The following is a 57,671-nucleotide window of genomic DNA, read 5'->3' on the forward strand; positions in this document are numbered from 1 at the left end:
TCGGGGTCGGCAAGCAGGCCAATCGGCCCGGCGGCATCCTCTACACCGGCGCGTCGGGCATCTGGCAGTCCGTGTGGCTGGAGCCGGTGCCCGCGACCCATGTCGCCGCGCTCGACATCGGCTGCGACGAGGGGGGCCTCGACGTGGCCGCCACGGTCGCGGGCGACGGCGCGCGGGAGTTGGAGGTCATGGTCAGCGAGCCGGACGGCGGTGAGGTCGCCCGCGGCAGCGGTCCCTCGACCGAGCCGGTGCGCGTCGAGGTGCCGCGACCTCGGCTGTGGAGCCCCGACGACCCGTACCTGTACGACGTCACCGTGCTGCTGCGCGGGGAGCACGGCGAGCCGATCGACCAGGTGGAAAGCTACGCGGGGCTGCGCACGATCGGGCTGGTCGACGACGGGCAGGGCCGCTGCCGGATCGCGCTCAACGGCCGGATCACGTTCCTGCACGCGCTGCTGGACCAGGGCTACTGGCCGGACGGGATCTACACCGCCCCCACCGACGAAGCGCTGCGCAGCGACCTGGAGCGAACCAGGGAGCTGGGCTTCAACAGTGTTCGCAAGCACGTCAAGGTGGAGCCGCAGCGCTGGTACTACTGGGCCGACCGGCTTGGGCTGCTGGTCTGGCAGGACATCCCTTCGCTGCCGGTGGTGCTGGAAAACCCGCCCGGTCCGCAGCCCGCGCCGGTGACGAAGGCTCGCGAGCGGTTTGAGGCGGAGCTGTCCGCGATCGTCACGCAACTGCGCGGGGCAACCGCCGTCGTGGCCTGGGTGCCGTTCAACGAGGGGTGGGGCGAGTACGACACCGCGCGCATCGCGCAGCTGGTGAAGGCGGCCGACCCCACTCGGCTTGTGGTGGCCGACAGCGGGGTGAACTGCTGCCACTCCCACCCCGACTCCGGCGCGGGTGACGTCTACGACGACCACACCTATGTCGGGCCAGGCAGCCCGCGCGTCGACGGCGGCAGGGCCACCGTCGACGGCGAGTACGGCGGCGTCGGGCTGCTTCTGGAAGGGCACGTGTGGCCGGGTGAGCCGCTGGCCTACGAGATGGTGGAATCCAGGCAGGAGCTGACGCGGCGCTACGCGGAGGTGAGTCTCGATCTGGAGCGGGTGGTGCGGGAGGAGGGGCTCTCCGGCGCCGTCTACACCCAGACCACCGATGTGGAGAACGAGGTCAACGGCCTGCTCAGCTACGACCGCAGAGTGCTCAAAGTGGACCTCGCGGTGGTCGCGGAGCGCAACCGAGCGGTGATAGCGGCGGGCTCGTGGCCGCCGGGTTTCGCTGCCACCGAAGCCCGGCTGCTGAGCGTGCCCACCGAGGACACCGAGGACACCGAGCCGGACCAGGAAGCGCCCACCGGCGAGGCCGCTGGCTGAGCGGTGTCCACACCGGACTGTCCAGGTGCGGCCGCACGGCGACTCGATAAGGTCACCGGTCGCCGGAAAGCAGGTCCCTGGCGTCGAGTTGGCCGAAGGGGTTGTCCTGTGCGCGGAGCGTGGCCGCGCGCGCCGCGGCGTCGGGCGCGGCCGAGTTCAGCAGCCGGGCCAGTTCGTCGAACCGCTCGGTGTGCGCCCGCGCGCGGCCGCGCGCGTAGTCGGCCGCGGAATCCTTGGTGACCATGAACGCCCAGTCGCTCGAAAGCGCGAGCAACGCCTCGGTGACGGCCTGGTCGGCAGCCGGGTCGCGCACCGTTCCCCTCGGCCGCAGCGTGAGCAGCCGCTGCTGCAGTGCCGTGTTTGCGGCCACCATGTCGGAAACCTGCTCGCCGTCCCACACCCGCCAGTCCTTGCCCGAGCCCCACGACGAGGCGGGCAGTTCCACCGGGCCACCGAGATGCCCGGCTTCCAGCGCTCCCGCAAGCGTGGTGACCCGCACCCCCGCCTCGGGCAGCGCGCGCAGCACGCCTTCCAGCCAGGCTGGGCCCTCGTGCCACCAGTGACCGAACAGTTCGGTGTCGTAGGCCGCCACCACCAGCGACGGCCTGCCGTGCCGCTGCCGCAGCTCGCGCAGCCTGGACAGCACGGTGTCGACGAAATCCTTGACGTGCAGCCGCAGCGTGTCGGCGGCGAGTGCGGGATCGTAGGGTGCCTTGTCGGCGGGCGCCACGTGCTTGCCGGTGACCCGGGAGGGTTTGAGCCCCACCTCGTGAGCCCAGGTGTGGAAGTCGCGGTAGCTGCTGTGTCCCGGATAGCCCGACTTCGGCGACCACACCCGATAGGTCACCTCCAGGTCGCGACCGAAACAAACCACGTCCGAGGAGCCGACCGTGCGCGCCGCCGAGGTGTCCCCGCGCAGCGAAGGGCCGTCCACAAGGAAACGCTCGACACCGTCGGCGGCGTACCCGTCCTCCATGCCAGGTGCGTAGCCGCACTCCGGCGCCCAGATCCCGGCCGGGCGCGTGCCGATCCGGAGCGCGGTGTCCGCCAGCCCCCCGCGCAGCGCGAAGGAGCGGACCCGCTCGTCGAGCAGTGGCTGGAACGGGTGGGTGAGCGGTCCGCCGAGCAGCTCGACGACTTTAGAGTCCACAAGGGAGCGAAGTAGCGGTGAGAACCCGTGCGACCAAAGGGTTTCGAACTCCTCCGTGGCGGCACAAGCGGTGCGGTACTGCTCGGCGGCCAGTTCGGACAGCAACGCGTCACCGCGCCACAGCGAGGCGGCGTGCTGGGCCCGCAGTTGCCAGTGGCCCAGCCACTCGTGGAAGGTGCGCAGTGAGTAGGGGTCGTCCAGTTGTGCTGCCAGCACCGGGGTCACGCCCAGGGTCAGCACGTCGCGCTTGCCCTCGGCGGCGAACCGCCGCAGCAGGTCCACCACGGGAAGGTAGGAGTGCGCCCAAGCCTGGTAGAGCCATTCCTCGCCGACCGGCCAGCTGCCCTGGTGCGCCAGCCAGGGCAGGTGGCTGTGCAGGACGAGGCAGAAGGTGCCCTCGTACTCTGTCGTGGCCGTCACGGCCGCACCGCCACCGCGATCAGATCGAGGCTGGAGTCGAGGTCGTCACCGTCGATGGCGAAATCAGCCGCCCTGACCGAGGCCACGTCCGCGAGCAGTTCCCCGGGCCAGCTCGCCTGGCCCGGCATCGACCCCAGCACGACGTCGAGCTGGGCTTCGATGATCGACCCGCCGTGCCGGGCGTCCAGCTCGCGAAGGCGATCGCCGTGGCGAAGGCCGTGCAGCGATTCCACGGCGAACCCGGCGTCGGTGAGCAGCTCGGCCAGCTCGGCCGGGGACAGCTCCCTGGTGTGGTAGGGGTTCAGCGGGGTGGGCGAGTCCGGTGTGAAGGTGAGCCGGTTGGGGGTGGTCACCAGCAGCTTCCCGCCGGGCCGCAGCACCCGGTGGCACTCGGCGAGAAAGCCCTGCTGGTCCCACAGGTGCTCGATCACCTGCAGGTTGGCCACGACGCCGACGGCGGCGGTGCCGACGGGCAGGAACGCGAGGTTGCTCCGCACGGCGCCAAGCCGCGGGTAGTTGCGCGCCACATGGGTCATGGTGGGTTGGTCGTAGTCCAGCGCGACCACCCGCGACCCGGTGTCCGCTATCAGCGCCGCGCCGTAGCCCTCACCACAGCCTGCTTCCAGCACGGTCTCGCCCGCGCAATGGGGCAGCAGCGCCAGGTACGCGGCCTCGTGCCTGGCGAACCAGTAGTTCTCCTCCACGACCCCAGGCACCGTGCGCTCGCCCGTCAGGTGCAGGGTCTGCGCCCGGTTCGCGGCAGCAGTCGACACTCGCGCTCTCCCTCGTCGGTGGTCACGGATGCCAGGCAGCCGTGACCCGATTGGCGCTTACAGTGTGGGCGCTACGGTGATCCCCAGTGCACCGGGGCCGACGTGGGCGGCTATCACGGTGCTCGCCCGCACCACGACGATGTCGTTGAGGTTGGGGATGCGCTGGCGTAGCTGACCGACCACACTCAACTCGCGGTCGGTGGGCGCGGCGCACGCCACGGCGATGTCGACACCGGCGTTTCCCGCCCGGCGTACGGCGAGGTCGGTCAGCTTGGCCAGGGCGCGCTTGCCACCCGGAACCCGTGCCAGTGGTGCCACCTCGCCCTCCCGCACGGTCAGCAACGGTTTGATCGACAGCGCCGTGCCCAGCATGGCGGAGGCGGCCCCGATGCGGCCGCCCCTGCGCAGGTACTCGAGGGTGTCGACGTAGAGCAGTTCGCTGGCGCCGCGGTAGCGGCGGTCGGCCGCCTCGATGACGCGCTGTGGCGCCCCGCCCGCCGCGGCGGCCCGCGCGGCGGACAGCGCGGAGAAGCCCAGACTCATGCTGGTGGTTCCGCTGTCGATCACGTAGACGGGCACGCGTACCTGCTGGGCCGCCTCTCTGGCGGCCGCCACGGTCTGCGACATGCGGCTGGAGATGTGCAGGCTGACGATCGCGTCGGCGCCCGCGCTGACCGCGTCCTGATAGGTCCAGAAGAACGCGCCGGGGTCCGGGGGTCTGGTACTGACGGAGTGGCCCGCGCGCAGCATCTCGATCAGGTCCTCCCGGTTGAACCGGTTCTCGTCGTCGACGCGGCCGTCGGCGACGATCTGGACCTGCACTACCGAGATGCCCCACTGTGCCGCCAGTTGCTCGGGGATACAGGCGGTCGAATCGGTGATCACTGCTACCGGCACGTCCGGCAGGTTATCCCCTGTAACCACCCGTTTGAAGCAGTGTGTTGCAACTTTCGGACGCAACGGATCAACCGCACGTAGTTCCCGGTGCTCAGATCAGTTACCGGGACGATCGTCCCGGTAAAATGGCATTCCAGGTGAATGCCGTCACCTCGCGGAGCGGGCCCGGCCGAGGAGGCCCTAATCTACCGAGCAGTAACGCCTCGCGTGTGCGCCGAAGGAGATCCATGACCAACATCGTTGTCCTGGTCAAGCAGGTGCCTGACACCTACTCGGAGCGAAAGCTCGCCGAGACCGACCACACCCTTGACCGCGAGTCCGCCGACGCGGTGATCGACGAGATCAACGAGCGCGCCGTCGAGGAGGCGCTCAAGATCAAGGAAGCGGGCGAGGGCGAGGTGACCGTGCTGTGCGTCGGTCCCGAGCGCGCCACCGACGCGATCCGCAAGGCACTGTCGATGGGAGCCGACAAGGCCGTCCACGTCTGCGACGAGGCACTGCACGGCTCCGACATGCTGGCCACGGCCAAGGTGATCGCCGCGGCCGTCCGCAGGATCGAAGGCGTGGACCTGGTGATCGCGGGCAACGAGGCGTCCGACGGTCGCGGTGGCGCCGTGCCAGCGGTGCTCGCCGAGCTGCTCGGCCTGCCGCAGCTCACCCACGCCCGCCAGCTCACCGTCGACGGCGGCTCGGTGAAGGTCGACCGGGAGACCGAGGACGGCATCACGCACCTCGAGGCCAGCCTGCCCGCCGTGGTCAGCGTTACCGAGAAGATCAACGAGCCGAGGTATCCCTCCTTCAAGGGCATCATGGCCGCGAAGAAGAAGCCGGTGGAGACCCTGACCGTGGCCGACCTCGGTGTCGACGCGGGCGAGGTCGGCCTGGCCAACGCGTGGTCCACCGTCCTGGAGGCCTCGCCGAAGCCGCCGCGCACCGCGGGCCAGCGGGTGGAGGACGAGGGCGACGGCGGCGCCAAGGTCGCCGAGTACCTGGTCGGCCAGAAGATCATCTGACAGCACCGACAGACATCGACAGACAAGGAAACCAACTCATGGCCGAAGTTCTCGTCCTCGTCGATCACGTCGACGGTGAGGTCAAGAAGGTCACCTACGAGCTGCTGACGGCGGCGCGGGCGCTCGGTGAGCCCTCCGCGGTCGTGGTCGGCGCTCCCGGCACCGCGGGCAAGGCGAGGGAGTCGCTTGCGTCCTACGGCGCGGCGAAGGTCTACGCCGCTGAGTCCGAGGACGCCACCGGCTACCTGGTGACGCCGAAGGTCGACGCGCTGGCGGCGGTGGCAGAGCAGGCCTCGCCCGCGGCGGTGCTGGTACCCGCCACCTCCGAGGGCAAGGAGGTCTCAGGAAGGCTCGCCGCCCGCATGGGCTCCGGCTGGCTGGTCGACGCCGTCGGCGTCGGCGCCGACGGCACCGTGGAGCAGTCGGTCTTCGGTGGCGCGTTCTCGGTGAAGGCCAAGGCCGCCAAGGGTGTTCCGGTGATTTCGGTGCGTCCCGGTGCGGTGGAGGCCGAGCAGGCCGAGGGGGCGGGCGCCGAGGAGTCGGTGTCGCTGCCAGCCGTGGACCCGGCCAAGTCGGCCCGGATCACCGGTGTGGAGCCGGTGGTCGGTGGCGACCGGCCCGAGCTCACCGAGGCGTCGATCGTGGTCTCCGGTGGCCGAGGTGTCGGCTCGGCGGAGAAGTTCGAGGTCGTGGAGAAGCTGGCGGACGCGCTCGGCGCCGCGGTGGGCGCCTCACGGGCCGCCGTCGACTCCGGGTACTACCCCGCGCAGTTCCAGGTGGGCCAGACCGGTAAGACCGTCTCGCCGCAGCTGTACGTGGCGCTCGGCATCTCCGGTGCCATCCAGCACCGGGCGGGCATGCAGACGTCGAAGACGATCGTCGCGGTGAACAAGGACCCCGAGGCGCCGATCTTCGAGATCGCCGACTTCGGCGTGGTGGGCGACCTGTTCAACGTCGCCCCGCAGCTTACAGAAGAGGTCGCCAAGCGCAAGGGCTGACCGCTGTCGAGAACGGCCACCGGGACCTCGCGGCCCGGTGGCCGTTCTCGTGTCGGCGAACGCGGTTTTAACGCGTTGTGCAGCCGCAGGACACGATCGGCACTCCGCGGCTTCGCAATCCGGCGCGAGGATCGGCGCATGACACGGTCACAGCTACTCGCCAGCACTGACCGGACGGGCGCGGGTAACGCGCGGTACTCGCTGCTCGTCGCCCACGACAACGACGACGTGCTGGCCGCGCAGCGGCTGCGCCACCAGGTCTTCGCGGGGGAACTGGGTGCGCGGCTGCACACCACGCGGCAAGGCGTCGACGCCGACTACTTCGACGACTTCTGCGACCACCTGGTGGTTCGCGACGACAACACCGGTGAGATCGTCGGCACCTACCGGATGCTGCCGCCGCGGCGGGCAGCCGAGGCGGGGCAGTTGTACGCCGACCTCGAGTTCGACCTGAGCAGCATCGACCACCTGCGGCCGGGTCTTGTGGAGACCGGCCGTTCCTGCGTGCACGCCGACCACCGCAGCGGCGCCGTCGTCGGCCTGGTGTGGGCTGGTATCGCCCGGTACATGCTGCTTTCCGGACACCGCTACCTGGCCGGGTGTGCCTCGGTACCGCTCGCTGACGGCGGGATTCGCGCGGCGCAGGTGTGGGATCTGGTGTCGCACCGGCACTACGCGCCCGCCGAACATCGGGTGACACCGCTGCGACCCTGGGACACCGACACGGTCGGGCCTCGCCCTCGCGGCACCCTGCCGCCGCTGCTGCGCGGATACGTCCGGCTGGGCGCCAAGGTGTGCGGGCCGCCCGCGTACGACCGGGATTTCGATGTCGCGGACTTCTTCGTCCTGCTGGACCTGCAACAAGTGGACGAGCGGTACCTGAAGTTCTTCCTGGGAGCGCAGGTGTGAGCGGTATGGACCACCCCTGGATGCCCGTGTCGCCGTGCGGGCCGGGGTGCCTCACCCGCGAGGAGCCGGTGGTCGGCCTGCCCCGCCGCGCGGCGAGGTTCGCCCGCGCCGCCGCGGTGCTGTGCATGGCGTTGCTGCTGGCACCCTGCCTGGCTGTGCTTCCCGCCGACAGCAGGCGGCGCGCGGTGCGGCTGGTCTTCCGTGGCGTGCTCGCCGCGTTCGAGGTGCGCCTCGTCGTGCACGGCGACCTGGACTCGCAGGGACGCGGAGCGCTGGTGGTGAACAACCACATCTCCTGGCTCGACATCGTCGCCGTCAACGCGGTCCGTCCCATGCGCGCGCTCGCCAAGCGCGAGATCGCCCGCTGGCCGGTGCTCGGCTGGCTGGTCTCCCGCTCGGGAAGCATCTACCTCGATCGAGGCAGGCTTTCCACGCTGCCCGCCACGGTGGCGCGGGTCGCCACCGCGCTGCGGGAGGGCTCGCTGGTCAACGTCACGCCGGAAGGCACAACCTGGTGCGGGTCCGCGTCGGGGCGGTTCCGGCCCGCGCTGTTCCAGGCGGCCATCGACGGCGGTGTCGGCGTTCGTCCGGTGGCGCTGCGCTACCGCAGCGGTGAGGGAAGGCAGACCACCTGGCCCGCCTTCGTCGGCACCGAGTCGCTGATCGAGTCGCTGCGCAGGGTCGCGAGGTTGCGCGGGCTGGTACTGGAGTTGTTCGTGTGCCCCGAGATCGCGCCGGGCCGTGCCACCGACCGGGCGGAACTGGCGCGGCTGGCGCAGGCCGCCGTGCACGCCGCGCTTGGCACGACCGAACTGGTGCGGCCTGCTCGCGGCCGGGTGGTACGACCACTGCCCGCCGCGGTGTGATCGCCTCCACACCTCGCGTGCACGAACTGTCCGGTGCTGCCCGTATTCTGCCTACCTGAACCAGCGACCGCGTGCTGGACTGCGATGGAGGCGACGCGTGGCCATCGAGCTACTTGGGGGGCGTTACCGGATCGTCGACGTGCTCGGCCGTGGTGGCATGGGGCAGGTGTACCGCGCGCTGGACACCCGGCTCGGCCGCACCGTGGCGCTGAAACTGCTCACCGACACCGCCGACGAGCACCATGCCGACCGGTTGCGGCGCGAGGCCGAGCTGGTGTCGCGGCTGGCGGATCGGCATATCGTCGAGGTGCTCGACGCCGGCGAGGTCGACGGCAGGCTGTACGTGGCCATGCGGCTGGTGGAAGGTCCAGACCTGCGCCGCGTGCTCGGCCACGGCCCGCTGGAACCACGGCGAGCGGTGCGGATCCTTTCCCAGGTGGCCGCGGCGCTGGACTCGGCACACCAGGCCGGGATCGTGCACCGCGACGTGAAGCCGTCGAACATCCTGCTCGCCGAGCACGAGGGCGAGGAGGAAACGGGGGAGCAGGCCTTCCTCACCGACTTCGGGATCGCGGTTTCGCTCGTACCGGAGGCGACGCGGCTCACCAGGACCGGCAGCTACGTGGGCTCACTGGACTACATCGCCCCGGAACAGTTGCGCGGCCAGGACGTCACCGGCGCGGCGGACGTGTACTCGCTGGCGTGCGTGCTGTACGAGTGCCTCACCGGCAAGGTGCCCTTCCCCGCCGCCGACGCGGCCGCGAAGCTGGCCGCGCAGCTGAACGATCCACCCGCCGCGCCGTCGGTGTTCGACCCGAGAATCCCGCCCTCACTTGACCTGGTCGTGGCCACCGGTATGGACAAGGACCCCCGCCGCCGCTACGCGAGCGCGGGCGAACTGCTGGCAGCCGCCGACTCCGCGCTCGCCGACCGGGGACCTTCGGCGCCGCCTTCGGCCACCGCGCCCGGCGCGGCCGGGTCACCGGACGCTGGTGGCGACGAGGTGTTGCTGCGCGCCATCGTGTCGGCGGCACAGCGCCGACACTCGCTCCCCGCGAACGGCCGCGGCGGCGACGGCGAGCAGTGCCCCTATCCCGGCCTGCGAAGCTTCGACACGGGCGATGCCGCGTGGTTTCACGGCCGGGCCGCAGAGGTGACCGAGCTGCTGGTGCGGCTTTCCCGGCAGTTGACGGTGAAAGAACCGGTCGTCGTGCTCGGCGCCTCCGGAACGGGTAAATCCTCGCTGCTTCGCGCAGGGCTGTTCCCCGCACTCGATGCGGCAGGCTGCGACTGGCCGAGGGTGGCGCTGACCCCGGGTGACCGACCGGTGGAGACGCTCGCCACCAGGCTGGCCGCCGTGACCGGTGCGGACCCGGCCGCGCTGGCGGAGAGCATCCGGCGGCAGCCCGCCGCTTTCGGTGAGCATTGCACGCCGACTCGTGGTGAGCGGCCGCTGATCGTGGTGGACCAGTTCGAGCAGTTGTTCACCGACGGCGCGAGCGCCGCCGACCGCGCCGCGTTCTCCGAGGCGCTGGCCTGCGCCTCGCCCGCCGCCGTGATCGTCGCGGTGCGCGCCGATTACCTGCCCGACTGCATCGCGCTGGAGCGGCTGCGAGCCGGACTGGACAATCCGGTGGTGGTCGGCCCGCTCGGCCCCACCCGGCTTCGCGAGGTCATCACCGTTCCCGCCGCAGCAGCCGGACTGTCCATCGAGGACGGTCTTGTCGAACGGCTCGTCGCCGACATCGGTGCCGGAAACGGCGGCGTGGCCGAGCGGGGCGCGCTGCCAAGGCTCGCCCACGCGCTGCGTGAGACCTGGAACAACCGCGAGGGCGATACGTTGACGCTGGCGGGCTATCAGGCGACGGGCGGGGTCACCCGAGCCGTCGCGGTGAGCGCCGACCAGCTCTACCAGCGGTTGGACGCCGCGGCCGCCACCGCGTCCCGCTCGACCCTGCTGCGCCTTGTGAAGGTGCTGCCGGACGGTGCCATGGCCCGCCGCCGCGCCGACCGAGGCGAACTCGACCCCGACGCGGTCGCCCAACTGATCGAGGCCCGGCTGGCCACCGCGGACGAGGAGGGCGTGCGGCTGGCCCACGACGCGCTGCTGACCGCGTGGCCACGGCTACGCGAGTGGGTGGAGGCCGACCGCCAGGAACTGCTGTCGCGGCAGCGGCTGCACGAGGCGGCCGACGCCTGGCGAGAGGGAGGCCGCGACCGAGGCGACCTCTACCGGGGTGCCCGGCTCGCCGAGGCCGTCGAGAGGGCGCAGGCGCACGGCGAACTCACCGATGGCGAACGGGAATTCCTCGACGCCAGCAGGCGGGAACAGCAGCGCAGCACGAGGCGGCTGCGTGGGGTCGTGGCGGGCCTTGCGGTACTGCTCGTCGCGGCACTTCTCGCCACGGGGCTGGCGGTCAGCGCGCGCGACGACGCGGACACGCAGGCGCAGCTGGCACTGTCCCGGCAGCTCGCGGCGGAGTCGCTGGCGCTGGCGGAATGGGACCCGGTGGGCGCACGAAGGACCGCGCTGCGGGCGTGGCGCGCGGCGCCGACGGCTGAGGCGCGCGGCGCGCTGCTCTCGGTCGACAACGCCACCTACCCGGTGCGGCACGAGTCCGGGCTCGATCCGGTGTTCACCACCGACGTCAGTGCCGATGGTGGTTTGGTCGCGATCGGTGGAATGGGCCGGTCCGGCGCTGAGGTCGTCGTGTTGGACACCACCTCAGGCGAGCGGTTCACACTCGCCACGGGTCTGGGCTCGGACCCGGTGCAGGCGGTTCGGTTCTCCCCGGACGCGGGCATGCTCGCCGTCGCGGTTTTCGGCGAAGCCAAGGTCGGGGTGTGGGACGTGGCGCAACGTCGGCGGCTCGCCCGGCTCGACAAGGGTGCGGTGGCCCTCGGGCCGATCGCGTGGCGAGCCGACGGCACGGCGCTGGCCGCGCAGACCGCCGACGGTGCGGAAAGCCGCATCGGCGCGTGGAATCCGCGCACCGGGCGGTTTCAGCGCTGGCTGACCGGCGCCGCCCCGGACGGCCTGCTCGCCTTCGACCTGGCCTTCAGCCGGGACGGCTCACGGCTTGCGGTCGGCCGCATCGACGGCGCCGTGGAACTGTGGAATCCCGACAGCGGTGAACTGGTCCACCGCGACACCGCCCACTCCGACGCCGCGCCGGACGGTGAATCGACCATGCCCGCGAAACTGGCGTTCTCCCAAGGATTGCTGGCATCGGCGAGCATGGCGGACAACGACATCCGGCTTCGCGACGCCGCCACCGGCGAGCCCGTGGGCGAGATCGCCGACCGCACCAGACACACCAGCGACCCCACGCAGGGACCAGGCACCCTCGCCTTCTCCGGCGACGGTGCCTACCTGCTGACCGGCACCGGTGGCAGGGTCATCGTGTGGGACCCCGTTGACCGCACGCGGCTCGGGGAGTACCCGAACGGCCCTGGGCAGGGGCCGGTGGTGGGGCAGACCGTCATCGCGCTCGCCGCATCCGCCGACGGCAGCACCACCGTGGCGGCCCAGGTCGGTGGTGGCATCCTCAGCTGGCCCCGCAGCGGCGCCTGGTTCGAGCGGGCCACCGGGTCGGTGCTGGGCCTGGCGTTCCAGCCGGGTGGCACCCACGCGGCTGCCGTCGATGGCGACGGCAAGCTGTACACCTGGGACTACTCCACCGGCAGGGCAGCCGCGCCACGCGAACTGACCTCGATCGCCACCGCGGTCGCCTACGCCGGGGACGGCACCAGGGTGGTCGGCGCCCTGGACGGCGCCATCACGGTGGAACCACCGGGTGGAAAACCGCTGACGCTGGAACTCGGCGCCGAGTTCCGCGGCCACCTCGCGATCTCCGCCGACTCCACGTTGCTCGCCGCGGCGAGCGCTCGCTCGCTCGTCGACCAGCAGGGTTCGCGCATCCGGGTGTGGGAGTTGGCGACCGGGCGGCGACTGGCAGGGCTGGATGACGTGCCCGGCGGCGTGTCGGCGCTGGCGTTCAGTACGGACGGCTCCCGGTTGCTCGCCGCGAGCAGCGAGGAGCCGGCGCAGGTCACCGACAGCGTGGGCGGTGCCGCCGTGAGGTTGCTGAGCTGGCCCGCCCGCGACCTCACCGCCCGACCCACCGAGGTGGCCGTCGACAGCCCGGTGCTCGACGCGGCCTTCACCCCGGACGGCCGGAACCTGGTGCTCGCGTCGTTGAACGGGCACATCGAGGTACGCGACGCGGACACCGGACGGTTGCGCCGCGAGTTCGGCAACCATCCCTCCGCCGTGCGGGCGCTGGCGATCGCTCCTGACGGCTCCACGCTCGCGACCGCAACCACCGACGACGCGACGGTGTGGCTGTGGGACCTCGCCGAAGGCAGCCTGCTGGCGAGGCTGAACTCCGGAAATGGTTTCGAAGTCAACGACCTCGCGTTCTCACCGGACGGCGGCGTGCTCGCCAGGGCGGGCAGTGACACCGACGTGGCGATGTGGCGCATCGACACCGACGCGGTCGTCCAGCGTGTTTGCCGAAGCCTGGCCGAGGTGGGAGAGCCGACCGCGGACCTCGGCTGCGGCGGCGACTGAGCCCGCCGGGGCGGAACCTTCCGCTGCCGCCGACCACCCCCGCTGCGCCATCGTCTCCTTCGTGACGACAAGGAGCGGCGGATGAACCCGAAACAACGACGATGGCGACCGGCGGTACGCGCGCTCGTCCGTGCGGTGTCGCCGGCACGGCCTCGGTGGCATCGCGACCCGGGCAGCTCGAAGGTGATCTTGCGCAACGGTGGGGCGGCGCCCCGCCGGTCCCGAACGGGGTGGCGGCCGTGAGAGCGGTGATGCGGCACGGCTGGCGGCTCAGCGCGACGGTGACCGGGCTCGGCGCGGTCACCGTCGTGACGGTCCTGGTGCTGGCTCTGATGTGGACGTTCGGCTGGGGGTGGTTCTCCGCCACTACCGCCGAGCTGCGCGGCCAGCAGGCGCAACGCGAGCGCGTCGAGGCTGGGGGCGACTACCGCATCGCGGCCTACGAACACTTCTTCGACCTGTGCGCGGCCGTCCAGAGCAAGGAAAGCACCATCGCGCAACTGGAGGCGGAACTGCCCGGCGCGGATCAGCGGCGCGCCGAGCAGGTCCGGACCACGCTCACCGCCCTGCGTTCCAGCAGGGCTTCGGCCATCCACGAGTACAACGCCGACGCGCGCAAGGCGGCAACCACAGGCAGGTTCCGGGACCTGGGGCTGCCCCGCCAGCTCGACATCGAGGAGGAGACCTCATGCGTACCGCGAAGGTGAAGGCACTCGCCGGCGTGGTGGTGCTGCTGTTCGCGGCAGGCTGCACAACCGAGACCTCGCAGGACCACGAGCGCGCCAGGCAGCAGGGCGGCTACGACCGGCTCACCAGCGCACAGCCCGCCGAGCAGATGAGCTACAGCCCGACGAGGGAGACGATCAACTACTGGATCAAGACCTGGGACGAGCCGGAGAAGCTCTCCTACGTGTACCTGCTGGCGGGCAACGGTCAGCTGGTCGGCTACTACGTGTTCACCGGGCTGCCGGTGTCGTACTGCGCCTCGCTCACCCCGACCTACCGCTGGGAGGGGCGTGGCACCGAATCGCAGCCGGTGCCCGCGCCCGCCATGGACGGCGTCTACTACAGCGGGCAGGGCTCGTGTGAGACCTACTACGGCCGCGACGCCACCACCGGCTCCTATCTGGAGTACACGGTCGGCACCGGCATCAGCGCACTCGTCTACGAGGAACCGCTGCCCCGCGCGGACGTCGAGCCGCTCGGCTTCACGAAGGTGGAGGACGTGAAATGACCACGAACGACGCGGGCGGCACACGGCTGCCGTCGGGGCGCCGCGAAGCCGATCGCGAACTCGGCAAACCGGTTGTGGTGCTGTTGACACTGCTCACGCTGGCCAACGTCTACGCCATGGTGAGTGGTGTGGCACTGGTCGCCGACGAGTTCGAACACGGCCGCGAACTGGACGACCTGTCGACCCGGTTGGCGGTGCTGTCGCTCGTGGAGGCGGTGGTGTCACTGGCCTTCCTCACGGCGGCGTGGCTGCGGCGGTTGTGGGGTGTGCATGCCTACCTGGCCGTGAAGGTGGTTATGGTGCTGTTGATCTCGGTGGCGGCACGGCAGTTCGTGCCACTCGCGTTGCTGCCCGCACTGCTGGGGGTGCTGCTGTGGGCGGCGGTGCACCACGCGGGCTGGCGACCACGCGACCCGCGCTGGTGAACCGCGAGCGAGCCGGAGGAAAGGCCGATGTTGACAGTGACGATGCGTTCGCCCGAATTGCACCCGGTGGCGCTGACCTCGGGGGAGCGCCTGCTGTTCGGCCGGGCACCGCACGGCACGGCAAGGCAGCCGGGCCGGTACGCGGTGGCCGTGCCGGGCTGCGCCCCGCACGTGTCGCGGGTGCTCGCAGACCTGGTCGTCTCCGACGGCGCCGCGCGGCTGACGTGGCGCGGTGCGAACGAGGCGATGCTGTCCAGCCTGTTCGAGGCGCCGGGGGGCGCACGCAGGGTCACGCTGGTACGCGGAATGTCCACAGTGCTCGATGACGGTAAGAACGAGCTGGTTGTGTTCGGGGCAAAAGCGCTCGGGCAGCGCACGGCCGATCTGGCGCTGACCTTCCTGGTGGCCGGGACGCGTGGCCGAGGCGAGCCCACCGAACTGGAGCCTGCCGACGCCACCGGAACGGGCACCCCGGCCACCGCGGAGGCCCCGCAGGCGCTGACCCGCTACTCCAAGGTCTGGTTCGTCGCGCTCGCGCTGACCGAGCCGCTGCTGGCGGGCGAGGACGACGAGGCGCGGGTGCCCACCCACCAGGAGATTCACCGCAGGGTCAGTCACTGGAGAGGCGGCCAGGCGTGGAACCTCGCAGACCCGAGGCGGGTCGACGAGGCCGTCAAGAAGATCTCGCGGATCGCGTTCGGGGAGGAGGCCGACCCCTACACCGCCGCGCGGGACGGCAAGTTGTTCAACGCGCGGTTCGCCGTGGCGAAACGCGCGGCGCAGCGCAGGTTGGTCACCGCCGAGGACCTGGACGAGGTGGAACGGGCCGCGCGCGAGCGGCGGTGATCGGGTGCGAAGTGCTGAGCGAACGGCGTGATGAGCGAGCACGGCCTCACCGAAGCGGTCTTCGCCTTCACACCAGTTCCCGGATCACCTCGACGAGCATCGCCGTCAACGTGTCGAACGTCGATTCGCCCTCGGCGCCGGTGGCCTCGAAGGGCGAGCCGTCGCAGGCGGCTACGTCACGCAGCTGTGCCGTGTCGACGAGTTCGGGGCGTTCGGCCAGCACGAGTGAGGTCTCGCAGCGGCCCCCGTGGCACTGTCCGGCACGCAACTGCGCCGGCAGCCGCCGCGCTGCGGGGTGACATGCCAGGTCGAGGTGTCCGATGTGCTGGCCGCTTCGCAGGGCCACCGTGTGCACGGCGCGCCGCAACGTCGCCAACTGCTCCGGTGCGGCATGGCTGTCGACCAGCACGACCCGCGGCAGTCCCTGCTCACCGAGCGCGGTGCAGACATCAACGATCAGCGAGTGCAGTGTCTCCTGCCCGATTCCCACGGCACCGTTGGTTGCGGCCGCGCAGCGGGCCGCGCCGTAGCCGAGCGGGGGCAGGATCAGTACACGGACGTGCTCGTCGGTGGCCAGCCGCGCCGCCGCCCGCTCACACATGCTCTGCGAGATCAGCTGGTCCGTGCCCAACGGTGCGTGCGGCCCGTGCGGTTCCACCGCACCGATCGGCAATAGCAGCACCGGCACCCGAGGCCCCTGTCGCAGTGCCGCCACCTGCGGCGAGGACAGCTCCGCGAAACGCACGGGCCTAAGCTACTCAGCATGGCAGGCAGCGACCAGTCGCACGCGGCGGTGCCGGCGCACACCACGCCGCCGGACCACTCCGCGCTCACCTACACGTCCTACCTCGCGCTCGACGAGGTGCTCGCGGCGCAACGACCCAGGTCGAACGAACACGACGAACTGCTGTTCATCGTGATCCACCAGGTGTACGAGTTGTGGTTCAAGCAACTGCTGCACGAACTGGCGTTCCTGCAGCGGCGACTGGAATCCGGCGACACCCCGCACGCGCTGCGCACGCTGCGCCGCATCCTGACGGTGCTCAAGGTCGTCGTGGCGCAGATCGACGTGCTCGAAACGATGACCCCGAGCCAGTTCACCAGTTTCCGAGCCCGGCTGGACGCGGCGAGCGGCTTCCAGTCGGGCCAGTTCCGCGAGTTGGAGGCCGTGCTCGGCAGGCGGGACCCGAAGGTGTTCCAGCACTACCCTCCCGGTAGCCAGGCGCGGGACCGGATCGCGGACGCCATGTCGCGGCCCTCGTTGTTCGACTCGTTCCTGACCTACCTTCGCGCGCACGGCTACGACCTGCCCGCCGAGCGCGATGTGAGCCTGCCGCTGAGCCCGTCACCCGCGGTGCAGGACGTCCTGCTGCGGGTGTATCGCGACGACGCGGGGCCCGCCTCGGTCTGCGAGCACCTCGTCGATCTCGACGAGGGGTTGCAGGAGTGGCGGTACCGCCACGTCAAGATGGTGGAACGCACCATCGGCGACAAGACGGGAACCGGCGGCTCCTCGGGAGCGGCCTACCTGCGCACCACGCTGTCCACACCGGCCTTCCCCGATCTGTGGGCCGTGCGGAGCAGGCTGTGAACGGCCTGGCCGCGCACTACTCGCGGTTCCGCGTCGCCGACCGGCTACTGCTCACCGGCCACTCGCACCAGGCGTGGCCCGACGTCGCGAGGCAGGGGCTGCTCGAGGCGTTCGACGACGCCGCGAGAGACGTCGACGCCAAGTGGGAGGCGGCTTTCGCCAAGGCGGAGCGCGTCCGCGACGGCTTCCGTGGCTTCCTCGGCGAACCGGAGGCGCGGCTGGCTCTCGCCGCGAGCACCCACGAGTTGCTGGTGCGCCTGCTGTCCGCGCTGGAACTGCGCAAGCGCCCCCGGCTGGTGACCACGACGGGCGAGTTCCACTCCGCGCGCCGCCAGCTCGCGCGGCTGGCGGAGGAGGGCGTCGAGTTGGTCAAGGTGCCGACCGAGCCGGTGCCGACGCTGGCGCAGCGGCTCGCCGACGCCGTCGACGGGCGTACCTCGGCGGTGCTGGTTTCGAAGGTACTGTTCGAGACGTCGCGGATCGTGCCGAACCTGGGCGAGCTGGCCTCGGTGTGCGCGCGGCGGTCGGTGGAGTTGGTGGTCGACGCCTACCACGCACTGGGCGCGGTGCCGACCTCGGTGCCGGAGGAGGGCCTGGAGACCGCCTGGATCTTGGGTGGTGGCTACAAGTATCTCCAGCTCGGCGAGGGCAACTGCTTCCTGCGGCTGCCGGAGCACGCCGACGAGTTTCGCCCTGTGGTCACCGGCTGGTTCGCCGGGTTCACCGAACTGGCCGACACCGCTCGTGCCAGCCGCGTCGACTACCCGGCGGGTGCCGACCGGTTCGCGGGCGCCACCTACGACCCGGCCAGTCACTACCGCGCCGCCCGGGTCTTCGACTTCTTCGCCGAACAGGGCCTCACCCCAGCCCGGCTGCGCGAGAGCTACCTGCGGCAGAACGAGCGCATCGCGGCCGGGGTGGACGGGCTGGCGCTGCCGCAGGAGGTCGTGGCTCGCGAGAGGGACACCCCTCGCACCGAGTTCGGTGGCTTCACGGCGTTGCGCTGCGCCGACGCCGACGGGTTGCGCCGCGCGCTCGCGATGCACGGCGTGCACACCGACAGCAGGGGCCCATACCTGCGGTTGGGCCCCGCGCCCTACCTGTCCGAAGAGCAACTCGACACCGCGGTCGCCACGTTGGGCCGCGTCGCCGAGCGCTGAGGAGCGAAACCGCCTAGCGAGCCGCTTCGGCGAGTCGGTCAAGCAGCGGTAGCAGCGCCGAGGGGTCCTGCACGTGGGCGTTGTGGCCGAGCCCGGCCAGTACCACGGGGTCGTTAACGTGCTCCCGCAGGTGCGCTGCCGGGCACATCGGGTCGGACTCGCCCGCGGCGAGCACCACACTGGCACGGCAGGCGGACAGCAGCCCGGTCATGTCGGGGGCCCCGACGGCGAAGGCCCGCTGGTCCACGGTGAGCCGCCAGCCGCCGTCGGTCTCGGCGATCCCGGCGGCCACCTCGGGACCGTCCTCGCCGGCGAGCCCGGCCAGGCCCGCGCCACGCAGCCAGCGGCTCGCGGCCTCGGCACGGTCGGGCAGTACCCGCTGTGGCCGGGTGGCGAACTGTGCCGCCCTGGCCAGTTCCTCGGCGGACCACCGAAGCTTGATGCCGAGCCCGCACACCGCGCTGACACCCACGCCGAACCAGCCTGACGCCAACGTCAGCGCCAGCGCGCCACCGAGCGAGTGGCCGAGCACCACGACGCGGTCTCGACCGGCGACGGTGTCGGCGACCTCGGCGGCCATGCGGCCGAACGAGTAGTGGCTCAGCGCGGGCGCCTCGCCGTGCCCTGGAAGGTCGGGGGTGACGCATTCGCCCGGCCAGCGGTCGGTGAGCACGCGTTCCAGCCCCCGCCACACGTGGCGGTTGGCGCCGAGACCGTGCAGCAGCAACAGCACGGGTTCGGTATCGGTCACGCGTCGATCCTGCCCGATCACGGTGCCGTCGGGGGAGGTCGTTTGGGATAGTTACGGCAGCGGCGCCTGATCGTCTCGGAATCGACCTTCCGTGGCCGGTCGCCGCACACCGGCAAGCAGCGTTCGCGCGACCACAAGCCGACGCGGACGCGCACGACAAAGGAGTCACCACCGTGACCGAAGGTGTTTTCGGCCGCGACAGCGGCCATGAGCAGGTTGTGTTCTGCGCCGACGCCCGAACCGGGCTCAAGGCGATCATCGCGGTGTATTCGACCGCTCTGGGGCCCGCGCTGGGCGGCACCCGGTTCTACCCCTACGCCGACGAAGCGGCGGCGCTGTCCGATGTACTCGCGTTGTCGAAGGGCATGGCGTACAAGAACGCACTGGCGGGGCTGGATCTCGGCGGCGGCAAGGCCGTCATCATCGGTGATCCGTCTGCTGACAAGTCCGAAGCGCTGCTGCGTGCCTACGGCCGGTTCGTGCAGTCGCTCGGTGGTCGCTACATCACCGCCTGCGATGTGGGCACCTACGTCACCGACATGGACGTCGTGGCCAGGGAGACCCGCTTCGTCACGGGACGCTCGGTCGACGAGGGTGGCGCGGGTGACTCCTCCACGCTGACCGCCTACGGGGTCTTCCAGGGGATGCTGGCCAGCGCGGAGCATGTCTGGGGCAGCCCGCAGCTTCGCGGTCGGCGGATCGGTGTGGAAGGTGTCGGCAAGGTCGGGCACCTGCTGGTGGACCACCTGGTGCGGGCAGGCGCGCAGGTGGTGGTCACCGATGTGTCGCAGCAGGCGATCGACCGGGTGCGCGCCGCGCATCCCGGGGTGGACGTGGTCGCGGACACCGCCGAGTTGTTGCGGGCGGACCTGGACATCTTCGCTCCCTGCGCGCTCGGCGGGGTGCTCGACGAACGGGCGGTGGAGGTGCTGCGGGCGCGAGTGGTGTGCGGCGCGGCCAACAACCAACTCGCCCACGCCGGGGTGGAGAAGCTACTCGAGGGGCGCGGCATCCTGTTCGCGCCCGACTACCTGGTCAACGCCGGGGGCGTTATCCAGGTGAGCGACGAGCTGCACGGTTTCGACTTCGAGCGCGCCAAGCGCAGGGCAGGCAGGCTGTACGACACCGCGAAGGCGGTGTTCGAGCTGGCCGCCGAAGAGGGTGTGCCGCCGGTGACGGCGGCCGACCGGTTGGCGCAGCGGCGGATGGCCGAGGTGCCGAGGCTGCGCTCCATCCTCGTGCCGTCCCCGTGAGCTGACGAGGTAGGGCGGCCCCGGGGCGCCGAACGGGCGGGCCCGGGGCCGCATACGGTGAGGTTCAGCCACTCTTGCGGCGGAAGTCGCGCTTGTGCGCGGCCGGGCCGTGCGCCTGCGTGATCCGGGAACCGAAGTTCTCGTGGGGGGCACCCGCCTTGGCCTTGGCCTGCTTGCGGCGCAGCGCCTCGCGGAACTTGCGCTTCACGTCGGCGTCGTGCTCGTCCTCGCCCGACGGTGCCGGTTCGGTCATGGTTGCCTCCCACAGGATCGCGGCGCCCAGCTGTCGCCTACCCACTCAGCCTGGCAGCCGCGCCCCCTCGGGGCCAGCGGATTATCGTGCCGACGGTGTGGCGGTCAGTCGTCGCGCTTCTTACACACGATCTTGTTCTGCGGGTTGTACTTCACCGTTCGCGACTCGCTGCGGATCTCGGCCCCGGTGCTCGCGTCACGGATGATGCGGGTGTCGGTGACGGTGAAGCCGGGTGCCCCTTCGCTGGGCACGCAGTCCTCCTTGGGGCCCTCCGTGGTTTGTGGCTGCACGAAGTTGGTCCGGTCACCGGTGACCGACTGGACGTCGTAGTGTTTGGTGCCCCACATCCGCACCGTGATGCTGGAGGGCGTCCAGATGGTCTGGATGGCCACACCGGTCGGGCTGTCGTTGGTGAACCGCAGGTCGATGACGCTGGAGCCGTCCGGGTTCTGGAACACCGTGGCTTCCCTGCCCTCGGGATACCTGCTGATGTAGTAGCTGTGTTCCTTGTGTCCGGCGTCGGTCATGCCCGCGAAGTAGGAGGCGTTGTAGAGCGTGGTGGCGAACTGGGAGATGCCGCCACCGACCGCCTTGCCCGGGGCACCGTGGTCGATGATCCCGGCTTCCACGTAGCCCTGTGCCTTGGTGCGTGGCCCGGTGTGGCCGTTGAGGCTGAAGGTTTCGCCCGGCTTGACGATGGCGCCGTTGACCTGCTCGGCGACCCTGCGGATGTTCACGCCGGAGTCTGCGGCGAACCCGCCTGTGGTGAACTCGCTGATGACTTCCTTGATGCCGAGCTTGTTGGCGTCCTCGGTGGTCATCTTGGCGGGCTTCTTCTCGTACAGCGCGGTGAGTTCGCGGCCGTCCGGCTTCTTGAGCACCTCGGCGAGTGGTTTGAGCGTTTCGCCCCAGTTGATCTGGTTGCCGTCCACCGAGGGCTCCACGCGGGGCTGGTCACCGTCGAAGACGATCGTGGCGTCCTTGCCCTCCTGCTCGGTGCTCGCCAGTTCCTCCTCGACGCCCGCGACGATCTTCTTCTGGTCGAGTTTGGGAACCAGCGCCCCGTTCTCCGCGGCGAACGACAGGCCTGCGGCGATCTCCTCGGGCTCGAGGCTGCCGTCAGCGCCCTCGCCGTGCACGACCACCGGCGCCGACACGGCGGGCTTGGCGATCTGCTCCATCGCCGTCTGGACCGCTTCCGGCGTGATGGTGACCGGGGTCGACCTGACGGGCAGCGTGAGTCGTTGTCCGGAGACCCAGTGCGCGAGGATCGTCGCCCTGGCCCGCTCGACGTCGAGTTCCTGGCCCTTCTTGGGTTCCACGGGCACCGGCGTGGCGCCTTCGAACACGATGTTGCCCTCGGCCGGCTTGCGGTCGATCTTGTTGCGCAACGCCGCCATCGCGTTCTCGAGCTGGTTGGGTTCCGCCTGCGTCACCACGCCCACCTCGGTGGTGGTGAAGAACGAGGCGATCCGGGTGAACGGGTTGAGTGGCTGGTCGCCCGCCTGTTCGAGGGTGGCTTTCCAGTCCAGTCGAAGGCCTGCCTCCTTGGGCTCGAACTGGTCGCGTACGTCGCCCGCGACGAAGGCAACCGGCTGGTTCATGCGCGGTTCGAGTTGCTTGCGCAGCAGGTCCTCGGCTTCGGTGTGGCTGAGGCCGCCGACTTCGACACCCGCCACCGTGACGCCCCGCGGCACGTCGCCGTTGGTGACCAGCACGTCGAGCCCGTAGATCAGCACCAAAGCACCGAGCACCGCCCCCGCGACCAGCGCGGGTTTGCTGCGCAGCCACTCCTTGAGGGCCTGCGCGGCCCGTGCGGCCTGTTCGGCGGGCGTGGACTGCGAGGACTGTGTGGACTGCGTGGCGTCACCCACCGGCCGCAGGTCGCGCGTTGGGGAGTCCGCCGCCGCGAAGTTCTGCGTCGCGTAGTTCTGCGTCGCGTAGTTCTGTGCCGCGTAGTTCTGTGTGGTGGGGTCCTGCGCGGTGGAACTCTGGGTGGCGTAGTTCTGTGCGGCGGGGCCCGGTGTGGTCGAGCCCGGTGTGGTCGAGCCCGGTGTGGCGGACTCGCCGGGAGTCTGCGGGATGTGTTGCGTGGTCTCGTTGCCGTGCTGAGCGTGCTCGTTACCGTGCTGCGCGCCTCCGCCTTCCGGACGAGGCGGTACGACAGGCAGCACGTCGGTCTGCTCGCTGTGCGACTCGGGCCACTGGCGATCCTGCGGCAAGACAACCCCTCCACGTCTGGCGACGACGGGCCAGGACTCCGCGGAAAAGATACGTGGCGGCTCCGACACTCCGTGCACCAGCCCCCTGTCCAGGCCTGCCGGGTAGGGCCGAACCGGAACGAACCGGAAGGATCCAGGCACGAACCAGGCACGAACCGGTACGGATCGCGGCCGAATGTGTCGATTCGGCTCATTCTGTTGCGCCGGTCGGGGTACCCGGTCGGCGACCGGCCGATTCCGACGAAGGAGCGTGACGACCATGAGCATCACCGGTGACGACGTCCGGTCGCTGCTCGCCAGCGACCTGCCCGATGCCAGCCTGGTGCTGCTGGAGGGCAGGGTGCACCTGCTCGGCGGCCCGGACCTGGGGTCGCCGCGTTACGCTGGTGCGCTGGTCGTCGCCTCCCGCGACGAGCTACGCGACCGGCTGCTCGATCACGAGCCGTCCCCGCGCGAACTCGACGAGCTGGCGGCGGGGCTGCGCACGGCGGTCTCCAACCTGGGTGGCTGAATCGAAAGGTGGTGGGTGTGCGGCTGCTCATCATGTCCGACACTCACGTGCCGCGGCGCGCGAAGGACCTCCCCGCGCTGGTGTGGCGGGAGATGGACGCCGCCGACCTCGTCGTGCACGCGGGCGACTGGGTCAGCGAAACACTGCTTGACCGTGTGCGAGCCCGCTCGCGCACGCTGCTGGCCGTGTACGGCAACAACGACGGTCCTGCACTGCGGGCGCGGCTGCCCGAGGTCGCGAGGTCGCAGGTGGCCGGGTTGCGGCTGGCCGTCGTACACGAGACGGGTCCGGCCAAGGGCCGTGAACAGCGATGCGAGCGCGACTTCCCTGACACGGACGTGCTCGTCTTCGGCCACAGCCACATTCCGTGGGACAGCGTGACGGCGGGCGGTCTGCGGCTGCTCAACCCCGGCTCTCCGACCGACCGCCGAAGGCAACCTCACCACACCTACCTGACGGCGAGCGTGGCGGGCGGCGAGCTGTCGGGCGTCGAGTTGCATCGGTTACCGGCGGGGTGAGCAGTGGATCCGGTAGGTGTACTGCGGCAGATAGCACTCCAGCTGGAGCGGGCGGGGGCTCCCACCTACCGTGTGCGCGCCTTCCGCAGGGCGGCGGCCGTGATCGCGGCGCTGCCCGAGGACGAGCTGGCGCGGCGGGTGCGGGACGCGACGCTCACCGAACTGTCCGGCATCGGCGCCACCACCGCGGGCGTCGTGACCGATGCCGTGGCAGGCCGCGAACCCGCCTACCTCACCGAGGTGACCACGCGCGGCGCTCCGGACCTGCCGGACGGAGGGGAGCTGCTGCGTGCGCTGCGCGGTGACTGCCACACGCATTCGGACTACTCCGACGGTGGTAGTTCGATCGAGGAGATGGCGCTGGCCGCCCGCGAGCTCGGGCACGAGTATCTCGTGCTCACCGACCACTCGCCGCGGCTCACCGTCGCGCGTGGCCTTTCCGCCGAGCGGCTGCGCGGGCAGCTGCGAGTGATCGCCGAACTCAACCCCACGCTCGCCCCGCTGCGGGTGCTGACCGGAATCGAGGTGGACATCCTGCCCGACGGCACGCTGGACCAGGACCCCGAGCTGCTGGCCGAACTGGACGTGGTCGTCGCCAGCGTGCACTCCCAGCTACGCATGCCGGAGCCGGAGATGACGCGGCGGATGCTCACCGCGGTGGCCGACCCGAGGGTCAACATCCTCGGCCACTGCACCGGCAGGCTGCTTAAAGGCCGTGGCAGGCCGGAGTCGCGGTTCGACGCGAGGGCGGTGTTCTCCGCCTGCCGGGACAACGACGTCGCCGTTGAGATCAACTCCCGGCCGGAACGCCTCGACCCGCCGAGGCGGCTGCTGCGCCTTGCCCGCGAGCTGGGCTGCCGGTTCGCCATCGACAGCGACGCGCACGCGCCGGGTCAGCTGAGCTGGCTGCCCTACGGCTGTGCCCGCGCCACCGAGTGCGGGGTCCGACCTGCCGACGTGGTCAACACCCTTCCCGCCGATGAGTTCATCGCGTGGGCGTCCGGGCACTGAGACGACCGGACGGCGACTGGACAAGATAGGTACGGGCGTACTAGATGTGGTTCGTGCCCATGCTGCGCTCCGCGATCCGCGCGGCCGAGCAATCCACCTCACCGCTGGCGAACCGGCCCTTCCGGCTGATGCTGGTGGCTTCGGCCGGCGCCTTCTCCGGCTACGCGCTGCTGCTGCCGGTGGTTCCGCTGTGGGCGGTACGGCAGGGCTCGGGCGAGGTGACCGCGGGCGCGGCTACCGGGGTTTTCATGGCCGCCACCGTGCTCGCGCAGTTCGCGGTTCCCGCCTTCGTCCGGCGGTACGGCTACCGAGCGGGCCTGCTGGCAGGCATCCTGCTGCTCGGCCTGCCGTCACCGCTGCTGGCGGTCGGCACGGCTCCGGCGGCGATACTGGCCATCTCGCTGGTCCGCGGCCTCGGGTTCGGCCTGCTGACCGTGTGCGGCAGCGCACTGATCGCCGAATTGCTGCCCGCGGGCTCGCTCGCCCGAGGTTCGGGCCTGTACGGGCTGGGTGTCGGCCTGCCACAACTGCTAGGGCTACCCATTGGCACGGGTATCGCGCAGAGCTGGGGTTTCGTGCCGGTGTTCGTGCTGGCCACCGCGATCCCGCTGGCCGCGATCCTGCCAACCCTCGCGTTGCCGGCCGCTCGACCGGCGCGGCGGCGGGTGAGCGACGGCGGGCCGGTCGGCGCCAGGCAGGTGACCGCGGCCGTGTGGCGGCCGTGGCTGCCGATGCTCGTGGCCTCGACCGGGTTCGGGGCGCTGGCGACGTTCCTTCCGCTCATGTTGTCCGCGCCCGTCGCGGCGGTGGCGCTGTTCGCGGCTCCCGGCGCCGGGATGCTGGCCCGCTGGGTGGCCGGGCATGTGGGCGACCGGCTGGGCGGCCCCGGCCGGATGCTGCCGGGCGCGCTGCTGGCCTGCGGGCTCGGCCTGCTCGGAATCGCCGTGCTGACGGCCCATCCCGTGCTCGCGGTAGGCGCGGTCAGTCTGTTCGGCGCCGCATTCGGTGTCGTTCAGAACGACGCGCTGGTGGCGATGTTCGCGCGCACCTCGGCGGGCACCGCGAGCGTCGCGTGGAACGTGGCCTTCGACGCGGGCCAGGGACTCGGCGCGGTGGCCGTCGGCGCGGTCGCGGCGCAGGTCGGCTTCCCCGTGGCGTTCGGGGTGCTGGCGGTGGCCGCGTTCGTGCTGCTGCCCGTGGCGTGGCGCGCCCGCGGCGGCGGTTAGGCTGGAAACCGTGCCTCAGGTCGTGATCCTTGACTACGGTTTCGGGAACCTGCGTTCCGCAGAGCGTGCCCTGCGGCGGGTAGGCGCCGATGTCGAGGTGACCTCCGATGCGCATGCCGCGCTCGAGGCCGATGGGCTGGTGGTGCCCGGCGTTGGCGCGTTCGCCGCCTGCATGGAGGGTGTGCTGGCCGTCGGCGGCGACAAGATCGTCGGCACGCGGCTGGCGGGCGGCAGGCCGGTGCTCGGCATCTGCGTCGGCATGCAGGTGCTGTTCGAGCGCGGTGTCGAGCACGGCGTGGAGGCCAAGGGCCTCGGCGAGTGGCCGGGCACGGTCGAGCGGCTGCACGCCGACGTGCTGCCCCACATGGGTTGGAACACCGTCAAGGTGCCGCCGGGTTCGCGGCTGTTCGAGGGGATCGACCCGGATGCCCGGTTCTACTTCGTGCACTCCTACGCCGTGCGGCGCTGGGAGCTGGTCTCCGGACTCCCCGGCGGGCAGCCGAAGGTGACGCTGGCGCATCACGGAGAGGACTTCGTCGCGGCGGTGGAGAACGGTCCGCTGTGGGCCACCCAGTTCCACCCGGAGAAGTCGGGCGACGCGGGCGCGAGGCTGCTGGCCAACTGGCTGGGCACGCTGTGACCAACCGCGTGGCACCCTCCACTCGGTGAGGCGGGGGCCGCTTCCTATAGTGGCCCGGTGACCCTGACCCTCCTTCCCGCAGTCGATGTCGCCGATGGTCAAGCCGTTCGCCTGGTGCGAGGCGAGGCCGGGACCGAGACGTCCTACGGTTCCCCGCTTGACGCCGCGTTGGCCTGGCAGCGCGACGGCGCGGAGTGGGTCCATCTGGTCGATCTCGACGCGGCCTTCGGCAAGGGCAGTAACCGGGAACTGCTGGCCGAGGTCGTCGGCAAGCTCGATGTGGACGTCGAGCTGTCCGGTGGCATCCGTGACGACGACTCGCTACGGGCCGCGCTGGCCACCGGGGCGCGCAGGATCAACCTTGGCACCGCGGCTCTGGAGGATCCGCGGTGGTGCGCGAAGGTGCTCGCCGCGTATGGGGACCGGGTGGCCATCGGACTCGACGTGCGCATCACCGGCGCGGGGCACCGGCTCGCCGCGAGGGGCTGGACCAGCGACGGGGGTGACCTGTGGGAGGTGCTCGAGCGCCTCGACCGCGACGGTGCCCAGCGCTACGTGGTGACCGACGTCAGCAAGGACGGCACGCTGGGCGGCCCGAACCTGGAGCTGCTGCGGGAGGTCACGGCGCGCACCGACGCGGCGGTGATCGCCTCCGGGGGTGTGTCCAGCCTGGACGACCTGCGGGCAGTGGCGACGCTGGAGTCGGACGGCGTCGAGGGCGCGATAGTGGGAAAGGCGCTCTACGCCGGCGCGTTCACCCTTCCCGAGGCGCTCGCCGCGGTGTCGCGGGCTGGTTGAGGCTGGTTGCGGCTCAGCGTCGCTAACCCGCTGCGCCGTCAGGGGTGATGGCAAGGCCGACTGTGCGTTGCCGCCCGCCCCGCAGCCGGGAGAGGAACATCGACACCTTGCCCACGACGCCGTACTTGCGGGCGATGGCTCGCCGGACCCGTTCGCTGTCGTCGTCGTCGGCCAGCACCCGCGCCGTGCCGGTGACCGTCGCTCCCCTGGTGTCGCGTCCCCGGAAGTCGCACGCCACCAGCTCCACCCTCGGGTTTCGCCGGACGCGTTTGACCTTGCCCGCCTTGCGTTCGGTCCACACCACGAGTTCGGAGTCCATGCGGGCCACCCACACCGGGGTGGCGACACCCTCGCCGCTGGCGCGGAAGGTGGTCAGCAGCACGTACGGTTCCTCGGCCAGCCTGTCCAGCTCCGCTCGCATGCGGCCAGGCTAGCCCGGGTGCCCGATGGTGCCCCGAAGGTGTGCCGCGCGCGGGTGCGTGTTCGCCGACCGGAGCGCAGGACTCGCGGACCGGAGCGGGGGACTCGCGGACCGGAGCGGGGGACTCGCGGACCGGAGCGGGGGACTCGCGGGTGGTCAGGGTTGCGGGATCGTTGTCTGGCCGGGGCGAAGCGTCGCTCCGCAGTGGCGGCGGGGCCAGGCCGCGCCGGACTGCTCCACCATCGTGGTGGTGGTTCGCGCGTAGGAACGCAGCCTGGCCAACGCCGCGTCGTCGGCGACGGCATCCTTGCGAACCCAGTCCCCGTGCGGAGCTCCCTGATAGATGTCGAAGTGGATCGGGTGGTAGTCGCGCTCCAGCCTCGGGTCGGAGGCCAGTCCGGTGCCGGTGCTCCACGGCTCGCGGATGTGGATGAACGTCGGTCGCGCCTCGCCGTAGACGTAGTCGCGCTGGCCCGGTTTGTCGTGGTCACGGGCGAACTCGGCGAACCGGTCGTGGGTGAGGCCTGCCATGTCGATCAGCCGCAGCCTGCTGGTAAGAGCCGAACCGCCGAGGTCGGGGATGAGCAGCGACGCCTCCCGCAGCCCGAGGATGTCGGCGTAGGCGTTGAAGACGCGGCCGAACCGATCGGCCACGTAGCAGGCGGAGATGTTCGGTTTGGTGCGGAACTCCTGGGCGTAGCTGGTGAACGAGGCAGCCGACGGCAGCAGCGCGGCGATCAGGCCCACGGACAGCCAGGCCCGCCCTCTGCGGCCGATCCTGGAGAAGACCTCGATGGCCGACAGCGTGGCGATCAGCGCGCCCAGTACCCAGATCGGCGTGGCGAACCGGTACTGACTCATCCAGTCCGGTTCGAGCACGGCATACGCCAGCAGCGCCAGCCCCAGCGGGACCAGCAGCGCTAGCAGGCCCCGCCGCCACCACGGCGCCTTGGCCAGCAACATTCCCAACAGTGCCACCAGGACCAGCACGGCCGGGGCGCCTGCGTACTTGACCAGCTCACCCGGCCGAGCCATGTCCTCCAGTGCCGGGATGTCCTGCCCCTTCGCCACCGACGGGCTGGACAGCAACTGCCCGAAGGTGGCGTAACGCCACGCCACGTACCCGCCGATCGGTACCGCGAACGCCGCCGTAGACAGCAGGATTCGCCGCGCGCTCTGCGACAGCAGCGGCCTGCGCAGGCTGCCGAGCACCACCAGCGGGTAGACACCCGCGTAGATCAGCCCTTCCGGTCTGGTCAGTGCGGCCAGCGCGGCGAGCACACCGGTCGAGAGCGCGACCTGCCAGGCGAGCAGCCGGTTGTCCAGCACCGCACGGAAGATCAGCACCGCCTGCCAGCCGACGATCAGCGCGTACAGGGAGTTCTCGAGGCCGGAGAAGGTCCAGATGACGAACGAAGGGATCGCCGCGAGTATCGCACCGACGGCGATCGTGGCCAGCCACGGCCGTCGGGTGATCCTGGCGGCTGCGACGTAGCAGGCGGCGAGGATGCCCGCGCAGCACAGCAGCGCCAGCGCCTTGGGAAGCAGCACGTAGTCGGGAACCCCGAACAGCGTGCCTCGGTCGAACAGCCCCACGAGCCGGGCCAGCGCGAGCAGCACCGTCCACGTCGGATTGGAGAACCCCTCCACCGGCTCGGCGCCCGCCTGCACCACGGGGCCGAGGCCCTGGGCGATGCTGCGCGAGTAGGCGAACGAGATCGCGGCGTCGTCGATGAGCCAGTTGCCGTACACCGACCCGTGCGTCCCGATGAGGGCGGTGCCCGCGGCCACCGACGCGGCAGGCGCAAGCCGGCGTAGTCGGCGTAGTCGGCGCAGCCGCCGACCTCGCGGGCTGGCGACCGGCTCCTGCCGTGGAGAATCGACCGAGGCCGCGTCCCCCGTCGAGACGAGTGTCATGCAGACACCCTAGAGAATCTGGGCCGCGAGCTCCGTCTGGCCACGCCACGCATGGTCATGTGCCTTCCGTCGGGACGAAGCCGGTCGACCGCGGTGGGGGCGGCGCGCGTCCCCCGGTCGCGGCCCCCGGCTGCGGGACCTGAAGCAGGTGCCGCGCAGGCGAGGAGCCGACACGCGTGGCCCGGCCTCCGGGGCTGCCTACAGCCGCGAGATCATACGGGACCGCCCGCCCGGCACCGCTGGCCGGGCCCGGCCGGCGCGGCGGCCGTCCCGGCCAGCCGTACGCTTGACGCATGTCCGTCGCAGTGAGGGTGATCCCGTGTCTGGACGTCGACGCGGGCAGGGTGGTCAAGGGCGTCAACTTCGCGAACCTGCGCGACGCGGGCGATCCCGTGGAGCTGGCCCGCGCCTATGACGCCGAAGGCGCGGACGAGTTGACCTTCCTCGACGTCACCGCCTCCTCCGGCGACCGCGAGACCACCTACGAGGTGGTGCGCCGCACGGCGGAGCAGGTGTTCATCCCGCTGACGGTTGGCGGGGGAGTGCGCAGCACCGATGACATCGATCGGCTGCTTCGCGCCGGCGCCGACAAAGTGAGCCTTAACACCGCCGCTATCGCGCGCCCTGAGCTGCTGCGGGAGGCATCCAGGCGGTTCGGCGCGCAGTGTGTGGTGCTGTCGGTGGACGCCAGGAGGGTGCCGGAGGGTGGCACGCCGACCGGGTCCGGTTTCGAAGTGACCACACACGGCGGGCGCACCGGCACCGGGATCGACGCGGTGGAGTGGGCCGCGCGTGGCGAGGAACTGGGGGTCGGCGAGATCCTGCTGAACTCGATGGACGCCGACGGCACGAAGCGGGGCTTCGATCTCGAGCTGATCCGGCTGGTGCGGGCGGCGGTGCGGGTGCCGCTGATCGCCAGCGGCGGCGCGGGCGTGCCCGAGCACTTCCTGCCCGCTGTACGCGCCGGAGCCGACGCCGTGCTCGCGGCGAGCGTGTTCCACTTCGGTGAACTCAAGATCAGCCAGGTGAAGGATGCGCTACGCGCGGGAGGGGTGGAGGTTCGGTGAGCGGTGGGCTGGATCCCGCGATCGCCGAGCGGCTCAAGCACACCGCCGACGGCCTGGTGTGCGCCGTGGTGGTGGAGCACGCCACCTCGGAAGTGCTGATGGTGGCGTGGATGAACGACGAGGCGCTGCACGCCACGCTCTCCACGCGCAGGGCCACGTACTTCTCCCGCAGCAGGAACCGGCTGTGGGTCAAGGGCGAGACCTCGGGCCACACCCAGCACGTGCGGGAGGTCAGGATCGACTGCGACGCAGACACGTTGCTGGTGCGGGTGGAGCAGACCGGGCCCGCCTGCCACACCGGCACCACCACCTGCTTCGACGCCGAGGATCGGGTGCTGCTGCGCGACGAGGAGCCCGGCGCGCGTCAGCCAGGGAAGCCGATGTCGCCGGTGAGGTAGCGCTGCAGGGTGGGCGCGATGGTCTCCACGAGGGTGTCGATGTCCGCGCTCGCCAGCGGCTCCATCCTGGCGACGTAGCGCGCCATGCCCAGCCCGATCACCTGGCTGGCGCACAACCCCGCCCGCAGTTCGGCTTGGTCGCTCCCGGCCGCGCTCGTGATCCCCGCGAAGATCCTGCTGACCAGGGTCTCCTTGAGCAGGTGCAACGCTTCCTCGCGCGCGGTGACGCTGCGCACCAGTGCCGTGAACACCTCGCCGCCAGCGCCGTCCCAGCGGGTGACGAAGGCGCGCACGATGTTGCGGCCCAGGTGCTGCGGCCCGTCGGCGGTCACCTCGTCGAGCACGTCGCGGAAGTCGAACGGCACCTGCAGTACGGCCTGCGCGAACAGGCCTTCCTTGCCGCCGAACCAGTGGTTCACCATCGCGGCGTCCACGCCAGCCCTGGCGGCGATGGCGCGCACGGTGGCGCCGTCGTAGCCGCCCTCCGCGAACACCGCTCTCGCCGCTTCGAGCAGCGCCGCCCTGGTGTCCTCCCCGGCGGGGCGGCGGCCGCGTCGCTTGGTGGGGGTAGCGTCCTTGGCGGAAGTCACACCTCCATCATGCAGCACTTCCGGATTTGATTCGAAGTTTGATGAATTCGCCCCGCGGGCACGAGGTGTCACCGCCGGCGGCACAATGAGCACATGGTGACAGCCCATTCCCTCGCCGCGGGCGCCACCGGCCTCGGCGCGGTGAGTCCCGGTCTTGAGGAGTTCCGCGCGCTGGCCACCGACCGTCGGGTGATCCCGGTCGTGCGGCGGCTGCTCGCCGATGCCGACACCCCGGTGGGGCTCTACCGCAAGCTCGCCGGAACGCGGCCGGGCACCTTTCTGCTCGAGTCCGCCGAGAACGGGCAGTCCTGGTCGCGCTGGTCGTTCGTGGGAGTGCGCAGCCCCGCCGCGCTGACCGTGCGCGACGGCAGGGCCGTGTGGACCGGCACGCCGGTCGCTGGGCTGCCGACCGAGGGCGACCCGTTGGAGATCCTGCGCGAGACGATCGCCATGCTCCACACCGAGCCGCTGCCTGGCATGCCGCCGCTGACCGGCGGGATGGTCGGCTACCTCGGTTACGACTCCGTCCGCTGGCTCGAGCGGCTGCCCGAACTGGCGGAGAAGGACATCGACATCCCCGAGTTGACGATGTTGCTGGCGACCGACCTGGCCGCCTACGACCACCACGAGGGCACGGTCACGCTCATCGCCAATGCCGTGAACTGGGACGACTCCCCGGAGCGGGTGGACGCAGCCTACGAGGCCGCCGTCCAGCGGCTCGAGCAGATGACCGCTGCGCTCGCCGCGCCCGCGCCCGCCACCAACGCGGTGTTCGACCGGCCCGAGCCCGAGTTCACCAGGCGCCGCGCGAAGGCGGACTTCCACGCCGCCGTCGAGGCGGCGCGGGAGGCCATCCATGCGGGCGAGGCGTTCCAGATCGTGCCGTCGCAGCGGTTCGAGATGCGCACCGGCGCCGACGCCCTCGACGTGTACCGCGTGCTGCGCACCTCCAATCCCAGCCCGTACATGTACCTGCTGCGGCTGGACGGCTTCGACATCGTCGGCTCCAGCCCCGAGTCGCTGGTGACCGTGCGGGACGGCAGGGCAACGACCCACCCGATCGCGGGCACCCGCTGGCGTGGGGCCGACCCGGACGAGGACGCGCAACTGGCCAAGGACCTGCTCAGCGACGACAAGGAGCGTGCGGAGCACCTCATGCTCGTCGACCTCGGCCGCAACGACCTCGGCAAGGTCTGCAAGCCCGGCACGGTGCACGTGGTGGACTTCTTCTCCATCGAGCGCTACAGCCACGTGATGCACCTCGTCTCGACGGTGACCGGGGAACTGGCCGAAGGCAGGACCGCGTTCGACGCCGTGCTCGCGTGCTTTCCGGCGGGAACGCTGTCCGGGGCGCCGAAGGTGCGGGCGATGGAACTCATCGAGGAGCTGGAGCCCACCCGCAGGGGGCTCTACGGCGGGGTCGTGGGCTACCTCGACTTCGCGGGCGACGCGGACACCGCTATCGCCATTCGTACCGCGCTGATGCGCGACGGCACCGCCTACGTGCAGGCGGGCGGTGGTGTGGTCGCCGACTCGCAGGCCGAGTACGAGGACAACGAGTCGCTGAACAAGGCGCGTACGGTGCTGTCGGCGGTGGCCGCCGCGGGCACCATGAGCCCGGCACGGCCACGTGAGACCCCGTGACCAACCCGGTACCGACCGCGACCGACAAGCGTCTACTGTGGATCGTGGTGGGCGCGCTGTTGCTTGCCGCCGTGGCGCTGTGGGCATCGAGCGGGCTGGCCTGGATCGACGTGCCGCGCGGGCTGACGAGGAACGGCAGGCTCGCCGACGACGTCACCGGCGGGCAGTCGCTCACCGCGCTGACACCGCTGGCGCTGTTCGCGCTCGCGGCGATCGCCGCCACGCTGGCTACCGGAGGGTGGCTGCGTCGGGTGTTCGGTGTGCTCGTTCTCGCGGTGGCGGCGTGGGCGCTGTACGCGGTGCTGGACGCGGCGCTCAACGGTATGGGTCGGATCTCGTGGAGCGGCTGGGCTCCCGGGTACGGGGACGGACCCGGTGAACCGGCGAGGACGTTGCTTGGGCCGGCCGTGGCTGTCGCGGGCGTTGTACTGCTCGGTTGTGCGGGCGCGGTGCTCGCCTGGCGTGGCAGGCTGCTGCCCCGAATGGGGGCCAGGTATTCCGCGCCGGGAGGGCGGCGTGAGCGCGAGCAGTCGCGGCCGGACCTGTGGCAGGCCCTTTCCGACGGCGATGATCCGACCACGAGGAGTTAGCAGCGGCGGCTTTTTCACTGGTGGGCAAGGCAATTCCGACCCGGAGCCGGTACGTCGGTCCGCGAGGGTTAGCATCATTTCGGCGGGAAGGGGAAGGTTTTTGTGAGCCACCTTGCGAACGAGGCAACAATCGCGACTCCCGGCGGAGCTACCCGGTGAGCGTGCTCGAGGACATCATCGCCGACATCCGCGCCGACCTGGCCGAGCGTGAGGCAGCGCTGCCTTTCGACGAGCTGAAGCGGCGTGCGGCGGCGGCACAGCCGCCCCGAGACGTCATGGCGGCGCTGCGCGAGTCGGGTATCGGGGTGATCGCGGAGGTCAAGCGGCGCAGCCCGTCGAAGGGTGACCTCGCGCCGATTCCGGACCCCGCGGCGCTTGCCAGGGACTACGAGGACGCGGGCGCCCGCGTGATCAGCGTGCTCACCGAGCGCAGGCGCTTCGGCGGCTCGCTGGCCGATCTGGACGCCGTGCGGGCAGCGGTGGACGTTCCGCTGCTGCGCAAGGACTTCATCGTCAGCCCGTACCAGGTACACGAGGCCCGGCTGCACGGCGCCGACATGGTGCTGCTGATCGTCGCCGCGCTCGAGCAGAACGCGCTGGTCTCGTTGCTGGACCGGGTCGAGTCGCTCGGCATGACCGCACTCGTGGAGGTGCACAACGCCGAGGAGGCCGACCGGGCGCTGGAGGCGGGAGCCACGGTTATCGGCATCAACGCGCGCAACCTGCACACCCTCGAGGTCGACAGGGACGTGTTCGGCAGGCTCGCTCCCGGGTTGCCCATGGAGACGTACAAGGTCGCCGAGTCGGGCGTCCGTGGACCGGGCGATCTGATGGCCTACGCCGGGCACGGTGCCGACGCCGTGCTGGTCGGCGAGGGCCTGGTGGCGACCGACGACCCCAAGGGCGCGCTGGTCAAGCTGGTGACCGCGGGGTCGCACCCGGCATGTCCGAGGCCGAGCAGGTGAACGAGAAGCGCAGGGGCGGCCACGACCCCGACGGGCGCGGGCACTTCGGGCCCTACGGCGGGCGGTTCCTGCCCGAGGCGTTGATGGGTGCGCTCGACGAGCTCTCGGCGGAGTACGACAAGGCCAGGCTCGACCCGGAGTTCACCGCCGAGTTCACCCGGTTGCTCACCGGCTACGCGGGCAGGCCCTCGCTGCTGACGGAGGCGCCCCGGTTCGCGAGGCACGCGGGTGGTGCCCGGATCTTCCTCAAGCGGGAGGACCTCAACCACACCGGGTCACACAAGATCAACAACGTGCTGGGTCAGGCGCTGCTCACCAAGCGGATGGGCAAGAAGCGCGTCATCGCCGAGACCGGGGCTGGCCAGCACGGGGTCGCCACCGCCACCGCCTGCGCGCTGCTCGACCTCGAGTGCGTCGTCTACATGGGAGAGGTGGACACCAAGCGGCAGGCGCTCAACGTGGCGCGGATGCGGCTGCTCGGGGCCGAGGTGATTCCGGTCGCCACGGGCTCGCGCACGCTGAAGGACGCCATCAACGAGGCGTTGCGCGACTGGGTGACCAACGTGGACACCACTCACTACCTGCTCGGCACCGCGGCGGGCGCGCACCCGTTCCCGGTGATGGTGCGCAACTTCCACAAGGTCATCGGCGAGGAGGCCCGCGAGCAGATGCTGCGGCTGACCGGCAGGCTGCCCGACGCCGTCGCCGCGTGTGTCGGGGGAGGCTCCAACGCCATCGGCATCTTCCACGGCTTCATCGACGACACCGACGTGCGGCTGGTCGGCCTCGAACCCGGCGGCAAGGGCATCGAGTCGGGCGAGCACGGCGCAACCCTGACCGAGGGCACCCCCGGGACGCTGCACGGCGCGATGTCCTACCTGCTGCAGGACGACGACGGGCAGACCATCGAGGCGTACTCGATCTCGGCGGGACTGGACTACCCCGGTGTCGGCCCCGAGCACTCGTGGCTGAAGGACACCGGACGTGCCGAGTACCGGGCCGTCACCGACGCCGAGGCCATGGAGGCGTTCCAGCTGCTGTCGCGCACGGAGGGCATCATCCCCGCCATCGAATCGGCGCACGCACTGGCGGGAGCCATGCGGCTGGGTAAGGAACTGGGCGCGGACGCGCACATCCTGGTCAGCCTTTCCGGCCGTGGCGACAAGGACGTCGACACCGCCGCCAGGTACTTCAAGCTCGTGGAGGACGTGTGAGCAGGCTCGGCGAGCTGTTCGAGAGGACCGGGCAGGAGGGCAGGGCCGCGCTCGTCGGCTACCTGCCCGCGGGCTACCCGACCGTGTCGCGGTCCAAGGAACTGCTCGCGGCCACCATCGACGCGGGCACTGATCTGGTCGAGGTCGGCGTGCCCTACTCCGACCCGGTGATGGACGGCCCGACGATCCAGGCGGCGGCCGACGAGGCGCTGCGCGGCGGGTTCCGGCTGCGGCAACTGTTCGAAGTGGTCGAGTCGGTCGCCGCGCGCGGTGGCCGCGCCGTCGTGATGACCTACTACAACCCGGTGTTCCACTACGGCGTCGACGCCTTCGCCCGTGACCTGGCTGCCGCGGGCGGGCTCGGACTGATCACCCCGGACCTCACCCCCGACGAGGCTGGCGAGTGGCTGAAGGCGTCGCAGCGACACGGGCTCGACCGGATCTTCCTGGTCGCGCCGTCGTCGTCGGAGGAGCGCATCGCGCTGACCGTGAAGGCCACCACCGGGTTCGTGTACGCGACCGCGGTCATGGGTGTCACCGGGGCCAGGGATTCGGTCGGCGCGGGCGCCGCCGAACTCGTGCGCCGCACGCGCGGGCACACCGACCTGCCGATCGGTGTCGGGCTGGGAGTGCGCTCCGGCGACCAGGCCGCCGAGGTCGCCGGGTTCGCCGACGCGGTGATCGTCGGCTCTGCACTGGTGGCGAAGGCGGCCGAGGGCACCTCGGCGGTGAGCGCGCTGACCGCCGAACTCGCCGAGGGTGTGCGCCGCCCGGCGGTCACTGCCTGAGCCGGGAAGCACCTGGCGGACTCGTCGGGGCCCGGCCGCGCTACGGTGGGCGCTGTGAACACCGCGTCGGCCTTCTTCCTCGCGAACATCCCCAGCCCGGATCGCGGGGTCTGGTTCATCGGGCCCGTCCCGCTGCGTGCCTACGCGCTGTGCATCATCGCGGGCATCCTCGTCGCCATCTGGTGGGGTGACCGGCGGTGGGTGCAGCGCGGCGGCACCAAGGGCACGATCGTGGACATCGCGGTGTACGCCGTGCCGTTCGGGCTCGTCGGTGGCCGGCTCTACCACGTGATCACCGACAGCCAGCTGTACTTCGGTGAGGGCAAGGACCCGCTGCGGGTGCTCTACATCTGGGACGGCGGTCTCGGCATCTGGGGCGCCATCGCGCTCGGCGGGGTCGGCGCCTGGCTGGCCTGCAAGCGAAGGGGCATCCCGCTGCCCGCCGTCGCCGACGCCATAGCGCCCGGCATCGTGGCGGCGCAGGCCATCGGCAGGCTCGGTAACTACTTCAACCAGGAACTCTACGGCGGACCCACCGACCTGCCCTGGGGGCTGGAGATCTACCGGCGGGTGGACCCGGAGAATCCGCTGATCCAGGACTCGCTCGACGGCGTCGCGATCAACAACGTGCCGATCGAGGTCGTGCACCCCACGTTCCTGTACGAACTGCTGTGGAACCTCGGTGTGGCGTTGCTGGTGGTGTGGGCCGACCGCAGGTTCCGGCTCGGCCACGGCCGCGCGTTCGCGCTGTACGTCGCCGGTTACACGGCGGGCCGGTTCTGGATCGAACTCATGCGCACCGACCCAGCCAACGAGATCCTGGGGCTGCGGGTCAACGTCTGGACGTCGATGCTCGTGTTCGCGGGCGCGGTGGCCTACTTCGTGCTCGCCCGCGCCCGTGGTCCGCGTGAGGCGCCGGAGACGCTGCGCGGTCACGCCCCGGGGGAGCGGGAACCGGAGGAGGAGCGCTCCGAGGAGTCGCCGGAACCCGAAGGCTCGCAGGAGGACGCAGGCGACTCAGCCGGTGACGAGGCCGCGGCCGGTGACAAGGGGCAGGTCGAGCGCGGTAAGTAGGCCCGCCGGTGCCCGTACGACCGCGGGGACCGCGTTCACCAGGCGCATCGCGGTGGCCTTCAGCCCTGCGGTGTTGTGGTCGCCGTCGCTGCCGAGCAGGCGCAGGTCCAGGGTGTAGTTGGGTTCGCCGGTGACCTCCACCCGGTAGCAGCCCGCGCCCGCGGGTTGCGGCCAGTCCTGGCCCAGGTCGGGACGCAGCCGCGTGACGTGCTCCAGCACGCACACACCTCGCCCGTTACGCATACCGCGGACCTCGAAGCGAAGTGCGGCGGCCGTGCCGCGCTCGACGGTGCCGCAGGAGATGTCGAACGTCTCGGGTGCGGCCAGCCGCTCGTGGCTTTCCTCGATCGCGTCCAGTTCCACCCCGAGTCCCGCGGCCAGTTGGCGTACGACGCTGCCCCAGGCGAGGGTCAGCACACCCGGCTGCAGCAGCATCGGAACCTGCTCCAGTGGCGAGCCGAAGCCCATGATGTCGAAGACGACCTTGCGGTTGTCGTAGGTGGCGTAGTCGAGGATCTCCAGGCAGCGCACTTCGTCGATGCGTTCGCAGACACCGGTGAGCACCAGCGGCAGCCAGTCGTTGGCGAAACCGGGGTCCACGCCGTTGACCCACAGCGACGCTTTGCCTTCGCGTGCCGCCTGCCGGATCGGCTCGATCATCTCCTCGGGCACCACCTGGTGCGGGTACTGCAGGAAGACGGGGCTGCTGGAAACGACGTTGACGCCCGCTCGCAGGATGCGGCACAGGTCGTCGATCGCCTCGGTGATGCGGTCGTCGGCCATGGCCGTGTAGACGACGCAGTCGGGCCGCAGTGCGAGCAACTCGTCGGCGTCGCCGCTTGCGCGCACCCCGAGTTCGCGGCCGAGTCCGGCGAGTTCTCCCGCGTCCACGCCGACCTTGCGCGGGTCGCTGACCCACACTCCTGCCAGTTCGAGGTCGGGGCGCGCGGCGATCCCGGCGATGGCGTTGCGGCCGACGTTGCCGGTGCTCCATTGCACGACTCGGTAGGTCATGTCAGGTCCGGCAGGCCGAGTTCGAGGTTGGGCACCTGCTGTCCACCGTCCACTTCGAGCACCTTGCCGGTGACGTAGCCGCCCGCGGGGGAGGTGAGGTAGACGATGGCGGCTGCGATGTCCTCCGGTTCGCCGATGCGCCGCAGCGGGGTCGCGGACTCCATCCGCTCCCGCAGTTCGGGGTTGTTGACCACCACTTCCAGCGCGGAGGTGGCCACGGAGCCGACGGCGACGGAGTTCACCCGCACCTTCGGGGCGAGGTCGGCGGCCGCGAGCCTGGTGTAGTGGGCCAGCGCGGCCTTGGCTGTGCCGTAGGCGAGGAATCCTCGACCGGCGACGCGGCCCATCACCGACGAGATGTTGACCACCGAACCCCCGCCCGCCGCCAGCAGCGCGGGCACGGCCGCGCGGGTGAGGGCGTGTGCGGTGGACACGTTGAACCGGAATGCTTCCTCGAGGAAGTCCGGTGTGGTGTCCAGCAGCGGGCTGGGGAACGTGCCGCCGACGTTGTTGACGACGATGTCCAGCCGCCCGAACGTCTCGACGGCGGCGTCGGCGAGCGCGGCGGCGTTGGCCGGGTCGGCGAGATCGGCGGGCACCGCGTGCGCCTTGCGTCCGGTGTCGGCCACCTTCGCGGAGACGGCGTCGAGTTGCTCGGCGGTGCGCGAGGAGATCACCACGTCGGCACCTGCCTGCGCGAGTGCGAGCGCGGTGGCGGCGCCGATGCCGCGCCCCGCTCCGGTCACCACGGCGACCTTGCCGGTCAGCCGGAAACGGTCGAGGATCATGCGCGAACTGTAACATGTTCTAGTCAGCTGTCGAGAGCTCGCTCAGACCCGCGCTAGAGCCACGAAGCACCGGCGGTGCCGGATCGCCACACCTCGAACGAGCACCTCCTCGTTGGGTCGCGGCCCCGCCTTTGCGGAGGAGTTCATGGTCGAGCGGCGGCGTTGGGCGGCTCTACTGTGGGTGTCTTGGTGGGTGTGTGGTGGTCGTTGATCCACTCGGGCGGTTGTGTCGTGAGTGGGCTTCGTGACTGTCTGCTTTATGGTGTCTGAGCTGTTGGTGTGGCGGCATTTTGCGCGGTCTTCTCCCGTTTCGCAAGGTCTGTGCGGCCTATCGGGTTCGCCGGTTTTGGGTCTTGTCGGTCTATTTCGGTGGGTCGCTGTGCGTGATGGGGTGAGTGTGCTCCGGCGATGTCGATGCCGGTGGTTCCTGGGCTTAGGGGATTGCTGCCATGCGTCGTCGGCGGAATGTGTTGTCGCGCGCCGTGATCGTCTTCGTTTCAGCGGTGCTGGTCTTGGCGGGTCTGCCGGTAGGGCCGCCGGTGACCGCTGCTGGTGGTGGCGTTTCTCTTGGTTTGGGCCGGCTGTGGGAGTCGGTGGTGGATTGGCTGTCACCGCAGGAGGCGGTGGCGGGGCCGCGGCTCGCGGCCGGGGCGGTGGCGCCGCCGAGGCGAGCGGAGCCACCGCGCCGGGTGCGGGAGCTGGTTGACAGGCGCTCGGCGACGGCGAAGGTTTTCGCGTTGTCGGACGGGCGCACGCAGGTCGAGGTATCGCCGGTGCCTCGGCATTTCCGTGATGCGCAGGGGAAATGGCGGGGGATCGACACGACGGTGCGTAAGGGCGGGCCACAGGGCTACCGCTTTTTCAATGACACCAACACGTTTCGGTCGCGATTCGGCGCTTCGTCGGACAATCTGGTGCGGTTCGAGCACGGCCGCAAGAGCATCACCGTGGGTTTGGCGGGGGACAGGCGGGTGGTGGAGCCCGCGGTGAAGGGGAACACGGTCACGTATCGGGGCGCGGTACCCGGCGCGGATGTGGTGTATGAGGTGACCGGTGAGGGGTTGAAGGAAAAGATCGTGCTGGCTGAGCCGCCTTCGGAGGCGGTGTTCCGAATTCTCGTTGCGGCTGGGTGGGGTGACGGCTCGGGAGTTGCCGGATGGGGCGATCGGCTTCTTCCCGGTGGGCGGGGCGGGAGATGGTCCGCCGGTATTGGTGATGCCTGCGCCGTTCATGTACGACCAGGTGAGCAAGGACAAGTCGCCGTACGGCAGGGCTTTCAGCCGCCGGGTGAAGCAGACGGTGGAGCAGCGGGGCTCCGAGTTCACGGTCACGTTATCCGCGGATGGGCAGTGGTTGCGGGCGCCGCAGCGACGGTATCCGGTGGTGATCGATCCGACGATCAAGGTGGAGCCCACGCCGACCACGGGTGAGGATGTGCAGATCTGGTCGGGCACTCCGGACCGCAACGACGGGTCGAGTTACCGGTTGTCGGTGGGTACGGATCCGTGGGGCGTGGCGCGGAGTCTGGTCAAGTTCGACACCTCGATGGTGGCTGCGGGCACGGCGTTGGATTCGGCGCGGCTGCGGGTGTATTACGACAACGAGTTGCACACCGGCGCCAACGATGTGGAGATCGAGGCGCGGCGCGTCACGCAGGCTTGGAGTGAGGACACCGCTACCTGGAACAGTGTTCATAGTGCGTTCGCCGAGGCGGGTCTGTCCACTCAGGTCAAGCAGGCGAACACGGCGAATGTGTGGCACGAGTTCGATGTGCGCAACATCGTGCAGTCGTGGGTGTCGGGTTCGGCGGCGAATCACGGCATCATGCTCAAGCCGGTGGACGAGACGCTGGGCCGCGGCGGGGCGATCTATCAGGCGGCCGAGTACGCCTACAACGGCGAGGTGGCCAACCGTCCGAAGCTGGTGCTGACCTACGGGCGCCCGAGCGTGGACTTGGCGTATCCGACCACGATCCATGCCACCGGTGCGGAGCTGGGGTGGCAGCCGTATGCCGATGCCGATCCGGAAGACCCGGCCGATGATGTGGTGGAGTATCAGGTGCACCGCAGCGTGTACCAGACGTTCACGCCGTCGGCGTCGACGCTGATCGCACCGCTGGCACCGGGTGTCACCTCGTTCACCGACACCACGGCTGAGCCGACACCGGCGGACTCGCCGGATCCGTTCGGCAACGCGTATTACTACATGGTGGCGGCCAAGACACGGGACGGCCAGCTGATTCCCGGGCCGACGCAGGTGGCCAGGCTACCGAAGGCCGGGCGCACCACCCGGATCTTCCACGGCGGAGCGGACGCGACCACGCTGTCGTCGGCGCAGCCGAACACCAACCTCAACAGTCTGGGTGGGCAGCCGTGGCTGTCGGTGGGGATCAACAGCTCCACCTACGGCACCACCCGCTCGGTGATCCGCTACCCGGACCTGTCCGGTATCCCGGCGAACGCGCAGGTGGAGTCCGCCGAGTTCGGGCTGTGGGGGTTCTATTCCTACGGCTCGGGGGCGCGCGTCAACGTGCACCCGCTGACGCGGTCGTTCGTGGAAGACGAGGCGAGTTGGAACCAGGCCTCGGCGGGCACGGCATGGTCCAGCGGCGGAGGCGATTACGGCGCCTTGTCCGACCAGATCGACACGATCAGCAACGATCCTCGCTGGAACTGGTGGGATGTCTCGGACGCGGTGCAGGGGTGGGTGTCGGACCCGGCCAGCAACCACGGTCTGATCGCGCGGCTGAACGACACGATCGACACCCAACGCACCCTGTTCCTCTCCGACGAGGCCGCCGAGCCGCAGCTGCGGCCCAACCTGGTGGTCACCTACACCGAGCCAACCGCGCCCGGCACTTACCACGCCCCGGACACCCCTTCGATGCGGATGATCCCCGGCGATGAGTACACGATCCCGGTGACGCTGACCAACACCACGAGCACGACCTGGTCGGCGACGGATCGCGCGCTGTCCTACCGGTGGAGCCTGCCCGACGGCACCGATGCCACCACCGGCGGGAACCGGCTGGAGACCGCGTTGCCCGCGGATGTGCCGCCGCAGGGCACCGTCACCGTGCAGGCGAAGGTGAAAACCCCCATTCAGAGCGATGCGGGCAACAAGCGCGAACAGTTCGTGCTGGCCTGGGATCTGCGTGACACCGCGGGCGGCACGTGGCTGTCGGACACGGCGGGCATCCCGCCCCTGGAGCAGAACGTCACAGTGGAGGACCCCACCAGTGACCAGTTGGGTCTGGAGAAGTTCTACTCCTACGCGGGCACGGCTACCGGCGCCGGGTCGAACGTGCTGGTCAACCAGTACGCGGGCAACACCGTGTTCTCCTACGACGCGCTGTCCAACCCCGGTCGCGGGCTGTCGACGTTCGTGCGGCTGACCTACAACAGCATGGACACCTCGGCCACCTCCATGGGCTACGGGTGGTCGCTGGCCGCCTCCGGGCTGGCGCGCTTGGGCACCTCGCTGGAGTTGCATCCCCGGGGGCAGGACTACCCCACCCGGATCACCGTGCCCGACGGGGACGGCACCTCGCATGTGTTCACCCTCGACAAGCACGGCTCCACCGATCCCGCGGTGTGGACCTACGATCCGCCCGCGGGGGTGCACCTGTACGTGCGGCGCCACGAAGGCAACGATGCCGCCCGCCGCTGGTCGCTGACCCGCCCGGATCGCACCCAGTTCTTCTTCGACGAGCAGGGCTGGCTGTCCGCGGTGGTGGACCGCAACGGCAACACCCAGACCTTCACCTACACCGAGCGCAAGTCCCACAACCAGCCGCGCAAGTTCCTCGCCTACGTCACCGACCCCACCGGGCGCAAGACTCTGCGGCTGGACTACTGGGAGAAGGGCGAGACCAACAACCCGCACCTGCTGGACATGGTGCAGTCCATCACCGACATTTCCGGCCGCACACTCACCTTCGGCTACGACGACAAAGGCCTGCTCACCGAGATCGTGGACGGCGCGGGCACCGCGAAGGCCAAGACATTCGGTTTCGGCTACGACGCCACCCAGGGCAACAAGAACGTCAAACTCGTGGCCGTCACCGACCCGCGCGGCAACACCACGGACCTGGCCTACTACGAGGCGCCGGTCGATCCGTTGGACAAGTGGAAAGCGCAAACCCTGACCGACCGGCTCGGTGACGCCACTGACTTCGCCTACACCGACCCGGACGGTTCCACCGGCTCGGAGATGGAATCCACTGTCACCGACGCCGAAGGGCACGCCACCAGCTACCGCATGGACGGCTACGGCAGGCCGATCCGCACCACCAACGCCAGGAACGAAACCACCCAGCTGGGCTGGGACGCCGACAACAACGTCGTCTCGCTCACCGAGGCGAACGGTGCCGTCTCGACGTGGACTTACGACCCCAAGACCGGTTACCCCACCTCGATCCGTGATGCCGAAGCCGTCGCCAACAACACACCCGCGATGACGCTGGAGTATCAGACCGGTCTGGATGGCCACACGGCCGAGTTGACCGCGAAGGTCACCCCGGAAGGGCACCGCTGGGAGTTCGGCTACGACGGCAACGGCAACCTCACCACGGTCACCGAACCCAAGGACACGCCGACCGGGCCGGAGCGCAAGTCCACGTTCGCCTACGACAAGGTCGGCAACCTGGTCTCGGAGACTCAGCCGCTGGGCACGCTCACCCCGGCCGACCAGGACGACTACGTCACCCGCTACGCCTACGACGCGATCAACCAGCTCACCAGGGCCACCAACGCCGCAGGCGACGTCATCACCTACGACTACGACAACGTCGGCAACCTGGTGACCGTCGTCGACCCCCTCAAGAACACCGCCCCTGACCCCAGCGACTACACCACCAGCTACGACTACGACACCAACCACCGGCAGGTTTCGGTCACCGATGCCGGGGGGAACGTGACGAAACAGTCCTACGACCTCGACGGCAACGTCGTGACCACGACGGACGCGGAGAACAACACCACCACCTACGACTACGACCAGCGGGCGAAGGTCACCGAAGTACGGGTGCCGCACAAGGGCGACGGCAGCGGCGGCGTCATCACCCGCACCACCCGGTTCGAGTATGACCAGGTGGGTAACCAGACCCGCGTCATCACCCCACGCGGGGTGGACACCCCCGCGGACCCGGACGATTTCGCCACCCGCACCGTCTACGACAAGCTCAACCGCCCCATCGAGAAGCACTCCGCCTACGATCCCGACGACGCGCGTTACAACACCGCGGACGTGGTCCGCTACGCCTATGACGCGGTGGGCAACCTGACCGAGGTCTCCGCGCCGCCGTCGGCGGGTCAGTCGCTGCGCAACACCACGACCTACGAGCACTACGACAACGGGTGGATCCGTTCCTCGACCGACCCGTGGGGCATCGCTACCAGCTACGACTACAACCCGCTCGGCCAGCAGACCACTCGCACCCTGACCTCGGCGGGCGGGTCGTCCTCGCGCACGATGACCTGGGGTTACTTCCCGGACGGCAAGCTTGAGTCCCGCTCCGACGACGGTGTGCCTGTCGGGCTGCGGGTTGCACTGGCCGACAATTCCGATACCGAAGATGTCACCACCACCGGTGCCTGGGACACCTCGACCGCGGGCAGCGGCTTCCACGGCCACAACTACCGCACCGCGCCCGCCGGCACCGGCGGCGCTACGTTCCGGTGGAACCTGGTGCTGCCCGATGCGGGTAGCTATGAGGTGTTCGTCAAGTACCCCGACACCGCGAAGGCCACGAACGCGAAGTACACCGTCTCACCTGGTGATGGTGGGCAGTATCCGGTCACGGTCAACCAGACCCAGCAGGCCGGGCAGTGGGTCAGCCTCGGCAGTTGGCAGTTCAACGGTGGCGCCGGGCAAAGCGTCACCCTCTCGGACAACGCTGACGGGTTGGTGGCCGCCGACGCGGTCAAGCTTGTCCGCGACAACTCCGGTGACACCGACACCGAGGCCAAGACCTTCGGCTACAGCTACGACGCCAACGGCAACCTCACCAGCCTGTCCGACGACAGTTCCGGCGCGAAGGCCGACGCCTACGCCATGACCTACAACGGCCTCAACCAGCTGGCCAAGGTCGAGGAAAAACTCGCCGGCGCGGTGCGGAACACCACCAGCTACACCTACAACCCCAACGGCAACCCGCTCACCCGGGACCATGACTCCCAGACCGCGGCGTTCGAGTACAACGCTCGTGATCTGGTTTCGAAGGTGACCAATACCGAAACCGGACAGTCTCCCAAGGTCACCGGCTATACCTACACGGCGCGTGGGCAGGTCCTGCGGGAGACCAAGGCCAACGGCAACACCGTGGACCACACCTATTATCGCGATGGGGCGTTGGCTTCGCAGGTGGAGAAGAAGACTGACGCCACCCTGGTGGCCCGGCATGATCTGGTCTACAACGCGAATGGGCACCGCACCCGCGATGCCTCCAAGGTGCAGAACGCGGATGATCCGAGCGCGTATTTGGATCGGGTGCGGGAGTACACCTATGACCCGCAGGACCGTATCGCGCATGTGACGAAGAAGGACGCGGCCACGGGTGCGGTGTTGGAGGACGAGGACTACGTCCACGACGCGGGTGGCAACATCATCGAGCAAACCCTCGACGGCACCACCGCGAGCTACACCTATGACCGTAACCGGCTGACTTCGGTCACCACGGGCGGCTCCACGGCCTCCTACAACTACGACCCCTATGGGCGCCTGTTCGGTGTCAAGTCCGCGGGGGAGATGTTGGAGGCGTGGGTCTACGACGGGTTCGACCGGGCCGCCACGCATCACAAGCGCACCGATGCGGGCGGCATCGAGACGAGCACCTACACCTACGATCCCCTCGACCGGACGGTGTCGAAGACCAGCGGGACTGAGACGACCGACTTCGCCTATCTGGGTCTGTCGGACAAGGTCGTCACCGAAGAAGTCTCTGGGCAGGTTCAGCGGTCCTATGCCTACGACGCCTGGGGTGGGCGGCTGTCGCAGCTGAAGCATGACACCGACGGCACCGGCCCCGAGGTCGAGGAGGATTCGTTCTACGGGCACAATCCGCACACCGATGTCGAGACGCTGACCACCGAGACCGGTGACACCCGCGCCACCTACGGCTACACCGCCTACGGCAAGGACGACGAAGAGGCGTTCACCGGGATCGACAAGCCGGATGCGCAGAACCCGGGCCGGGAGCCCTACAACGTCTACCGGTTCAACGGCAAACGCTGGGACCCCCACACCAGCTCTTACGACATGGGGTTTCGGGACTACAACCCCGGCCTGAACCGCTTCCTCACCCGCGACACCTACACCGGCGCACTGGCCGACCTCAACCTGGCCACCGACCCCTACACCGGCAACCGCTACACCTTCACCGCAGGCAACCCCATCAGCCGGATCGAGATCGACGGGCACATCAGCTGCACCGGACCCGACGGCATCGACTGCGGCATGGAAAAGCGTATCTCCGGCAGTACGACGCAAGAGCGATTGGCGGCGAGAGCGGCACTTGAGCAGCCTGCGCTGGGGCGCGATCTGAACCGCGAAGAACAACGCTTCCTCCGCCCGGTTGGTTACGAGGGCAACGGCGAGCTGTCCACCCGCGACGCGATCGCCCTGGCCGGGAAGAGTCAAATGGCCTGGCAGAAGGTCTGCACACTCATTAACCGAAGCACCGACAGCTGCTACGCAGGCACCACCAGACACCCCACCTTCCAAGACGCCGAACCCTTCGCCAAATTCCTCTACCAACTATCCCCCATCGCCGATATCGCCAACTGCGCAGAAGGCGACCCAGAAGGCTGCGCATGGCTCGCAGCCAACCTGATCCCCACCAGCAAAGCCGCCAAAGCAATCGGCAAAGCCGCAGACTCCGTGGACGAACTCGCGCAGATCGGCTTCCGAAGCAACACATCACACATTTTCCGAAATGCACCTGGACACCTAGCTGAGGACACCGCTGAAAATCGAGCTCTAATCAAGAGCGCTCTCGACCCGGCGAACCTCCGCCAGACGGATCCGCTGAAGGATGGTACACTTCTTTATAGATATTTTAGGATCCTTCCTGACGGAACCCAGGTGTGGGCAGAGGTTCGCAATGGCGAGATCACCAATGGAGGCCTCAATGACATCCCCCGATAACCCTCAACCAGAGCAAGATCTCCTTACTCCGCATGAGGCATTCCTGGCGATGACTGACTTTATCTGGCAGTTTGCCCAACGGGCTGGCGACGACCTGATCACCCTTATTGGTGACACCGAGATCGAGGCTGATGGCGGCCCCTTCGATCCGGCTGCTTGGGAAGATTGGCTGACGAGTGTGGCCAAGATCCGAGAGGGTAAACCGCCGCGGGAGGCTGATGGCGGCCCGGTTGATCCGACTGCTTTCGAACATTGGCTGGCGAGGGAGGCAAAAACCCGAGAGCGTAAGGGTTCCTGACGCATTGTTTTGGTGAGTCGGCGGCGAGTTCAGGTGGTGGAAGCATCCGTTTCGAAGAGTTCGGTGAACACTTCGTTGGGTTTTTTTCCAGTTGTGGATCTTAGTAGTACTTTGTTAGGTGTCGGCGTGTCGTTTTGCCCATCTATTGTGGAGGGTGATTGACTGTTGTGGTGACTCCGGAACAGATTGAGCGGATACGTCCACGGCTGGTGGAGTTCACTGCGGAGATGTTGGGTGGGCTGGCGCGGTCGGATCAGCGGGCCAAGGGTGAGCTGTACGTGCGGGGTTTGTTGACCGAGGGCGCGCGTAAGAGATTGTCTCATGTGGTAAGTTTTCGGAGTTTTTTTTCCAGCAGGTCACGGCGGCTGCGAGTTGAAGGAAGGCGAGGAAGTGTGCGGCTTTGCGTTCGTAGCGCAGGGTCAGGCGCCGGCATCCGGTCAGCCAGGCGATCGTCCGTTCGATCACCCACCGGTGTTTGCCGAGTTTCTCGGCGGATTCGATGCCCTTGCGGGCGATCCGCACGCAGATGCCTTGCGTTCTGACCCAGTGTCGCAGCGCGCGCTGGTCGTAGGCCTTGTCCGCATGCAGCTTCGCCGGCCGGCCCCGCCGGGGGCCGCGGCGGGACTTCACCGCCGGGATGGCCATCACCAGGGGTTTGAGTGCGTGCGAGTCGTGAGTGTTCGCGGCGGAAATCGCGACCGTGAGCGGCAGCCCGCCGCGATCGGACACCACGTGGATCTTCGAGCCCGGTTTGCCCCGGTCAACGGGGCTGGGACCGGTCAGAGATCCCCCTTTTTTTGGCTCTGTTGATCTATGTGTGGGTGCGGTCCGGTAGTTCGGGGCGGTAGCCGCCGAGGGCCAGAAGTGCGAGGGAGATGAGGGCGTCGGGGTGTTTGAATCCGAAGGCCAGTCGTGTCAGCAGCCGGATCTTGGTGTTGGTCGATTCGATCAGCGCGTTCGACAGGCCGTGGTCGAGCGTCGCGTGGATGGCGGCGAGCTCGGATCGGATGGTGCGGGCGAGTTTGGTGAACTCGGGTATTCGGCATCGTGCCGCCCAGGACAGCCAGCGTTGCAACGCTTCTTTACCGGCTTCGCCACCGATTGCGAAGACGTGCCGGAGTCCTTCTTTGAGCAGGTAAGCGCGGTAGAGGCGGGGGTCGGTTTTGGCTATCCAGGCAAGCTTGTGGCGTTGGTGATCGTTGAGGTTTTCCGGGTTCTTCCACAACGCCCATCGTGCTCGTTTCATGGTTTGTGCGGCACCGGCCGAGGCCCGCCGGCCGCGCCGGTCCTTATTGCTGCCGCCGGGCTGACGGCGCGCGGTGTTCCATGCCTGACGCCGTACCTGGTCCAGCGCGTCGGTGGCCCACTTGACCACGTGAAACGGGTCAGCGCAGCGGGTTGCGTCCGGGCAGTACTGGGCCACGGTGCGGGCAATCCAGGCCGCCGCATCCGCAGACACATGCGTGATCTGCGCGCACCGGTCGGGGCCGAGTAACTCGAAGAACGCCGCCAGCGTGGGCTTGTCGTTGCCCGGCGCTGCCCATACCAGCCGTCCGGTGTCGTGATCGACCACCACGGTGAGATACCGGTGGTTCTTCTTGTAGCTGATCTCGTCGATCCCGATCCGGCGCAGCCCGGCCAGCCGATCAACCCGGGCGTCGATATCGGCCCGGACCCGGGTGATGATCGCCCCCACGGTGGGCCAGGCGATCCGCATCAGCTGCTGGACCGTGGACCTCGACGTCGCGGTCGCCAGCCAGGCGACGGTGTCATCGAAGGCGCGGGTATGCCCGGCGCCGTGCCGGGCCCAGGGCACCGCGCTGACCACGATCCCGTGCTCACGACACCGCACCCGGGATGCGGCAGCTTCGACGAACGCCTGCACGGTTCCCAGGTCCAGCGCACGCCATCGACGCCGGCCCCGGCCGCGTCATAGCGCGGACACCGCCGACGACACACCCCGCACCGGTCACGATCCCACCGCCGGACCCGCACCGCGGCCACCAGCACCTGCTCGGCCTCATCGAACTCCACCAACTCCACGACCGCTGTGTTCACGCCCAGCAGCCGACCCCATACCCTGACACCGGGCACGTCGTTCTCCGTCTATCCGGTTTCTGTTCCTCGACAGCTCAGAAACCTAGACCCAGCAACGACGTGCCCCCTCTACTACCTGAGCAAACTACCCACACATCAGTACAAAGAGCCGAAAAAAAGGGGGATCTCTGACCGGACCGAACCCGGTCGACCGCGGCAAACCCGGCTCGAAGATCCACGCCTTGTCCGACCGGGCCGGTCTGCCCTTGACCGTCGCCATCTCCGCGGCCAACACCCACGACAGCCACGCCCCTCAAGCCCCTGGTCAACGCGATCCCCGCCATCCGCGCCCGCCGGGGACCACAACGACGGAAACCGGCCAAACTCCACGCCGACAAGGCCTACGACATCCCCGCCCTACGCGACTGGCTCCGCCAGCGCCAGATCATCCCGCGCATCGCCCGCAAAGGCATCGAAACCACCGAGAAACTCGGCCGCCACCGCTGGGTCATCGAAAGAACGATCGCCTGGCTGACCGGCTACCGCCGCCTGACCATCCGATATGAACGCAAACCCAGCCACTACCTCGCCTTCCTCACACTCGGCGCAGCCATCACCTGCTACAAGAAACTCACCAAATGAGACACTCTCTAAGTCATTCTGGTCGCGCATGCAGGTCGAACTGCTCGACCGCCGCCGATGGTGCACTCGGGTCGAGCTGGCCGACGCGATCTTCGAGTACCTCGAGATCTGGCGCAACCGCCAACGCCGCCACAGCCGGGCTGGGATGGCTGACTCCGATAGGGTTCGAGAACGAAACCGTCGAAGCATGAAACCCATCAACGAACTCCACGAAATCCGCGGCATACCAACACCTGCACCAGACCCGGGACGCATCATCGTCAGGCTTGTCCCCCAGCAGGCCGTGACCGGTAGCACCTGATCCGCCAGGCCAGGCCGTTTTGGCGACCCGGGCGCCACCAGCTTGCGGAAATGACCTGGTTCCAACCCGTGAATTGGGCAATACACGCCGACCGTGACGCCGAGACCGCCTGCCACACCATGTTCAACTACCAGTGCAACTCGCTCCACACCGGATTACGCGACAAACCTCAGCTCGATCCGGCCAGATCTCCGCAATGCGTTCCGAGGAATCCGGCGATACGGGAGATGGCGTCCTTACCGTCCGCCGTCGTTGGCTCGAAGAGTGGGAAGTCGTGGTAGAGACCGTCGTAGACCTCGAGCTGAACCGGTACGCCTTGTTGCCTTGCCGCTGCGGCGAAGCGGCGCGTGTCGTCCACGAGTACTTCATTCCCGCCCGCGATCAGCAACAGGGGCGGTAGGTCGCGCAGATCGGCGTACAGCGGCGAAGCGTCTTTGGCCGAGGTCCCCTGCAGGTACATCTGCGCGACCATGAGCACGACCTCGCGGTTGATGAAGGGGTCGACGTCAGCGCAGGTTTCCATGGAATCACCGGACGCCTCGAAGTCGAGCCAGGCCGACACGGTCGCGGCGGCCGCGGGCAGTGGGACACCCATGTCGCGCAGCCGGACGAGCGCCGCCAGCGTCATACCGCCGCCGGCTGAGTCACCGACGATCGCCACGGCGGCCGGGTTCTGGCCCTCCGACAGCAGCCACCGATACGCCTTTGTGACGTCGTCCACGCCTGCCGGGTAGGGCCTCTCCGGGGCGAGTCCGTAGTCGAGGGCAAGTACACGGGCGCGGCAAGCCACGGCGATGCGGGCGATGAAGTCGCGGTGCGTGTCGGTGGACCCGAAGGCATAACCACCCCCGTGCAGGAAGACGACGGTGCGGCCGGGAACCGGGTCCGCAGGCTCGAACCAGGCGCCGTCGACCCCGCCCGCGTCGACGGCCAGCCGGCGCACATCGGGCACCGGCTCCAGACCCGACATCACCTTGTCCATCAGCGAGGCCCAGCCGTCACGGAACCCCTCGACCGTCGTAGGCGGGTTGTCGAGCATGGCCTTCAGCTCGGCGAGTATCGCTTCCATCCGGTCCGTCATCGTTGACCTGCCTTTGGCTCGATATCCATAGAGGGTAGTTGAAGCTGGCTAGGAGGATATTCAGCGCTAGCTTAACGGTCAATGCTCTGACGCGACCTTGTGCACGATGGACTACTTACGCTACAAATATTAGCTAGCGGATGCTAGCCGGATGGGTTGCGGCTGGAATCGTCTGTACTCACGCCGAGCCGAAGGAGCCTTCCGGTGATGTCGCAGGTGACAGTGGACCGCGACGGCCCGCTGACCATCGTCGAGTTGCGCTCACCACCGCTGAACCTCTTCGACGAGGCCCTGATCACGGCGCTGGAGACTGCCCTGAGTGCGGTTGAGGCGCGCCCGGGCGCGGGCGTACTCCTCCGGGCGGCGGGCAGGGTCGTCAGCGGCGGTGTCGACGTGCGGCTGTTCGATGCGCTGGCTGATGCCGCCGCCGCGGAGCTGCTGTTCCGCCGGTTGCTCACCATCTCCCGGCGAGTGGAGTCGCTCCCGGTGCCCACGGTCTTCGCCGCACACGGGCTCTGCCTCACAGCGGCGTTCGAACTCGCGCTCGCCTGTGACCTGATCGTCGCGGCTCGGTCGGCGCGCTTCGGGCTGGTCGAGCGTGCGGTCGGGCTGACTCCGGCGATGGGCGGAACACAGCGCCTCACCGCGCTGGCCGGACCGGCCCGGGCGCGCGAGTTGGTGATGACCGGGGAGTTGTACGGCGCTTCAGAGCTGCACGGGTGGGGTGTTGTGAACTGGGTCCTGCCGGACGACGGATTCGCGCGCTCGGCTCAGGACGTCGCAGCCCGGATCGCGGAGGGCCCCGCAGCGGCCCACGCGCTGACCAAGAAGATCGTCCGCGTCCAGCAGGAGCGCGGAACTCAAGCGGCCGATGAGATCACGGCAACCGAGGTCGCCCAGCTCATCGGTACCCGGGACTTCCGGGACGGTGTCGACGGCTTCCTGCGGAATGGGCCGCCGCCGCTGCGCGATCGGGACGGCAAGCCGACGAAGGTGAAGGTGACACGGCGATGAGGCTCAACGGCAAGGTAGCCATCGTGACCGGTGGCGGATCGGGTATCGGCAAGTCGGTCGCGGTGGCCTTCCACCGTGAGGGTGCCAAGGTGCTGGTCGCCGACCTCAGCGGCGCGGAGAAGGAAGTCGCCGACACGCTCGGCGACGGAGCGGCGGCATTCTCCGTCGACGTGTCGGACGAGGGGCAGGTCCAGGCGATGATCGAGGCGTGCGTCAGCAGCTTCGGCGGTGTCGACATCCTGGCTAACGTCGCGGGAATCGATGGTGCGCGGACACCCCTGCAAAACTACGACTCGTCGCTCTTCCAGCGCGTTATGGACGTCAATCTGATGGGCACCTTCCTCGCTATGAAACATGCCTTCCCTGCCATGGCCCAGCGAGGCGGCGGGTCCGTCATCAATATGTCCTCCATCGGGGGACTGATCGCGACGCCGACGATGGCGCCGTACTGCTCAAGCAAGGGTGGGGTAGTGCAGCTGACCCGGGTCGGCGCGATCGAGGGCGCACCAATGGCCGTCCGGGTCAACGCGATCTGCCCCGGGCTGATCGACACCCCGCTGGTGCGCAAGATGGGAGAGGCGGCGCCGGAAGCCATCGAGGGTGCGAAGCAGATGACGCCGATGGGCCGGATGGGGCGTCCTGAGGAGATCTCGGCACTGGCACTGTTCCTCGCATCGGACGAGTCGCCATTCCTCACCGGGGCGGCCATTCCCGTCGACGGCGGATACACCAGCTGGTAGCTGGCCAGCGAGCGCTCGCGCGCTTGGCTTGCGGTTGACCCCTGGTGCGGCGACACCTGAAAGGACGTTGAGCGTGCCCACTTCGGCTGCGTACTTGCCGCGCGACCTGTTCCGGAACAAGACCGTCTTCATCACCGGAGGTGGCAGCGGTGTCAATCTCGGCATCGCGAAGAGCTTCGCCGCCGTCGGTGCGAACATCGCGATCTGCGGGCGAACCGCCAGCCGCCTCGACGAGGCGGCAGCCGAACTGAAGGGCTTCGGCGGGCAGGTGTGCACCGCCGTCGCCGATGTTCGCGACCCCGCCGCGGTACGGGATGCGCTCGCGAAGAGCCTGGCCGAGGTGGGCCCCGCCGACGTACTGGTCTGCGGTGCGGCCGGCAACTTCGCGGCACCGGCCGAGGCGATCAGCAGCAACGGGTTCCGCGCAGTAGTCGAGATCGACCTTCTCGGTACCTTCCACACGGCCCACGCCGCTTTCGACCAGTTGAAGCAAACTCGCGGTAGTGTGCTCGCGGTATCCGGCGGGCAAGCTCACATGCCGTTCATGCACCAGTCTCACGTCGGGGCGGCCAAGGCCGGCGTCGACAACCTCATCCGGGCACTGGCGCTGGAATGGGGCCACCACGGCATCAGATGCAACGTAATCGTGCCGGGGCCGATCACCGGCACCGAGGGAATGAAGCGCCTCGCCGGGGTCACCAGTGCCGCGACGTGGAACCAGATGGTCGCGCTCGGGCGGCACGGCGCGCCGGATGAGGTGGGCGCGATGGCGGTCGTGTTGTGTTCACCGCTCGCCTCCTACGTGACGGGCGCCCGGATCGTGGTGGACGGCGGACTGGAACTCGGGGGCGCGGGCCTGTTCAACCAGGCGATCGCCCGGGACAGTTGAATGACGACACGCGCAAGGTTGCTAGCTAAGGCTAGCTAGCGATGGCATGCTAAGGTGGTGGTGTCAGCCAGCTGGAGGTGCACAACCCAATGTCCGTATCCGAAACGGACCAGCTCACCAAGGGCGAAGGTAGGCCACAACGCCAGCGCCGACGCTCCTCTGAGGTCGATGCGCTCATCCTCGATGCCGCCCAGCAACTGTTCGGTTCGAAGGGTTACGCCGGTACCAGCGGTCGCGAGATCGCGAAGTTGGCCAACGTGCACGAGCCGTCGATCTACCGCCGGTTCGGCTCCAAGGCAGGTCTGTTCGAGGCGGCCGTGCTCTCACCGTTCAACGAGGCCATCTCCTCCTACCTGGAGGAGTGGCAGAAGCAGGTGGACGAGCCTGCGACGACCGTGGGACTGGTGCGCAGCTTCGTCACCCCGATGTACGCCCTGGTGTCGGAGCACCGTGAGCTGGTGCTGGCACTGCTGGCGGCACATGAGTTCCATGCTGGCTCGGTGGACGCGGAACGGCCCAACTTCGACGCGCTGCTGCGCAGGATGGATACCCAGGCGCAGGTGGAGAGCATGCGCCGGGGCCTGCAGACCAGCGAGGACGCCAAGCTGACAGTCCGGGTCGCGACGGCGATGGTGATGGGGATGGCCCTGCTCTCGGACTGGCTGCTTCCCCCCGGCGCCGCCAGGCCCTCGGACGAGGTCATCACCGACGAGATGGTCCGGCTGATCAGCCACGGGGTGGCGGCGCAGGATGCCGCCCCGGCCGGTAGCGCACGCGGTGAGGACAGTGCCATGAGCCCGTTTCTGCTGAACCAGCTCCTCGACCGCCTGGCGGAGGCCGAGGGCCGCGCGGTGCGGGCCGAGCTGGAACTCGAACGACTGCGCGCGGCGACCCGGTCGGCGCACTGACCCCGCGGCAGCCCCAGTCGTCCCTCGGCGTACGAGCCCACCACACCGCAACGACAGCAAACAAGGCGACGGTGCCTGTGGCTTCGCGCTAGCGACCCGAGAAGTCCGGCCGGCGGCGCTCCAGGAAGGCCGAGACCCCCTCGGAGAAGTCCTTGGTGCGAAGCAGCGCGACCTGGCCTGCGCGTTCCCGATCCACTGCCGCGGTCAGGGCTGCCAGCGACGCATCGTTGATCGCCCGTTTGAGCGCCGCGTACGACAGGGTGGGACCCGACGCCAGCCGATCCGTCAGTCCTGCGACGGCCGAATCGAACTCGTCGTCCGCGACCACCCGGTTGATCAGTCCCCAGTCTGCTGCGGTGGCCGAAGGGATCGGCTCGGCAAGCATCGCCATCTCCATGGCTCTGGCCCGCCCGATCGCGGCGGGGAGCAAGAGCGTCGCCCCGCCGTCCGGCATCAGACCGATGTTCGCGAACGCCATCAGGAAGTACGCCGAGCTCTTCGCGATGACCAGGTCGCAGGCTAGCGCGATCGAGCAGCCCGCGCCGGCCGCGACTCCGTTCACCGCTGCCACCACGGGCTTGCCTACCCGGCGCAGCGCGAGCACCAGGCGGTTGGCGGCATCGATCGCGGTGCCGTCGAGCCGGACCGCGCCGTCAGCATCTGCCATGCCGCTCACGTCGGCGCCCGAGCTGAACGCCCGGCCCGCACCGGTCAGCACCAGCACGCGCACGCCGTCGTCGTATTCGATCTGGTCGATCTGGTCGGCCAGCACGCTCATCAGCTCGGTCGTCAGTCCGTTGAGGCTGCCGGGTCGGTCAAGCACCAGATGGAGCGCGCTTCCGTGACGCTCCAGCCGCAGGCCGGCGGGGTGTTCGGTAACGATGGGCATGCAGGTGTTCCTTCGTCATCCGCGTCAGAGGGACCTGGCTATGAGCTCTTTCATCACTTCGTTCGCACCCGCGTAAATCCGCTGCACGCGACTGTCGAGGAAGATCTGTGAGATCGGGAACTCGGTGGTGTAGCCGTACCCACCGAATAGTTGCAGGCATCGGTCGACGACCGCGCATTGTTGATCGGTTACCCAGTACTTGGCCATGGCAGCGGTCGTGCTGTCGAGTTCGCCACGAACATGACGCTCCACGCATTCATCGACAAACGTGCGCGCGACACGTGCGATCGTCGCGCATTCGGCCAGCTCGAACTTCGTGTTCTGCAGATCGAAAAGCCGCTGTCCGAACATCTCGCGTTGTTTGGCGTACGTCAGAGCCAGGTCGACGGCGCGCTCGGTGACCACCACGCCGTTCACCGCGCAGATGAGCCGTTCCTGCGGCAGTTGCCGCATGAGCTGGGCGAAGCCCTTCCCTTCCACCGGACCCAGCAGATTCGCGACCGGAACCCGCAGGTCGTCGAAGAACAACTCGGTGGTGTCCTGGCCCTGCTGCCCTATCTTGCGGAGGACCCTCCCACGCCGAAACCCCGGCACCTCGCCGGATACTTCCGCGACGATCAAGGAGATTCCCTTGGCACCCAGCTCGCGGTCCGTCTTGGCCGCGATGATCAGCAGATCGCAGGTTCGCCCACTCGAAATGAACGTCTTCGCGCCGTTGATCACGTACTCGTCCCCGTCGCGGACCGCCCGCGCGGAGATCGCTTGCAGGTCCGAGCCGGCGCCCGGCTCAGTCATCGCGATCGCACCGACCCACTCGCCGCTGGCGAGCTTCGGCAGCCA

General features: G+C 69.3%; 48 protein-coding genes and 5 pseudogenes (2 of these 53 only partly in view). 36 read left to right on the forward strand and 17 right to left on the reverse strand.

What is annotated here, in order from left to right; translation table 11 throughout:
- Positions 1-1,379: the 3' portion of a glycoside hydrolase family 2 protein gene (locus tag FHU38_RS07230; protein WP_167167979.1), read on the forward strand. It extends 460 nt beyond the left edge of the window; 1,379 of the gene's 1,839 nt are visible here — the last part of the coding sequence; the start codon falls outside the window, past its left edge; the stop codon is at positions 1,377-1,379.
- A 52-nt stretch (positions 1,380-1,431) separates the two neighbouring features.
- Here FHU38_RS07230 and FHU38_RS07235 read toward each other — a convergent pair whose 3' ends face one another.
- Genes FHU38_RS07235 through FHU38_RS07245 form a run of 3 tightly spaced genes read right to left on the reverse strand, consistent with a single transcriptional unit; the run spans position 1,432 to position 4,628 of the window.
- Complete coding sequence (locus FHU38_RS07235; protein ID WP_167167982.1) at positions 1,432-2,949, reverse strand: 1,4-alpha-glucan branching protein domain-containing protein; 1,518 nt, start codon at positions 2,947-2,949, stop codon at positions 1,432-1,434.
- Positions 2,946-3,722 (reverse strand): class I SAM-dependent methyltransferase, encoded by a 777-nt coding sequence (locus FHU38_RS07240; RefSeq protein WP_167167987.1) that lies wholly within the window; start codon positions 3,720-3,722, stop codon positions 2,946-2,948. The genes FHU38_RS07235 and FHU38_RS07240 overlap by 4 nt, the downstream gene beginning before the upstream one ends.
- A gap of 57 nt (positions 3,723-3,779) precedes the next feature.
- Complete coding sequence (locus tag FHU38_RS07245) at positions 3,780-4,628, reverse strand: DegV family protein (protein ID WP_167175703.1); 849 nt, start codon at positions 4,626-4,628, stop codon at positions 3,780-3,782.
- 218 nt (positions 4,629-4,846) lie between these two features.
- Between FHU38_RS07245 and FHU38_RS07250 the strand changes: the two genes are divergently transcribed.
- The 9 genes from FHU38_RS07250 (at position 4,847) to FHU38_RS07290 (ending at position 15,483) form a co-directional block, all read left to right on the forward strand.
- Complete coding sequence (locus FHU38_RS07250; RefSeq protein ID WP_167167989.1) at positions 4,847-5,632, forward strand: electron transfer flavoprotein subunit beta/FixA family protein; 786 nt, start codon at positions 4,847-4,849, stop codon at positions 5,630-5,632.
- A 38-nt stretch (positions 5,633-5,670) separates the two neighbouring features.
- Positions 5,671-6,630 carry an electron transfer flavoprotein subunit alpha/FixB family protein gene (locus tag FHU38_RS07255; RefSeq protein WP_167167993.1) on the forward strand — a complete coding sequence of 320 codons (960 nt, stop codon included), beginning with the start codon at positions 5,671-5,673 and terminating at the stop codon, positions 6,628-6,630.
- Between the two features lie 138 nt (positions 6,631-6,768).
- On the forward strand, positions 6,769-7,539 hold the full coding sequence (locus FHU38_RS07260) for a GNAT family N-acetyltransferase (RefSeq protein WP_167167996.1): 771 nt from the start codon (positions 6,769-6,771) through the stop codon (positions 7,537-7,539).
- 5 nt (positions 7,540-7,544) lie between these two features.
- The gene (locus FHU38_RS07265; protein WP_167168000.1) at positions 7,545-8,405 is read left to right on the forward strand and encodes a lysophospholipid acyltransferase family protein; all 861 of its coding nucleotides are present in this window, start codon (positions 7,545-7,547) and stop codon (positions 8,403-8,405) included.
- A 97-nt stretch (positions 8,406-8,502) separates the two neighbouring features.
- Positions 8,503-12,978, forward strand: a complete 4,476-nt coding sequence (locus tag FHU38_RS07270; protein ID WP_167168003.1) for a WD40 repeat domain-containing serine/threonine protein kinase — start codon at positions 8,503-8,505, stop codon at positions 12,976-12,978.
- Positions 12,979-13,217: 239 nt separating this feature from the next.
- Positions 13,218-13,685: a hypothetical protein gene (locus tag FHU38_RS07275; RefSeq protein WP_167168006.1), complete on the forward strand. Its 468-nt coding sequence runs from the start codon at positions 13,218-13,220 to the stop codon at positions 13,683-13,685.
- Complete coding sequence (locus FHU38_RS07280; protein ID WP_167168009.1) at positions 13,667-14,212, forward strand: hypothetical protein; 546 nt, start codon at positions 13,667-13,669, stop codon at positions 14,210-14,212. The genes FHU38_RS07275 and FHU38_RS07280 overlap by 19 nt, the downstream gene beginning before the upstream one ends.
- Positions 14,209-14,637 (forward strand): hypothetical protein, encoded by a 429-nt coding sequence (locus tag FHU38_RS07285; RefSeq protein WP_167168012.1) that lies wholly within the window; start codon positions 14,209-14,211, stop codon positions 14,635-14,637. The genes FHU38_RS07280 and FHU38_RS07285 overlap by 4 nt, the downstream gene beginning before the upstream one ends.
- A gap of 27 nt (positions 14,638-14,664) precedes the next feature.
- The gene (locus FHU38_RS07290) at positions 14,665-15,483 is read left to right on the forward strand and encodes a hypothetical protein (RefSeq protein ID WP_243852208.1); all 819 of its coding nucleotides are present in this window, start codon (positions 14,665-14,667) and stop codon (positions 15,481-15,483) included.
- Positions 15,484-15,550: 67 nt separating this feature from the next.
- Here FHU38_RS07290 and FHU38_RS07295 read toward each other — a convergent pair whose 3' ends face one another.
- Positions 15,551-16,228 carry a creatininase family protein gene (locus tag FHU38_RS07295; RefSeq protein WP_167168015.1) on the reverse strand — a complete coding sequence of 226 codons (678 nt, stop codon included), beginning with the start codon at positions 16,226-16,228 and terminating at the stop codon, positions 15,551-15,553.
- Between the two features lie 18 nt (positions 16,229-16,246).
- On the opposite strand from FHU38_RS07295, the gene FHU38_RS07300 reads away from it, so the two are divergent.
- The gene (locus FHU38_RS07300) at positions 16,247-17,074 is read left to right on the forward strand and encodes a tryptophan 2,3-dioxygenase (protein WP_167168018.1); all 828 of its coding nucleotides are present in this window, start codon (positions 16,247-16,249) and stop codon (positions 17,072-17,074) included.
- Entirely contained in the window at positions 17,071-18,234 is a 1,164-nt protein-coding gene (locus FHU38_RS07305; protein ID WP_313886687.1) for a DegT/DnrJ/EryC1/StrS family aminotransferase, read from the forward strand. Before FHU38_RS07300 ends, FHU38_RS07305 begins: the two co-directional genes overlap by 4 nt.
- A 13-nt stretch (positions 18,235-18,247) precedes the next feature.
- Here the strand turns inward: FHU38_RS07305 and FHU38_RS07310 are convergent, their stop codons facing one another.
- Positions 18,248-18,985: an alpha/beta fold hydrolase gene (locus tag FHU38_RS07310; protein ID WP_167168024.1), complete on the reverse strand. Its 738-nt coding sequence runs from the start codon at positions 18,983-18,985 to the stop codon at positions 18,248-18,250.
- A gap of 173 nt (positions 18,986-19,158) precedes the next feature.
- On the opposite strand from FHU38_RS07310, the gene FHU38_RS07315 reads away from it, so the two are divergent.
- Positions 19,159-20,238 (forward strand): Glu/Leu/Phe/Val family dehydrogenase, encoded by a 1,080-nt coding sequence (locus tag FHU38_RS07315; RefSeq protein ID WP_167168027.1) that lies wholly within the window; start codon positions 19,159-19,161, stop codon positions 20,236-20,238.
- Between the two features lie 64 nt (positions 20,239-20,302).
- Here the strand turns inward: FHU38_RS07315 and FHU38_RS07320 are convergent, their stop codons facing one another.
- Both FHU38_RS07320 and FHU38_RS07325 read right to left on the reverse strand, forming a co-directional pair.
- Entirely contained in the window at positions 20,303-20,491 is a 189-nt protein-coding gene (locus tag FHU38_RS07320) for a DUF5302 domain-containing protein (protein ID WP_167168030.1), read from the reverse strand.
- Between the two features lie 104 nt (positions 20,492-20,595).
- Positions 20,596-22,713 carry a VanW family protein gene (locus FHU38_RS07325; protein ID WP_167168033.1) on the reverse strand — a complete coding sequence of 706 codons (2,118 nt, stop codon included), beginning with the start codon at positions 22,711-22,713 and terminating at the stop codon, positions 20,596-20,598.
- 259 nt (positions 22,714-22,972) lie between these two features.
- On the opposite strand from FHU38_RS07325, the gene FHU38_RS07330 reads away from it, so the two are divergent.
- Genes FHU38_RS07330 through priA form a run of 6 tightly spaced genes read left to right on the forward strand, consistent with a single transcriptional unit; the run spans position 22,973 to position 27,417 of the window.
- Complete coding sequence (locus tag FHU38_RS07330; RefSeq protein WP_167168036.1) at positions 22,973-23,224, forward strand: hypothetical protein; 252 nt, start codon at positions 22,973-22,975, stop codon at positions 23,222-23,224.
- Between the two features lie 17 nt (positions 23,225-23,241).
- The gene (locus tag FHU38_RS07335; protein WP_167168039.1) at positions 23,242-23,742 is read left to right on the forward strand and encodes a metallophosphoesterase family protein; all 501 of its coding nucleotides are present in this window, start codon (positions 23,242-23,244) and stop codon (positions 23,740-23,742) included.
- A gap of 3 nt (positions 23,743-23,745) precedes the next feature.
- Positions 23,746-24,753 (forward strand): PHP domain-containing protein, encoded by a 1,008-nt coding sequence (locus tag FHU38_RS07340; RefSeq protein ID WP_167168042.1) that lies wholly within the window; start codon positions 23,746-23,748, stop codon positions 24,751-24,753.
- A gap of 44 nt (positions 24,754-24,797) precedes the next feature.
- The gene (locus FHU38_RS07345) at positions 24,798-25,979 is read left to right on the forward strand and encodes an MFS transporter (protein WP_167168044.1); all 1,182 of its coding nucleotides are present in this window, start codon (positions 24,798-24,800) and stop codon (positions 25,977-25,979) included.
- Positions 25,980-25,989: 10 nt separating this feature from the next.
- Positions 25,990-26,619, forward strand: coding sequence for an imidazole glycerol phosphate synthase subunit HisH (gene hisH, locus FHU38_RS07350; protein ID WP_167168047.1), 630 nt, complete (start codon positions 25,990-25,992; stop codon positions 26,617-26,619).
- A 57-nt stretch (positions 26,620-26,676) separates the two neighbouring features.
- Positions 26,677-27,417, forward strand: coding sequence for a bifunctional 1-(5-phosphoribosyl)-5-((5-phosphoribosylamino)methylideneamino)imidazole-4-carboxamide isomerase/phosphoribosylanthranilate isomerase PriA (gene priA, locus FHU38_RS07355; RefSeq protein WP_167168050.1), 741 nt, complete (start codon positions 26,677-26,679; stop codon positions 27,415-27,417).
- 22 nt (positions 27,418-27,439) lie between these two features.
- Here the strand turns inward: priA and FHU38_RS07360 are convergent, their stop codons facing one another.
- Together FHU38_RS07360 and FHU38_RS07365 are read right to left on the reverse strand one after the other, a co-directional pair.
- Positions 27,440-27,838: a PPOX class F420-dependent oxidoreductase gene (locus tag FHU38_RS07360; protein WP_167168053.1), complete on the reverse strand. Its 399-nt coding sequence runs from the start codon at positions 27,836-27,838 to the stop codon at positions 27,440-27,442.
- 156 nt (positions 27,839-27,994) lie between these two features.
- Complete coding sequence (locus FHU38_RS07365; protein ID WP_167168056.1) at positions 27,995-29,755, reverse strand: glycosyltransferase family 39 protein; 1,761 nt, start codon at positions 29,753-29,755, stop codon at positions 27,995-27,997.
- 293 nt (positions 29,756-30,048) lie between these two features.
- Between FHU38_RS07365 and hisF the strand changes: the two genes are divergently transcribed.
- Together hisF and hisI are read left to right on the forward strand one after the other, a co-directional pair.
- Positions 30,049-30,822, forward strand: a complete 774-nt coding sequence (hisF, locus tag FHU38_RS07370; protein ID WP_167168059.1) for an imidazole glycerol phosphate synthase subunit HisF — start codon at positions 30,049-30,051, stop codon at positions 30,820-30,822.
- Complete coding sequence (hisI, locus tag FHU38_RS07375; protein ID WP_167168062.1) at positions 30,819-31,220, forward strand: phosphoribosyl-AMP cyclohydrolase; 402 nt, start codon at positions 30,819-30,821, stop codon at positions 31,218-31,220. Before hisF ends, hisI begins: the two co-directional genes overlap by 4 nt.
- Here the strand turns inward: hisI and FHU38_RS07380 are convergent.
- On the reverse strand, positions 31,187-31,810 hold the full coding sequence (locus tag FHU38_RS07380) for a TetR/AcrR family transcriptional regulator (protein ID WP_167168065.1): 624 nt from the start codon (positions 31,808-31,810) through the stop codon (positions 31,187-31,189). The two genes, hisI and FHU38_RS07380, sit on opposite strands and share 34 nt — an antisense overlap.
- A gap of 93 nt (positions 31,811-31,903) precedes the next feature.
- Here FHU38_RS07380 and FHU38_RS07385 point away from each other — a divergent pair, with 93 nt between their 5' ends.
- From FHU38_RS07385 to lgt, 6 genes are all read left to right on the forward strand, one after another.
- The gene (locus FHU38_RS07385; protein ID WP_167168068.1) at positions 31,904-33,454 is read left to right on the forward strand and encodes an anthranilate synthase component I; all 1,551 of its coding nucleotides are present in this window, start codon (positions 31,904-31,906) and stop codon (positions 33,452-33,454) included.
- The gene (locus tag FHU38_RS07390; protein ID WP_167168071.1) at positions 33,451-34,044 is read left to right on the forward strand and encodes a Trp biosynthesis-associated membrane protein; all 594 of its coding nucleotides are present in this window, start codon (positions 33,451-33,453) and stop codon (positions 34,042-34,044) included. The genes FHU38_RS07385 and FHU38_RS07390 overlap by 4 nt, the downstream gene beginning before the upstream one ends.
- Positions 34,045-34,199: 155 nt before the next feature.
- The gene (gene trpC, locus FHU38_RS07395) at positions 34,200-35,009 is read left to right on the forward strand and encodes an indole-3-glycerol phosphate synthase TrpC (protein ID WP_167168074.1); all 810 of its coding nucleotides are present in this window, start codon (positions 34,200-34,202) and stop codon (positions 35,007-35,009) included.
- Positions 34,988-36,223: a tryptophan synthase subunit beta gene (gene trpB, locus FHU38_RS07400; RefSeq protein ID WP_167168077.1), complete on the forward strand. Its 1,236-nt coding sequence runs from the start codon at positions 34,988-34,990 to the stop codon at positions 36,221-36,223. The genes trpC and trpB overlap by 22 nt, the downstream gene beginning before the upstream one ends.
- Complete coding sequence (trpA, locus tag FHU38_RS07405) at positions 36,220-37,011, forward strand: tryptophan synthase subunit alpha (RefSeq protein ID WP_167168080.1); 792 nt, start codon at positions 36,220-36,222, stop codon at positions 37,009-37,011. Before trpB ends, trpA begins: the two co-directional genes overlap by 4 nt.
- A 54-nt stretch (positions 37,012-37,065) precedes the next feature.
- The gene (lgt, locus tag FHU38_RS07410) at positions 37,066-38,085 is read left to right on the forward strand and encodes a prolipoprotein diacylglyceryl transferase (RefSeq protein ID WP_167168082.1); all 1,020 of its coding nucleotides are present in this window, start codon (positions 37,066-37,068) and stop codon (positions 38,083-38,085) included.
- On the opposite strand, the gene FHU38_RS07415 is transcribed toward lgt, so the two are convergent.
- Entirely contained in the window at positions 38,029-39,099 is a 1,071-nt protein-coding gene (locus FHU38_RS07415) for an NAD(P)H-dependent amine dehydrogenase family protein (protein ID WP_167168086.1), read from the reverse strand. The two genes, lgt and FHU38_RS07415, sit on opposite strands and share 57 nt — an antisense overlap.
- Complete coding sequence (locus tag FHU38_RS07420; protein ID WP_167168089.1) at positions 39,096-39,887, reverse strand: SDR family oxidoreductase; 792 nt, start codon at positions 39,885-39,887, stop codon at positions 39,096-39,098. The genes FHU38_RS07415 and FHU38_RS07420 overlap by 4 nt, the downstream gene beginning before the upstream one ends.
- A 1,134-nt stretch (positions 39,888-41,021) precedes the next feature.
- Here FHU38_RS07420 and FHU38_RS07425 point away from each other — a divergent pair.
- The 3 genes and pseudogenes from FHU38_RS07425 to FHU38_RS28235 all read left to right on the forward strand — a co-directional run.
- Positions 41,022-48,032, forward strand: coding sequence for a DNRLRE domain-containing protein (locus FHU38_RS07425; protein WP_167168092.1), 7,011 nt, complete (start codon positions 41,022-41,024; stop codon positions 48,030-48,032).
- Positions 48,016-48,330, forward strand: coding sequence for a hypothetical protein (locus tag FHU38_RS07430; RefSeq protein ID WP_167168095.1), 315 nt, complete (start codon positions 48,016-48,018; stop codon positions 48,328-48,330). The genes FHU38_RS07425 and FHU38_RS07430 overlap by 17 nt, the downstream gene beginning before the upstream one ends.
- Positions 48,331-48,500: 170 nt before the next feature.
- Positions 48,501-48,647 (forward strand): annotated as a pseudogene (locus tag FHU38_RS28235) (IS701 family transposase); the annotation flags it as partial.
- Between the two features lie 25 nt (positions 48,648-48,672).
- Here FHU38_RS28235 and FHU38_RS07435 read toward each other — a convergent pair.
- Positions 48,673-49,140 (reverse strand): annotated as a pseudogene (locus FHU38_RS07435) (IS5 family transposase); the annotation flags it as partial.
- Between the two features lies 1 nt (position 49,141).
- Positions 49,142-50,424: pseudogene (locus tag FHU38_RS07440) on the reverse strand (ISL3 family transposase).
- 116 nt (positions 50,425-50,540) lie between these two features.
- Here FHU38_RS07440 and FHU38_RS07445 point away from each other — a divergent pair.
- Together FHU38_RS07445 and FHU38_RS27210 are read left to right on the forward strand one after the other, a co-directional pair.
- Positions 50,541-51,009 (forward strand): annotated as a pseudogene (locus FHU38_RS07445) (IS5 family transposase); the annotation flags it as partial.
- Positions 51,010-51,019: 10 nt separating this feature from the next.
- Positions 51,020-51,145: pseudogene (locus FHU38_RS27210) on the forward strand (IS3 family transposase); the annotation flags it as partial.
- A 334-nt stretch (positions 51,146-51,479) separates the two neighbouring features.
- Here the strand turns inward: FHU38_RS27210 and FHU38_RS07455 are convergent.
- Positions 51,480-52,391, reverse strand: a complete 912-nt coding sequence (locus tag FHU38_RS07455) for an alpha/beta hydrolase (protein ID WP_167168101.1) — start codon at positions 52,389-52,391, stop codon at positions 51,480-51,482.
- 207 nt (positions 52,392-52,598) lie between these two features.
- On the opposite strand from FHU38_RS07455, the gene FHU38_RS07460 reads away from it, so the two are divergent.
- From FHU38_RS07460 to FHU38_RS07475, 4 genes are all read left to right on the forward strand, one after another.
- Positions 52,599-53,405 carry an enoyl-CoA hydratase/isomerase family protein gene (locus FHU38_RS07460; protein WP_167168103.1) on the forward strand — a complete coding sequence of 269 codons (807 nt, stop codon included), beginning with the start codon at positions 52,599-52,601 and terminating at the stop codon, positions 53,403-53,405.
- Positions 53,402-54,145 carry an SDR family NAD(P)-dependent oxidoreductase gene (locus FHU38_RS07465; protein WP_167168106.1) on the forward strand — a complete coding sequence of 248 codons (744 nt, stop codon included), beginning with the start codon at positions 53,402-53,404 and terminating at the stop codon, positions 54,143-54,145. Before FHU38_RS07460 ends, FHU38_RS07465 begins: the two co-directional genes overlap by 4 nt.
- A 73-nt stretch (positions 54,146-54,218) precedes the next feature.
- Positions 54,219-55,034 carry an SDR family oxidoreductase gene (locus FHU38_RS07470; protein ID WP_208415584.1) on the forward strand — a complete coding sequence of 272 codons (816 nt, stop codon included), beginning with the start codon at positions 54,219-54,221 and terminating at the stop codon, positions 55,032-55,034.
- An 89-nt stretch (positions 55,035-55,123) separates the two neighbouring features.
- Complete coding sequence (locus FHU38_RS07475) at positions 55,124-55,942, forward strand: TetR/AcrR family transcriptional regulator (RefSeq protein WP_167168109.1); 819 nt, start codon at positions 55,124-55,126, stop codon at positions 55,940-55,942.
- An 88-nt stretch (positions 55,943-56,030) separates the two neighbouring features.
- Here the strand turns inward: FHU38_RS07475 and FHU38_RS07480 are convergent, their stop codons facing one another.
- Together FHU38_RS07480 and FHU38_RS07485 are read right to left on the reverse strand one after the other, a co-directional pair.
- Positions 56,031-56,831, reverse strand: a complete 801-nt coding sequence (locus FHU38_RS07480) for an enoyl-CoA hydratase (protein WP_167168112.1) — start codon at positions 56,829-56,831, stop codon at positions 56,031-56,033.
- Between the two features lie 24 nt (positions 56,832-56,855).
- Positions 56,856-57,671, reverse strand: the 3' portion of a protein-coding gene (locus tag FHU38_RS07485; protein ID WP_167168114.1) for an acyl-CoA dehydrogenase family protein. 312 nt of this gene lie beyond the right edge of the window; 816 of the gene's 1,128 nt are visible here — the last part of the coding sequence; its start codon lies beyond the right edge, outside the window; its stop codon occupies positions 56,856-56,858.

Source organism: Saccharomonospora amisosensis (genome assembly GCF_011761185.1).
GTDB classification, from domain to species: Bacteria; Actinomycetota; Actinomycetes; order Mycobacteriales; family Pseudonocardiaceae; genus Saccharomonospora_A; species Saccharomonospora_A amisosensis.

What these genes read in the sequence shown, in the direction of transcription:
- FHU38_RS07265 (WP_167168000.1), top strand. Translation starts at nt 7,545, where the DNA reads ATGGACCACCCCTGGATGCCCGTGTCGCCGTGCGGGCCGGGGTGCCTC.
- FHU38_RS07330 (WP_167168036.1), top strand. Translation starts at nt 22,973, where the DNA reads ATGAGCATCACCGGTGACGACGTCCGGTCGCTGCTCGCCAGCGACCTG.
- FHU38_RS07455 (WP_167168101.1), bottom strand. Translation starts at nt 52,391, where the DNA reads ATGACGGACCGGATGGAAGCGATACTCGCCGAGCTGAAGGCCATGCTC.
- trpB (WP_167168077.1), top strand. Translation starts at nt 34,988, where the DNA reads ATGTCCGAGGCCGAGCAGGTGAACGAGAAGCGCAGGGGCGGCCACGAC.
- FHU38_RS07255 (WP_167167993.1), top strand. Translation starts at nt 5,671, where the DNA reads ATGGCCGAAGTTCTCGTCCTCGTCGATCACGTCGACGGTGAGGTCAAG.
- FHU38_RS07460 (WP_167168103.1), top strand. Translation starts at nt 52,599, where the DNA reads ATGTCGCAGGTGACAGTGGACCGCGACGGCCCGCTGACCATCGTCGAG.
- FHU38_RS07360 (WP_167168053.1), bottom strand. Translation starts at nt 27,838, where the DNA reads ATGCGAGCGGAGCTGGACAGGCTGGCCGAGGAACCGTACGTGCTGCTG.
- FHU38_RS07480 (WP_167168112.1), bottom strand. Translation starts at nt 56,831, where the DNA reads ATGCCCATCGTTACCGAACACCCCGCCGGCCTGCGGCTGGAGCGTCAC.
- FHU38_RS07365 (WP_167168056.1), bottom strand. Translation starts at nt 29,755, where the DNA reads ATGACACTCGTCTCGACGGGGGACGCGGCCTCGGTCGATTCTCCACGG.
- FHU38_RS07280 (WP_167168009.1), top strand. Translation starts at nt 13,667, where the DNA reads ATGCGTACCGCGAAGGTGAAGGCACTCGCCGGCGTGGTGGTGCTGCTG.
- FHU38_RS07285 (WP_167168012.1), top strand. Translation starts at nt 14,209, where the DNA reads ATGACCACGAACGACGCGGGCGGCACACGGCTGCCGTCGGGGCGCCGC.
- FHU38_RS07260 (WP_167167996.1), top strand. Translation starts at nt 6,769, where the DNA reads ATGACACGGTCACAGCTACTCGCCAGCACTGACCGGACGGGCGCGGGT.
- FHU38_RS07300 (WP_167168018.1), top strand. Translation starts at nt 16,247, where the DNA reads ATGGCAGGCAGCGACCAGTCGCACGCGGCGGTGCCGGCGCACACCACG.
- FHU38_RS07415 (WP_167168086.1), bottom strand. Translation starts at nt 39,099, where the DNA reads ATGACCTACCGAGTCGTGCAATGGAGCACCGGCAACGTCGGCCGCAAC.
- FHU38_RS07465 (WP_167168106.1), top strand. Translation starts at nt 53,402, where the DNA reads ATGAGGCTCAACGGCAAGGTAGCCATCGTGACCGGTGGCGGATCGGGT.
- hisF (WP_167168059.1), top strand. Translation starts at nt 30,049, where the DNA reads ATGTCCGTCGCAGTGAGGGTGATCCCGTGTCTGGACGTCGACGCGGGC.
- FHU38_RS07475 (WP_167168109.1), top strand. Translation starts at nt 55,124, where the DNA reads ATGTCCGTATCCGAAACGGACCAGCTCACCAAGGGCGAAGGTAGGCCA.
- FHU38_RS07420 (WP_167168089.1), bottom strand. Translation starts at nt 39,887, where the DNA reads ATGATCCTCGACCGTTTCCGGCTGACCGGCAAGGTCGCCGTGGTGACC.
- FHU38_RS07320 (WP_167168030.1), bottom strand. Translation starts at nt 20,491, where the DNA reads ATGACCGAACCGGCACCGTCGGGCGAGGACGAGCACGACGCCGACGTG.
- FHU38_RS07290 (WP_243852208.1), top strand. Translation starts at nt 14,665, where the DNA reads ATGTTGACAGTGACGATGCGTTCGCCCGAATTGCACCCGGTGGCGCTG.
- FHU38_RS07430 (WP_167168095.1), top strand. Translation starts at nt 48,016, where the DNA reads ATGACATCCCCCGATAACCCTCAACCAGAGCAAGATCTCCTTACTCCG.
- FHU38_RS07345 (WP_167168044.1), top strand. Translation starts at nt 24,798, where the DNA reads ATGTGGTTCGTGCCCATGCTGCGCTCCGCGATCCGCGCGGCCGAGCAA.
- FHU38_RS07250 (WP_167167989.1), top strand. Translation starts at nt 4,847, where the DNA reads ATGACCAACATCGTTGTCCTGGTCAAGCAGGTGCCTGACACCTACTCG.
- FHU38_RS07385 (WP_167168068.1), top strand. Translation starts at nt 31,904, where the DNA reads ATGGTGACAGCCCATTCCCTCGCCGCGGGCGCCACCGGCCTCGGCGCG.